The following is a 55158-nucleotide window of genomic DNA, read 5'->3' as shown; positions in this document are numbered from 1 at the left end:
GTGCCCGGCCTTCGCTGTCTCGCCGGGTCGCGGCCCACGCCGCCGTGTCGGCAGCCCGGCTGCTCGCCCACCTGTCGCCAAGGCAGATTCAGGCCGTGCTGCGCGCGGTGCGTCGCGGCGCGGCGCCGGCCCCTTATGCGACGGCGTTGGCGACCCGCCACCAGGTGACCGCCGTGAGTACCCTGTGCGCCGGCCGCTACTGCCTCCAGCGTTCGCTGGCAACCGCCCTGCTGTGCCGGCTTGGCGGCACGTGGCCCACCTGGCGTACCGGAGTGCGGGTCAGCCCGTTCGCCGCGCATGCGTGGGTCGAGGCCGAGGGGCGTCCCGTCGGCGAACCCGAGGACACCGGCACCTATCACCCGATGCTCACCGTCGAGCCCCTGCCGCGCTCCGCTCCATGATCGCGTGGGCGCACCCCCGCAGCCACCGTCACCACACGCGGGTCCGTTCCCCGCGTCTCGTCCGTTTGAGGGATGGCGGGGCCGAGGGTGTCGTCGTGATCCTGCCGTGTCCACTTGCCGCCGGGAGTCCGCCGGTAGCCCCAGTCGCACCATCGATGTCGCCTCGATCCGACTCTGGCTCCGCGATCCCGTCACATGATCCACGGGATGCGCCCTAGCGGTGCAGCGCGCTGCGGTGCCGGTACTCGCTCGGGCTCACGCCGTACTCGGTCTTGAACGCCCGGCTCAGGTAGGAGGCGTCCACCAGGCCCCAGCGGGCCCCGATGGTGCCGATGGCGAGCTGCTGCTTGCTGGGGTCGGCGAGGTCCTGGCCGCAGCGCTCCAGCCTGCGGTGCCGGGTCCAACCCGACACCGTGGTGCCCGCGTCGCTGAACAGCTTGTGCAGGTAGCGGGTCGAGATGTGGTGCGCCGCCGCGATCTCGTTGGGGCTGAGGCCGGGGTCGTTGAGCCGCGACTCGATGAATGACTTGATCTTCAACAGCATCGCGCTTCGCGCGGTTTCCGTTGGCACGTCGGGATAGTCCACCCGATCCGCGAGCGCGGTGCCGAGCAGGTCAACCACGTTGCGGGCCAGCCGGACGCTGCCGTATACGTGCGGATCGTTGAGGTTCCTTGCCAGCTGCACCAGGATCGTGCTGACGATGCCGCTGACTCCGGAGCCGCCGGTGAAGCGCGTCGCGGTGAGCCGCTCGACGTGCCCGGTCGGCAGGCACAGCATGTCCCTCGGGAACATCAGCACCAGCGTCGAGGACACGTCGTCGAAGGCCAGCGTGTAGGGCCTGGTGGTGTCGTAGATGGCGAAGTCGCCTGGTAGCAGCGCGGCCCGCCGGCCGTCCTGGCTGAGCTTGGCCGTGCCGTGCAGTTGCAGGCCGAGCTTGTAGTAGTCGGGGTTGACGCGGGAGATCGTCCGGTTGGTGCGGCGCACCACGTGCGCGTCGGCGGTGGCCTCGTACACCCCGACGCTGCCCAGGTTCTCGCCGCGCAGCCTGCCCCGGAACACCGAACGCTCACCCGCGCTCACCTCGAGCGGCACGAACGTCCTGGAGACCGCAGACTCCCAGAACTCGAACTGCTGCGCCGCCGGGGTGCCCGCCGTGCTGACCAGGTACGTCAACGTGGCCTCCTTGCCGAGCGAGTCACAGTGTGTGACAGGCACCCTGTGCCTTCTCCCGGGAATCGTCAAGAGGCGCTACCTGCGGAGTCCGCCGGGAACACGGCCCATGCGCTGCGCGTCAACGGCCGTGCGCTGCGGGTCAAGGCGATGCCCGTCGGCTTTGTTAGACCTGTTGGCGCCAGGGCGAATCAGCGGCGTCGCCGTCGCCTCGGGCGAATCGTATTCGATTTGCTACACGATCCTCGATCGAGGAGGTCACCATGGGTGAGCTGGTGCTGGCCGCGAAAATCACGCACGTGCCGTCGATCTGGCTGTCGGTGCAGCCGGGCCGGCACCACGGCATCCGGCGACCCGCGGAGCTGGGGCTGGCCGAGGTGGGCAGGCGCGCGCGGGAACGCGGCGCGGACACCTTCCTGGTGGCGGACTCGCACTGGATGAACAGCATGGGCTTCCACCTCAACGGCAAGGCGCGGCACCACGGCAGCTACGCCTCGCACGAGCTGCCGCACTTCATCGCCGACCTCGTCTACGACTACCCCGGCTGCCCCGAACTGGCCGCGCTGGTCGGCGAGGAGATCGACAACGGCGGGCAGCACGCGTTGGTGCACAACGTGACCGACCTCGGCCTCGAGTACGCGACGCTGGTGCCGATGCACTTCATGAACCGCGACGGCGACCCGCTCGCGGTGCTGCCGATCGGCTGCAACATCTACTCGACGATCGAGGAGAACCGCCGCGTCGGCGAGGCGATCGCGCGCGCCGTGCTGCGCAGCGACCGAAAGGTGGCGTTCCTGGCCAGCGGTTCGCTGTCGCATCAGTTCCCCACCAACGAGATCTCCTCGGCGTACCTGAACCGAATCAGCAACCCGTTCAACGAGCAGACCGACCGCGTCGTGCTCGAACAGTGGCGGGACGGCCGGATCGCGGAGTTCCTCGCCACGCTGCCCACCTACAACGAGCGCTGCACCGGCGAGGCGGCGATGGCCGACACCGCGATGCTGTTCGGCCTGCTGGGCTGGGATGCCTACACCGGCCACGGCGAGCAGCTGTGCGAGTACTTCCCGAGCAGCGGCACCGGCCAGGTGATCGTGGACTTCCCTGTGCCGGCTTAGGCCGTACCGATTTAGGTCGTACCGACCCTTCCAGGAGCACGCAGTGGCACACCCCCTCGGCCTCAAGCCGTCCAAGATCATCGCGGTGCACCTGAACTACCGCAGCCGCGCCGCCGAACGCGGCAGGTTCCCCGCCGAGCCGTCCTACTTCCTCAAGCCGCCGTCCTCGCTGTCCTGGACCGGCCGGGACCTGGTGCGGCCCAAGGGAACCACGCTGTCCGCGTTCGAGGGCGAGATCGCCGTGGTGATCGGCAGGCGGGCCAGCCGGGTGGACCGCGCCGACGCCGTCGACCACATCGGCGGCATCACCGCGGCCAACGACTTCGGCGTGCACGATCTCCGCCACGCGGACCGGGGATCCAACCTGCGCAGCAAGGGCGCCGACGGCTACACCCCGGTCGGGCCGGCGCTGCTGGACCCGCGCGAGCTCGACCTCGGCGCGCTGCGGCTGCGGACCTGGGTCAACGGCGTGCTCGCGCAGGAGGCCAGCACCGCCGACCTGCTGTTCGACTTCGGCTACCTGATCGCCGACCTGTCCAGGCTGGTCACCCTGGAGCCGGGCGACATCCTGCTCACCGGTACGCCGACCGGCGCGACCGTGGTCGAGCCGGGCGACCTGGTGGAGGTCGCCGTCGGCGACACCGAACCGCTGCGCAACCACGTCAGAGAGTCCGAGGACGAACTGCCGGCGCCCGGCGCGCGGCCCCAGGTCACCGCCGCCGACCGGGCCGCGGCGCTGGGCAACGCGGTGCCCGCGATCAGCGCCGCGACCAGGTTGGCGCTGCGCTCGGTGTCCACCGCGACGCTGTCCAGCCAGCTGCGCAGGCGCGGCCTCCAGCACACGTTCCTGACCGGTCTCCGCCCGGCGCGGCCGGACCTGCGGATGGTCGGCATCGCGCACACGCTGCGGTTCCTGCCGCTGCGCGAAGACCTGTTCGCCGAGCGCGGCGGCGGCATGAACGCGCAGAAGCGCGCCGTCGAACAGCTCGGACCCGGCGAGGTGCTGGTCATCGACGCGCGCGGCGAGCAGGGCGCCGGCACCATCGGCGACATCCTGGCGATGCGCGCGCTGCGTCGGGGCGCCGCCGGCATCGTCACCGACGGCTGCCTGCGCGACAGCCCGTCGTTCGGCCACCTCGACCTGCCGACCTACTCGGCAGGCGCGCACGCCGCGGTCCTCGGCCGCAGGCACGTGCCGTGGGAGACCGGGGTCGACGTCGCCTGCGGCGGCGTGCTGGTGCGGCCGGGTGACGTGCTGGTCGGCGACGGCGAGGGCGTGCTGCTCATCCCGCCTGCGCTGGTCGACGAGGTCGCCAGGGACGCCGAGGAACAGGAGCGCCAGGAACGGTTCATCCTGCACCGGGTCGAGGCGGGCGACGCGATCGACGGGCTCTACCCGCTCGGGCCGGCCAAGCGCGCCGAGTACGAGCGGTGGGTGCTCGCCGGGGAGTCCCCGTGACGGAGCCGCTGCTGGAGGGCAGGTCCAAGGCGCAGTACGCCTACGAGACGATCCGGCAGCGGATCGTGTCCGGGCACTACGGCCCCGGCAGCCGGCTCGTGTTCGATCAGCTCGCCCGCGACCTGAAGATCAGCCCGGTGCCGATCAGGGAGGCCGTCCGCCAGCTGGAGGCGCAGGGCTGGGTGGTGTTCGAGCGCAACATCGGCGCGCAGGTCGCCGCCATCGACCCCGGGGAGTACCGGCACTCGATGGAAACCCTTGCGCTGCTTGAGGGTTACGCCGTCGGCAGCGCGGTCGGCCGGATCGAGACCGCCACGCTGGACCGGGCCGCCGAGCTGAACCGGCGGATGCGGGCCAGCCTCGAACAGTTCGACCCGCTCGGCTTCACCCGCCTCAACCGCGAGTTCCACCTGCTGCTGTGCGCGGCCTGCCCCAACCCGCACGTGCGCGGGCTGATCGACCGCGAGTGGGGCCGGCTGGACCTGATGCGCCGCTCCACCTTCAGCCTCGTGCCCGGCCGGGCCAGCGAGTCGGTACGGGAGCACGACGAACTGCTCCTGCTGCTGCGGACGGGCGAACCCGCCGCCGTCGTCGAGGAGTTCGCGCGGCGACACAAACTCACAACCGTGCGGGCGTTGCTGCCCCTGACCCGTTTGGAGGACCCGACATGAGGTTCCGTTCCGACCCGGCCTCGATCCGGGGCTCGCTCGCCCCGCTGGTCACGCCGTTCACCGCCGACGGCGCGCTCGACGAGGACGGCCTGCGCCGACTGGTCCGTTGGCAGCGCGAGGCGGGCTCGCACGGCGTGTCCATCGGCGGCTCGACCGGGGAGCCCAGCGCGCAGACCGTGGCCGAGCGGGTCGCGGCGATGCGGATCGTCGCCGAGGAGACCGCCGACGAGCTCCCGTTCCTGCCGGGCACCGGCTCGGCGAAGCTGGACGAGACCCTTGAGCTGACCGAGCAGGCGCACCGCCTCGGCGCGGACCTCGCGCTGGTGATCACGCCCTACTACAGCAGGCCGACCCAGGACGGCCTGCACGCGTGGTACGCCACGGTCGCGCGGGAGTTCCCCGACCAGCCCATCGTGATCTACAACGTGCCGTCCAGGACGGCCGTGGACATCGCGCCGGCGACCGTGGCCAGGCTGCGCCGCGAGCACGACAACATCGTGGGCATCAAGGAGACCACCAAGGACTTCGAGCACTACTCGCACGTCCTGCACGCCTGCGGCCGGGACTTCCTGATGTGGTCGGGCATCGAGCTGCTGTGCCTGCCGCTGCTCGCGATCGGCGGGGCCGGGTTCGTCAGCGCGCTGGCCAACCTCGCGCCCGCCGCCGTCGCCAGGATGTACGAGCACTACACCGCCGGCGAGCGCGAGGCGGCCATCGACCTGCACTACCAGCTGCATCCGTTGGTGGAGCTGCTGTTCGTGGAGACCAACCCGGCCCCGGCCAAGCACGTGCTCGCCGACCTCGGCGTGCTGGGCAGCGGCCACGTGCGGCCGCCGCTGATCGAGCCGACCCCGGCCGGCCTGCGCCGGATCGCCGAACTGCGCGCGCAGGCCGAACACCTGCTCGTCGCCCCGACCTTCGCGTGAGGAGCCCGACCATGACCGCAGTTCCCCGCCCGGTCGACCTGCCGGCCGAGCTGCTGCACCACATCGACGGCAAGTCGGTGTCCAGTGTGGACGGTGGCACTTTCGGCGTGGCCGACCCGGTCACCAACCAGGAGTACGGCCGCGTCGCGGCGGGGGAGGCGGCCGACGTCGACCTCGCCGTCGCGGCGGCGCGGCGCGCGTTCACCGACGGCCCGTGGCCCGACCTGCCGGCCAGGCAACGCGCCGGCGTTCTCAACCGGATCGCCGACGCGATCGAGTCGCGCGCCGACCGGCTGGCCGAGCTGGAGACCTTCGACACCGGCCTGCCCATCACCCAGGCCAAGGGCCAGGCGCACCGGGCGGCGGAGAACTTCCGCTACTTCGCCGACGTCATCGTCGCGCTGCACGAGGACACCTATCTGGTGGGGCGCAAGCAGGTCAACTACGTGATCCGGCAGCCGGCCGGCGTCGCCGGGCTGATCACGCCGTGGAACACGCCGTTCATGCTGGAGACCTGGAAGCTCGCGCCCAGCCTCGCCTCGGGCTGCCCGGTGGTGCTCAAGCCGGCCGAGTGGTCGCCGCTGTCGGCCAGCCTGCTGCCCGAGATCATGGCGGAGGCGGGCGTGCCGGACGGGGTGTTCAACCTCGTGCACGGCATCGGCGAGGCCGCGGGCGCCGCGCTGGTCGCGCACCCCGACGTGCCCCGGCTGTCCTTCACCGGCGAGAGCGGAACCGGGCAGATCATCATGCGCTCCGCCGCCGCGCACCTCAAAGAGCTGTCCATGGAGCTGGGCGGCAAGTCGCCCTGCGTGGTGTTCGCCGACGCCGACCTCGACGCGGCCCTGGACGCCGCCGTGTTCGGCGTGTTCTCGCTCAACGGCGAGCGCTGCACGGCCAGTTCCCGCGTGCTCGTCGAGCGTTCCGTCTACGAGGAGTTCACCGAGGCCCTCGCCTCGCGGGCGCGGGCGACCAGGGTCGGACTGCCGGCGGACCCCGCCACCGAGGTCGGTGCGCTGATCCACCCCGAGCACTACGCGCGGGTGCTGGACTACGTCGAGATCGGCAGGTCGCAGGCGCGGCTGGTGGCCGGCGGCGGCCGGCCGGACCACCTGCCGGAAGGGAACTTCCTGGCGCCGACGGTGTTCGCGGACGTCGCGCCGGACGCCAGGATCTTCCAGGAGGAGATCTTCGGCCCGGTCGTCGCGGTGACCCCGTTCGACACCGAGGAGCAGGCCGTCGAACTCGCCAACGCGACCCGCTACGGCCTGGCCGGCTACGTGTGGACGCGGGACCTGGCGCGCGGGCACCGGGTCGCGCGGGCCGTGCAGTCCGGGATGCTCTGGGTGAACTCGCACAACGTGCGGGACCTGCGCACCCCCTTCGGCGGCATCAAGGCCAGCGGTGTCGGCAGGGAGGGCGGCGCGCACAGCGTCGACTTCTACAGCGACCTCCGCATCGTGCACGTGGCCGTCGGCGAGCTGCCCGCGCCGAGGTTCGGCGCGGCCTCGTGACACCGCGGCGGGCCGAGGCCGGCCACGGCGTGGTGACAGCCGACTACGTCGTGGTCGGCGCCGGCACCGCGGGCTCGGTGCTCGCGCGCCGGTTGCTGGACCGCACCGGCGCGCGGGTGCTGCTGCTTGAGGCAGGAGATCGGGACACCAACCCCGCCATCCACGACCCGCTGCGCATGCACGAACTGTGGGACAGCAAGCAGGACTGGGGCCTGCGGACCGTGCCGCAACGGCATGCGGCCGACCGGCGGCTGCACCTGCCACGGGGCAGGGTGCTCGGCGGTTCGCACGCGCTGAACGCGATGATTCACGTGCGCGGCACCAGCTCCGACTACGACGGCTGGGCCGCGCTCGGCAACCCCGGCTGGTCCTGGGCGGACGTCGAACCGGTGTTCCGCGCCATCGATTCGGGGCCGCTGCCGGTGCTCCGCGACTACACCCCGGACCCGATTCAGCGCGCCATCCTCGACGCCTGCGTCGAGTCCGGCGTGCCGTACAACCCCGACTACAACAACGGCGCCCAGGCCGGTGTCAGCCGCATGCAGTTCACCATCGCCGACGGGCGCAGGCGGACCACCGCGCACGCGTACCTGGAGCCGGTGCTCGACGATCCCCGGCTGACCGTGCTGACCGGCGTCGAGGTGTCCCGCCTGCTGGTGTCGCGGGGGCGGTGCCGAGGCGTCGAGTGGCGGCAGGACGGCTCGCCGCGCCAGGCGATGGCCGAGGCCGAGGTGGTGCTGGCCGCCGGCGCGATCGGGTCGCCAGCGCTGCTGCTGCGGTCCGGCATCGGCCCCGCCGACGACCTGCGCGCGTTCTGCGTCGAGGTGGCGGCGCACCTGCCCGGCGTCGGCGAGAACCTCCAGGACCACTGGCTTGCCCCGGTGATCTTCGGCGCGGAGCGCCCGATCGAACACACCCCTGGCCTCCCCGCGACGCAGACGCATCTGTTCTGGCACAGCCGTCCCGGCGCGCTCGACCTGCAACCGCTGCACTTCAGTGCGCCGCTGTACGAGCCGTGGATGTCCGGCCCCGACAACGGTTTCACGCTGATGGCCGGCCTGGTCCGGCCGGCGAGCGTCGGCCGGATCACCTTGCCGGCCAGGAACATCGACGGTCCGCCCCTGATCGACCCGCGCGTGCTGTCCGCGCCGGCCGACCTGGCTGCGCTGGTCGCCGGGGTCGAGCTCGGCAGGAAGATCGGTGCGGCGTCGGCACTGCGGCCCTGGGGCGCGGCCGAACTGTATCCGGGTCAGGGGGTCGACCTGGCCGAGTACGTTCGCCGGACCGTGACGACCTACCACCACTCGGCCGGCACCTGCGCGATGGGCGTCGACCCCGACGTCGGCGCGGTCGTCGACCCTCGGCTGCGCGTGCACGGGGCGGCCGGCCTGCGGGTCGCGGACGCGTCGGTCATGCCAACGATCGTCACCGGCAACACGAACACCCCGACGATCATGATCGCGGAACGGGCCGCGACCATGATCGCCGAAGCGTCTCCCTAATCTGTCGGCCCGCGCAGCGTCCACGAGCCCCGCCGCCGCAGCACGCCGAGGTAGTACGCGGCCGCCACGACCCCGATGCCGACCGTGACCAGCAGGCTGGGCCGGCCGATCGCGGTGTCAAGGGCGTTCTGCCACAACACATATCCCAGCGCGGCCAGCGCGAGCACCGGGGCGACCGGGAACCAGGGCATCCGGTAGGCCGCGTGCGCCGTGGAACCGTTGCGCCGCCCCACGATCGCGGCGAGGCACAGCCCGGCGTAGACGACCACGATCGACGTGCCGGTGACCACGAGCAGCACGGTCGGCGGCAGGAAACAGGGGATCGCGCTGGCCGCGCCGGTCAGGATGGTGGCGATCCACGGCGTGCCGAAGCGAGGATGGATCCTCGACAGCCCACGGTTGACCCGCGCCGGCCAGGCCGCGTCGCGGGCCGTGCTGAACACCATGCGCGCGCTGATCAACACGATGGCCAGCACCGCGTTGATGATGGCAAGCGCGACGGCGAGGCTGACGGCGGTGTCGAGCGCGCCGCCGCCGCGCGCGGTGAGGAAGTAGGACATCATGTTGCCGGCGCCGAACAACGAGCCGAGGTCGGGGGAGCCGAGCAGCACCGCCGTCACCGGGATCAGCTCGGCCAGCACGGTGATCCCCAGCGCCCACAGGATCGCGCGGGCGATGCCGCGCGGCGCGTCCCGCGTCTCCTCGCCGAAGTACACGGCCGAGCCGTACCCGTTGTAGGCGAAGATGGCCACCGCCATGGCGACCGCGATGACGCCGACCGACGCCGGCACCGAGCCGTTGCCCGTCACGGGATGCGCGAGCAGCTCGGTGAACGGCCGCGCCGGGTGCGCGAGCCCGAGCCAGCTGACCACGCCGAGCGCCAACAGCTCGATGGCGAGGAACACGCCGGTCACCCACGCGTTCAGCCGGATGTCGAACACCGCGACCGTTGCGGCGGCCAGGCACACCACCGCGGCCACCGGCTGTCCCGGCAGGCCGGGCACCAGGACGGAGAGATAGGTTCCGACACCGAGCGCGATCACCGAGATGATCAACAGCTGGGTGACCAACATCAGGCCGAGTGCCACGAAACCGGGCAGCCGCCCCAACACCCGCGCGATGATGGCGTACTCGCCGCCGGCCAGCGGGTACGCCGAGGCGAGTTCTGCATAGACGAACGCCATGAACAGCCCGACGATCCCGGCGAGCAGGAAGCTCCAGAACGCGCCGGACCCCGCGGTGCCGATCGCGCCGGGGGCGATGATGAACACGGACGAGGCCGGGCTGATCGCCGACAGCGTGATCAGCAGTGTGCCAACGAATTTGAGTCTTCTGCGAAGCGTGGCCAAGGCAGTCCTCCTCAGGTCGAGTTCTCCGAACCCCCTTCGAGAAACCACGTGTTGGTGGCATCAAAGTTGCCTGAGCCACTGAGTTCAAGCCGTGAACGTTCCGGGCTTTGCGTTCCCTGAACGGTCTGCAAAGAATGGCCGCATGGCACGACCAAACAGGGCGGCCGAGCGCCGCGCGCAGCTCGTCGAGGTGGCGCGGGCGGCCGTCGTCGAGCGCGGCATCGTGGACCTCCGGCTCCGTGACGTCGCGGACCGCGCCGGCATGTCCTCTGGATCGGTGCTCTACTACTTCCCCTCGCTCGCCGAGCTGCTGGCCGAGGTGCAGCGGGAGGCGGTCGACCGGTTCTGCGTCGCCCGCGAACGGGTCGCGCGCGACCACCTTGACCCGAGGCTTCGACTCCTCGCGACCATCCACAGTGGACTCCCGGCCGGCCCGGACGACGAACTGTGCCTGCTGCTCTACGAACTGGGCGCCGTCGCGCGCCGCGATCCCGTCTACGCGGCGCGGCACATCGCGCTGTACGAACGACAGGTGGCCATCTACACGGCGATCCTCGAGGCCGGCGCGGCGACCGGCGTGTTCGACCTGGTCGCCGATCCGCTGTCGATCGCCCGCAACCTGGTCACGCTGGAAGACGGGTACGGCCTGCACCTCACCCTCGCCGTGCCCGCCCTCGACGTCGCCGTGGCCGAGTCGGCGATCCGCTCGTACGCTGCCACCGCGACCCGCTGCGCCCTGGAGGACCTGTGACCCGCGCTCGCGACCTCGGCATCCCGCTGCACGGGGAACCCGGCCCGCACAACGCGATCACCGACGTGCCCGGGATCGAGGTCGGCTACACGACCCTCGTCGAGGGCGCCGGGGTGCGCACGGGGGTCACTGCGATCCTGCCGCGCGGCCGTTCCGGTTTCGACGTCCCGTGCGCCGCCGGCACGCACGTCCTCAACGGCAACGGCGAGCTGACCGGGGCCGCGTGGCTCGCGGAGTCCGGCTCGCTCACGCTGCCCGTGCTGATCACCAACACGCACGCGGTGGGGCCGTGTCACCGTGGCGTGATCGACTGGGTGGTCCGCGAGCGGCCGGGCGCGGCGGACCAGTGGCTGCTGCCCGTGGTCGCCGAGACCTGGGACGGCTACCTCAACGACATCAACGCGCCGACGGTCCAGCCCGCGCACGCGGTCGCGGCGATCGACGCGGCGCGCGGGGGAGCGGTGCCGGAGGGTTCGGTCGGTGGCGGCACCGGCATGAACTGCTACGGCTACAAGGGCGGCAGCGGCACGGCCTCCCGCGTGGTGGCGCACGGCGCGGACCGGTACACCGTGGGAGCCTTCGTACAGGCCAACTTCGGCTCCCGGCGCGACCTCACGGTGGCGGGCGTCCACGTCGGCCCGCAGCTGGCCGAGGACAACCCGATGGAGGGCGTCGCCGTGCCAGGGGCTGGGTCGGTGATCGTCGTGATCGGCACCGACGCCCCGCTGCTGCCCGGCCAGTGCGCAGCCCTGGCCAGGCGGGTGCCGCTGGGCCTTGCCCGCACCGGGACGTTCGGCTCGCACTTCTCCGGCGACCTGTTCCTGGCCTTCTCCACCGCGAACCCCGGCGCGCTGACGAGCGCCTTCCCCGACCAGGACACGCCATGGTACGAGTCGATGCGGTTCGTGCCGTGGAGCCGCATCGACCCGTTCCTGGACGCGGTGGTGCAGTCCGTCGAGGAGGCCGTGCTGAACGCGTTGGTGTGCAACGAGGAGATGGTCGGCCGTGCGGGCCACCGGACTCCGGCATTGCCGACGACGGCGTTGCGGTCGCTGCTGTCCCGGTGACCTCGTTGTGGCGGCACGTTTCCCGTGCCTCAATGTCAAACTCCTCCATGGCTGGTCCAGTGGAGTGGGTTTGTGGCTGGCGAAGCTAGGGCCGCATGTCCAGGACAAGCTCGTGGCGGAGGGGTATTCCGTTCGACAGCTGGGGAATGGCGGGCTTGAGCCGCCGCGCGACGGTCACCGCGTCGCGATGCAGCGCGGCCAGATCGAAGCCTCGACGCTGGTAGAAGCGCAGCGCATCCGTGTTGTCGTTGGTGGTGACCAGCCACAGACGTTGGACCCCGGACTGGCGGGCCTGGGAACGCAGGGCGCTGATCAGCGCGGTTCCCACGCCGACACCTGGCGTAGTGGCGTCCAGCGACACGATCTCCCACGCGACATCGCTCGGCTCGGCCCGGTAGGTCAACAGCCCTACGCGGCGGTGTTCGGCATCCCGGGCAATCAAGACGGACTGTGTCGCTGCGTCGATCAGTTCGCCGTGCACGGCCACCATCGTGGCACCCCAACTCGCCTCCAGCGTGCGGCGGATGAAGGCGGCATCGCTAGCCACAGCAGGCCGGACATCAATCGCGGTCACCCGGACAGGGTTGCCGATGCGTCGGCCGGGGTCCATCGAATGGGATTCGTCGGTCAGGCGGCTTGGTTGAGGGCGCTCCCTGGTTCTTGCTGTGTTGGTTGGGGGCCCGATTTGAGCAGGCCGTCCTAGGCCGCGGTGTGCGTGAGCCAGTGGTCGACCAGGTCGCGGTCGCCGGTGATCGTGACCCGGCCGGCCGGCAGCCGTCGGGTGAGCACCAGCAGCAGGTCCCGGACGGGGCCGGCCAGCGTCGCGTCCGCCGCGTCGGCGGCATGCGCCCACCGCAAGCCGTCCGGAGTGCGGGTGATCAGCCAGCCCGCGCCGGTGTCCGGGTGGAGCCGGAGGGTCTGGCCGGTGCCGCGCAGTTCGGCGAAGGCGGGTTTGATCGTTGTCGCGATCGGGTCGGAGACCAGCTCCAGCCACTCGGTGATCGCGTCGGCCGCGAGGTCCGGCGCCACCTCGAACGCGGTGCCGGTGGCGAGCGCGGCGTCGGCGTGGTGCACGGTGGTGTCGTGCAGCATTCGGCGCAGCCAGAACGTCGCGGGCGCCGGGCCGAAGAACGTCCACACCGGACCCTCGCCGGCCGCCAGCACCGCGTCGGCGAGGTCCTCGGCGCCCGACCGCAGCCAGTCGGGCCAGTCCGCCGGGCTGCCGGGGTCCGCGTCGAACGGGTCCGGCACCGGGGTCGGCCCGGACCGGACGATGCTCGCTGCCCAGCGGTGGGCCTGGCCGATGTGCCCGACCAGCACCCGCAGCGGCCACTCCGGACACGTCGGCACCAGCATGGTCGGGTCCGCGCCGGCCACCGCCTCGGCGAGCCCGGCGGTGCGCTCGTGCAGTCCCTCGACAAGTCGTGCGATCTCCATGGACGTACCGTAGGAACTCCACTCGGCTGGAGGTTCAACCGATAGTGACCGGCGACACACTCGGCATCGGCGACCTGGCGCGGCGGACCGGCGTGCCCGTCCGCACGATCCGCTTCTACTGCGACGAGGGGCTGCTGGAGCCCGCGCGCAGCGTCGGCGGGCACCGCCGGTTCGACGCGGCCACGGTCGACCGGCTGAACCTGGTCCGGCGGCTGCGCGGGCTCGGGCTGGGCCTGCGGTCCATCACCGACGTCCTGGCCGGCGGCTGTTCCCTCGCCGACGCCGTGGCGGCCGAGCGGGCCACGCTCGACCGCGAGGTGGCGACGCTGGCCTGGCGACGCTCGGCGCTCCGCGCGGTCGAGGAGGCCGCACCCACCGACCGCGCCGCCCGGCTCGAACTGCTGTCCGAGGTGCAGGACGGGTTCGCCGCGCACGACACCCTCGTTCGGCTCTGGCGCCCGATGACGAGCGGACCGATCCCGCCGGACACGGCCCGCATGTTCCTCGACATCGGCGCGCCTCGACCGCCGGAGCTGCCGACCCCAGCGCAGGTCGTCGCCTACGCCGAGCTGGTGTTGCTCGCCGCCGACCGGGCACTGGCCATCCAGCTACGGGCCAGCACGCTGGTCAACCACGACCGCATCGCCGACCTCGGCGCGCTGCACGCCGCCGTCGACGCGGCCTGCGAGCTGGCGTTCCCCCAGGTGGCGGCCGGGGTCGGACCGGAGCCGGGGCCCGCGCTCGACCGGTTCGTCGCGGCGCACGCCGCCGCGCTCGGCACCGGCGACACGCCGGAGTTCCGGCGCGCACTGAACCGGCGCACCGCCGCCGACCGGCACCCGAAGATGCGCCGCTACTGGCGCCTCGCCGGCGAGATCACCGACGAACCCGCGCCGGTCGGCGTCACCCACACCTGGCTGCTCGACGCCCTGGACCGCTCGGTCGACTGAGGCTGCCCGCGCTCCACAGCCCGTACTTACACCTCCACGACTCCCGTGTTCATGGTGTGCAGGATCGTGTGCTGGTCAATGGAATCGCCCGTCAGCTCGGCGCACACCGAGCCCCGATGGAAGACCAGCACCCGGTCGCACACCGCGCCCAACTCGTCCAGGTCCGTCGAGCACAGCAGCACCGCGGCCCCCGCGTCCGCGATCGCGCGCAGCAGCGCGTGGATCTCAGCCTTGGCGCCGAGGTCGACACCCCGCGTCGGATCGTCCAGCAGCAGCACCGAGGGATCGGCCGCCAACCACTTGGCCAGCACTACCTTCTGCTGGTTGCCGCCGGAGAGCAGCCCCGCCCTGGTGTCCACCGTCGCCGGCCGGACCCGCACCCGATCCACCAGCTCGCGCGCCGCCGCGCGCAGCGGCCCGACCCGCAGCAACCCTCCGCCCCGGCCGAGCGCGACGGACGCGACCTGCGCGGTGTTCTCCCAGATCGGCTTGTCCAGCATCAGCCCGACCCGCCGCCGATCCCCGGACACCAGCGCGACACCCGCGCGGATGGCGGCTCGGAAGTCGCGCGGCGCGGCGCGACCGTCGGGCAGCCGGACCGTGCCGTGGCTCGGCCGCCGCAGCCCCGCGATCACCTCGAGGACGGTGGTGTGGCCGGAGCCCGCCAGCCCGGCCAGGCCGACGATCTCGCCCCGGCCGCCGCCGAGGCTGACCCCGCTGAGCCGGTCCGGCACGCTGACGTCCACCAGTTCCACGCCAAACGCGTCGACGCCGCGACGGGTACCGCGGGTCGCGACGGGCGGCAGGCTGCCGAGCATGGCGTGCACGATGTCGCCGATCGCCAGCTCCGCCCTTGGTCGGCCGGCGAGCACGGTGCGCCCGTCGCGCAGCACGGTGATCTCGTCGCACAGGCTCAGCACCTCCTCCAGCAGGTGCGACACGAACACCACCGCCACCCGCCGATCCCGCAGCACCCGCAGGATCTCCAGCAGCCGCGCGGAGCTCGCCGGGTCAAGCGCGGAGGTCGGCTCGTCCAGGATCAGCACCTTCGGCCGCACGATCAGCGCCTTGGCGATCTCCACCAACTGCCGCTGCGCCAACGAAAGGGTGCCCAGGCGCCGCCGTGGGTTCACGTCGACGCCGAGCTGCCGCAGCACCGGCCGCGCCAGCGCCAGCATCTCGGCGCGGCGCAGCAGCGGACCCCTGGTCGGCTCGCGCATGGGGAACAGGTTCGCCAGCACGTCGAGGTCCGGGAACTGGTTGAGTTCCTGGGAGACCACCGCGACGCCGTTCGCGGCGGCGTGCGCGGTGCTGCTGAAGCGCGTCTCCGCGCCGTCCATCAGCAGGCTCCCGCCGTCCGGGAACACCGCGCCCGTGATGATCTTGATCAGGGTGGACTTCCCCGCGCCGTTCTCGCCGAGCAGGGCGTGCACCGAGCCGGCCCGCAGCGTCAGGTCGGCTCCGGCGAGGGCGGTCACTCCGCCGTAGGCCTTCGCGATGCCGGTGGCCGCGAGCGCCGCGTCCATCAGTTGGCCTCGGCCAGCGGACGCAGGTAGCCGCTCGGGTTCGCGAGCTGCCTGTCGGTCTCCGCCTTGAACGCGGCCTTGCGGCTGCCCTCGTCGTGCTGCCGTGCGATGATCTGGTCGATGTTGGCGGAGTTCACCACCAGCGACCCGGTGTTCCACCACCCGGTCGGCAGCGCCTTACCGGACTTGGCGCGCTCGGCCAGCAGCCGCAGCGCCACATAGCCCTTGAGCCAGTGCTCCGGCGACGCCAGCGCGAACACGTACCCGTCCTTCACGGCCTGCAACGCCGAGGTGTCCGGGTCGCAGGAGCCGGCGAGGAACTTCCGCCCGGTGTTCTTCTGGATCAGTGCCAACGACACCGCGTCCTGCGCGCCGACCCCCAGGTACGCGATCGCGTTGGCGTGCGCCTTCACGATGTCGTTCCAGTTGTTGAAGTTGCTGGTCGGCTCGGAGCCGGAGTCAAACGGTCCACTGATGGTCAGGCCGGGGCGCTTCGCCTTGATCACCGACCGCATCCCGTCCAGTCGCTGCTGGAGCAGTCCGAGGCCGGGAATGTCGTTGCCCAGCACCACTTCGCCGGTCGCGTCCGCCGGGACCTGCTTGACGAACTCCTCGCCGAGCGCCTTGCCGAGCTCGGTGTTGCTGTTGCCGATGAACAAGCCGACCTTCGTGCCGGCCGGCGGCGCGGTGTCCACCGCGACCACCGGCACGTTCAGGTCGGCGGCCTGGTTCAGCGGCCGCACGAACAGGTCGGGCGTCAGCGTCTCCAGCGCCACCCCGTCCTTGGAGTTGTGGATCGTGGACAGGAACTGGGTGACCTCCTGCGGCCCGTTGATTCCGGTCGGCGCGCTGAGCGCGAGGTCGACACCCCCGATGTCGGCCGCGGCCGCCTTCGCGCCGAAAGCCATCTCCTGGAACGGGTTCTGTGACGAGGTGGCGTAGACGAAGGCGAGCTTGACCGGACCGCCGGAGCCCGCCGCACCGGAGCCTGCCGCGCCGCACGCGCTGACCAGCAGCACACCGGCCGCGACCGCCACGCACCAGTAGGGACGCATGGTGACCTCTTTTCCTTGTGGGGGCGGAATGTCCTTGTGGGGGAGGGACCGTTCGAGATCCTGAGTGGATGCCGCTACAGCCCGAATGCGGACTCGCGGGCGCGTCGCCTGCTGCGCAGGACGCTGTCCACGGCGACCGCGAGGAGCACCACCAGTCCGGTGGCGAAGGAGCTCCAGTTGGCGGGAATGCTGAAGAACACGAGCCCGCTGGACACGACCCCGAGCAGGATCGCGCCGAACACGGCGCCGAACACGGTCGCGGTGCCGCCCCGCAGCGGCGTGCCGCCGATGACCGCGGCGGCGATCGCCTGCAACTCGAAGCCGGTGCCGATGTTCGGGTCGCCCGAGGTGAAGAACGCCAGCCCCAACACGCCGGCGAGGCCGCCGACGGCGCCCATCAACACCAGCACCTTCGTGCGGGTGCCGGCGATGGAGATGCCGGAGAACGCCGCGGCGTCCGGGTTGGACCCGATCGACCTGACCCGGTAGCCGAACGGCGTGAACCGCAGCAACCCGGTGAGCAGGAGCGTCACCGCGATCAGCACCCAGACGCTGACCGGCAGGCCGAGCTCGGTGCCGCCGAGCACCGTGAAGAACGAGTCGTCCAACGGCAGCCCGGTCACCTGCTGCCCGTTGCCCAACGCGACCGCGAGCCCCCGGTACAGCTGCATCGTGGCCAGGGTCGCGACGAACGCGGGGATCGCGATGTAGTGCACCACAACGGCGTTCACCAGCCCGAGCACGCCGCCGAGCAGCACGCCGAGCGCGCCGGCCAGCCACGGGCTGACCCCGCCGCGCATCAGCAGCGCCGTGGAGATCAGCGACAGCCCGAAGATCGAGCCGACCGACAGGTCGATCTCCCGCATGGACAACAGAAACGACATGCCGGCGGCGAGCAGCGCCACGTACACCGAGCTGTTCAGCACGTCGCGCAGCTGGCCGACGCTGAAGAACGCGGGCCGCAGCGCGCCGATCACCAGGACCAGCAGGACTGTCGCGGCCAGCACGCTGCTCGACTCCGCGCGCACCGCCCGCGTGGCCAACCCGAGCACCGCGTTCCTGCGGCGCTGGTCGTCCGTGCTCGACGCCTGTTCGTGCAGCTGGGTGGTCATGCCGTCTCCGTCCCGCGTTGATGCTGCAACAGCCTGCGGCGGAGAGACGAAGAACACTTGCCCGACAACGAACACCCGTTGACCATCAGCGCACCGGCCAGCGCCGATGGCGGGGGATCGGCCGGTCGGCTCACTAGCGTCACCGGACATGGGCAGCATCGAGGACAAGGTGGCACTGGTCACCGGGGCCGGCTCCGGCATCGGCGAGGCGATCGCCCGTCGGCTGGACGCCGAGGGCGCGCTGGTCGCGGCGCTCGACATCGACTCGACCGGAGCCGAGCTGACGGCGGGACTGGTCCGGCGCGGCATGGCCGTCTGCGCGGACGTCTCGGACGCGGCGCAGCTCGAGGACGCCGTCGCCGCCGTCGTCGACCGCTACGGGCGGCTGGACATCCTGGTCAACAACGCCGGCATCCGGGGCGGGCAGGAGGCGGAGGACGCCTTCGACCGGCTGGCCGCGCGGGTGGATGAGGCCGCCACCGGCGAGCCGACCACCGTGCTGGACGCGACGCTGGGCATCACCGACGAGGCGTGGCACCGGATGCTGAGCGTGCACCTGGACGGCACCTTCTACGGCACCCGCGCCGCGCTGCGGGTCATGCGGGAGCAGCGCGACGGGGTGATCGTCAACATCTCCTCGACCTGCGGGCTCACCGGCTGCGAGCACCTGCCGCACTACTCGGCGGCCAAGGGCGGCATCCAGGCCCTGACCAAGGCGGTGGCCAGGGACGTTGCGCCGCTTGGCATCCGGGTGAACGCGGTGGCCCCCGGCTATGTCGAGACCCCGCTCGGCGACGTGATCCGGCCGGTGCTGCGGCGCGTCATCGAGCAGCAGATCGGGCTCGGCCGGTTCGGGCTGCCCGCCGAGATCGCCGCCACCGTGGCGTTCCTGGCCGGGCCGGACGGCGCGTACTTCACCGGGCAGATCATCAGCCCGAACGGTGGGCTGGTGACCAGTTGACGCACGAGGAGAGGAACGAACCGATGAGCGGAGCCAACCGACTGGCCGGCCGGGTCGCGTTGATCACCGGTGGCGGCACCGGAATCGGCGCGGCGGCCGCGCGCCGGCTGGTCGAGGATGGCGCGCGGGTGGTGCTGACCGGTCGGCGCGCGGACCCGCTGCGGGAGGTCGCCGAGCCGCTCGGCGACGCGGCGCTCGCGCTCTCCGCCGACGCGGCCGACTCCTCGGCGATGCGGGCGGTGGTCGCCGAGACCGTCGACCGGTTCGGCCGGCTCGACGTGGTGGTCGCCAACGCGGGCGGGCACGGCCTCGGCGCCGCGCTCGACACCGACGACAAGTCCTGGCAGGACAGTCTCGACGCGAACCTCACCAGCGCGTTCGTCACGATCCGCGAGTCCCTGCCGGCGCTGCTGGTCAGGGGCGGTTCGGTGGTGCTGGTGTCCTCGCTCGCCGGGCTGTTCTCCGGGCCGGGCGTGTGCGGGTACGTGACCACCAAGCACGCCCTGATCGGGCTGACCCGCTCGATCGCCCGCGACTACGGCCGCAAGGGCGTGCGGGCCAACGTGGTGTGCCCCGGGTGGGTGCGCACCGCCATGGGCGACGTGCAGATGGACGAGTTCGGAGCGGCGCGCGGCATCAGCCGCGCCGAGGCGTACGCGCTGGTCACCGAGAACACCCCGCTGGGGCGGCCGGCCGAGCCCGAGGAGATCGCCTCGGTGATCGCGTTTCTGGCATCGCAGGACTCCTCGATCATGAGCGGCGCGGTGCTCACCGCCGATGCCGGGGCGAGCGCCGTCGACCTGCCGACCATCGAACTCGGCCGTACGCTGTGACACGTCAGGAGATCAGAATGTCCACACAGGACGGTGCGCCGTACGACTGGAAGGCGATGGACGACTTCGCCGCTGGGATCGACGGCAACCGCCTGCCGGCCAGCCGCGCGCTCCACGGCCGGAACTGGGTGGTGCGCGACGGCAACGGCGAGACCGCGCTGCGGTTCACGGACTCGCGCGTGGCCTGGCGGGCAGGCGACGCCGAGGGCGAGGACGCCTACGAGGCCGTCGAGGGCGCGCCGGGAATCTTCTTCGTGCACCGGAGTTTCCTGGACCGCCCGCTGGTCACCGAGGTCCTCGTCGCCGACGTCGCGACGCGCCGCACGCTCACCGTCACCTCGCGGATCGCCGAGGAGGCCGAGCCCGGCGTGCCGAGGGTGTCCCAGGAGTTCCGCCCCGGCGTGCTCGACCTCGGCGACGGCGTGGCCCCAGCCGGCGAGGCTCCCGCCCCGACCAGGGACCTGATCGGCTGGCGCGCGCTCTACCGGTACAGCCCGAACCACCTCTACGAGCACGTGTACCTCAGCTCGACGCGGTACGCCTGGCAGTGCCTGGTCGGCGAGCAGCGCGGGCACGGAGACGTGGACCTGGCCACCGCGTGGCGGATCGCGGATGGGCGGTACGTGTTCACCTTCCGCGAGTTCCGGATCCCGGTGGCCACCACCTGGCTCTACGATCTCGACGCGATGCGCACCACCGGCATGTTCTTCGGCATCGACAAGCACGGCGAGGTCCGGTCCGCGCCGGGCGGCGCGCTGATCACCCCGCTCGGCCGCGTCGAGTACCCGGCCGACGGCGAACCGGTCTGACCGAGCAGGAGGAACACGATGAGCGACGCACTTGACCTCGTCCGCGCGCACTACGCGGCATCCGACCGGGGCGACGTCGAAGGCATGCTCGCCGTGCTGGCCCCGGGGGCGACCTGGACCGAGGCGGCCGGCTCGCCCTACGGCGGCACCTACGTCGGCGCGGAGCAGATCATCGACGGCGTGCTCGCGCGGATTGGGTGCGACTGGGCGGATTTCACCGTCACCGTGGAGGAGTTGGTCGACGGCGGCACAGCGGTCGTCGCCCTCGGCCGCTACGCCGGCACGCACCGGTCCACCGGCCAGGAGGCGACCGCCCGGTTCGCGCACGTCTGGCACGTGACCGACGGCCAGGTCAGCAGCTTCGAGCAGATCGCCGACACGGCCGCGCTGGAACCGAGGTAACGCCACGATCCGCCGCGGCCGGAGGCGACCACACACCGGTCCACGCCGACCACCACCGCGTCACCCCGCAACCCGAACCCTCACCCCGCAACCCGAACCCTCACCCCGCGACCCCAACCCTTGCCCGCACCCCAACCCGAGGCCGACCATCAACTGCTGACCGCGCTCCTGGCGCCGAGCGCGACCAGGACCGCTCCGGTGACCCGGCTCATCGCGGTCTTGAACCACCCCGAACCGATGGTCCGCCGCGCAGCGGCCACCACGAACGTCCACACCGTCAGCCAACTCACCGCCACCGCGACATGGGCCACCGCGAGCACGGCGATCTGCCCGGCCACGCTGCCGCCGGAATCCACGAACTGCGGCACCAGCGTCAGGTACACGCCGGCCGCCTTCGGGTTCAGCACGTTGCCGAGAAAGCCCTGGAGGTAGCCGCCGTGCCCGGTCCAGGGCAACCGGGTCGGCGCGGACGGACGGCGGCGCGCCGCCCTGAACGTGGTGATCCCGAGCCAGACCAGGTAGAGCGCGCCGACCAGCTTGACCGCCGTGAACGCCTTGGCCGACTGCATCACCAGAGCCGACAGTCCGATCGCGGCCAGCGTGGCGTGCACGCACAGGCCGGTCGCCGTGCCCGCCGCGACCAGCAGCCCGTCGCGCCGCCTGCCGTGGCCACCCGTTGCGTGACAAGGGTGAAGCTGGCCCCCGGGGTCAGGCAGATTGGCGTCACCGCAACGACGAATTCGAGCACGAGATGCCATCGCATCCGCCGACGCTACCGCCCGGCAGTCACCGTGCCGTCTCAGCCTCTTCGCGCGTTGGGAGCTCGTCTCCCAGGGCGGCCGCGGCGGCCAGGATGTTGACGTAGTCGCGCAGGCGGACGATCTGCCCGTTGCGCGCGGTGAGCACCATGATGTTGGGCAGCGCGAACTCGCCGGTGGTCGGGCTGGTCCCGAGGGCCTCCTGCTCGACGATGATCGTGTCCGGGTCGCTGGTGTCGTGGATGGCGAGAATGCGGTAATGCTCGTACTTCAGCGGATTGGCCTGCCACCCCGCGGCGATCCAGTTCACGATGTTGTCGCGGCCCGCCAACCGGGACGGCACGCCGGGATAGGCGAACGGGAACTCATGGACCGCGTCGATCGCGTACACGCGCCGCATGTCCTCGACGGACTGGTCGACGGCGGCCTGGCGATGCAGCTCCAGAACCGCGCGCGGACCGACCTCGTGCCCGCCGAGGGGCGTTCGCCTGGCGATCACCTTGCGGTAGCTGACTTTCCAGCCGTCGGGTCGGCGGGTGACGACGTCGTCGTAGACGACACTGCCGGCCGTTCCGTCGGCCTTGATACCGATTCCCTTGGACCGGACCCGCGCGGAACCATCGTCGATCCGCGTGATCACGATGTTGGTGACGTGATGGCCGACCGGATTGGCGGCGCCCATGGCGAGCGCGGCCTCGCGCAGGGCCGCGGGTCCGTGTACTGAGCCGAGGCCGAAGTCGTCCAGGTCGTAGACGACATCTGGGGTGAACAGTTCACTCGCCCGGTCCAGCTCGCCGGCGTCGGTGAGGTGGCCGTGGAGATTGATCAGGTCGTGGATGTCGATTCGGTCGCGTTCGGTCAGCGCCATCGGAAGGCCCCTCCATGCCGGGGGAGCCATGCCAGTAACATGAGGCATGGTCCGGTTAGGTGGAGACGGTAACGGACTGTGTCCCCGGTTGACAAGGGTGTGGTGATTGCGTTGGCAGGTCACGACTCGCGGTCGCGTGCCGGGCGTCCGATGCGCGCGGACGCCCGACGTAACTACGAGCAGTTGGTCGAGCAGGCGAGAATCGCGTTCGCCGAGTCCGGCACGGACGCCTCCCTTGACGAGATCGCGCGGCGGGCCGGAGTGGCCAGCGGCACGCTGTACCGGCATTTCCCCACCCGGCTGGATCTCATCGAGGCGGTGCTCGCCGAGCGGATCGCCGCGTTGGTCGACCTGGGTCGCGGGCTCGAGACGGCCGAGGACGAATTCGCCGCGTTGTCCACCTGGTTGCGCGCCACGCTCCAGCACGGCCTGACCTATCGAGGCCTGTCGGCCGCGGTGATGAACTCGGCACTCGACCGCGAGCAGTCCGTGGTGTCGACCTGGCATGCGGAACTGTTCGAGGTGGGAGCCGCGTTGCTGGCGCGGGCACGGCAGTCAGGCGCGGTCGTCGCCGATGCGGACGCGGCCGACGTGTTGAAGATGATCGGCGCCATCGCCTGGGCCGCCCAGGACGGCCCGGACAGCGCCACGCAAGCCGACCGCCTGCTGGCGCTCCTCCTGAACGGACTACGTCACGAGCTTCGCTGAGGCCGCGACACCGCTGCCGCCCCGGACACCGGCAGGCCCGGAGAGCGGGAATCCGGCGAGGCCGCCGATGCCAGGAGACCTGGACGATGTGCCGAGGTGGCTCACGCGGCGACGGTCGCGCGGACGATGTTGTGATCTGAGAGGCCGTCCACGTCCTCGACCGCCGCGCCATCGACCCCAGTTCCCCACACCACCACGTGGTCGATGCGCTGCGACTTCGAACTCGACGTACCCGGCCGAGTCGGCAGCCCATCCACAGGGAGGTCTGCGACGGTGAAGCCGCTGCCGAGGCCCGATGCCACGGCGGCGCGTTCGGTGTTGAAGTCACCGAGCAGTATCGACGTGCCTTCTGGCGACTTGGTAGCCAGTTCAGCGAGGCGGGCGAGTTGGCGTGTGCGACGCTCGTCCGCCCTGACGTGGGTGGCGATGACGAGTGTTCCCGCCGTCCGCACCATGAGCGCTCCCTTGCCCGGGTCGTCCTCGAAGGATTCGGCGGCAACCTCCTCGCTAGGTCCATCGACCAGAAGCACGAGGTGTTCGCTGGGATCGCGCAGGGGAGATGTACCGCTGCGGGGGCGCGGGACGCGGGGATACCTGAATGTGTGGACGGTCCGGTCAGGCATGGCGTCGCGGAGGCTGGCGACAAGGTCACCGCTGACTTCCTGGAGAGCGACGACGTGCTCCGTTCGCTTCACCAATCGCGCTGTGATTGCCGCGATTCGAGCGGACTCGTCCGGCCACCGTCCCAATTCACCGTCGCCCCAGTTCTCCGCATGGATGCGATGCAGCACGTTCCAGGTAGCCACCGTGATCATGCCTGCCGATGCTAGGTGCACACAGGGGAGCGTCCACACAGTTCTGAACTGCGCGCGACCTGAGTCAAGACGAACCGTCTCATCTCGCTTCTGGAGACGAGACGGTTCGTCTTGCTTTCCTGAAGACGAGACGTTTCGTCTCGCTGCTCTCAAGACGAGACGGTTCGTCTTGACTCTTGTACGGTCGCCGCATGTCCGAACAGCCCAAGGCCGCGCCAAGTGCCACCCGTCGCAGCGAGGCCTCGCGCCGGGCGATCCTGACCGCCGCGTTCGACCTGGTCGGCGAGGTCGGCTACGCGAAACTGACCATCGAGGCGATCGCCGCCAGGGCAGGTGTCGGCAAGCAGACGATCTACCGCTGGTGGCCCTCGAAGGGGGCGGTCCTGGTCGACGCGGTCCTCATGCTGAGCGAGGACCGGGAGACCCGGACCGCCGCGCTGCCCGACACCGACGACCTGGCCCGCGACCTGAAGACCGCCCTCCGCGCGACGGTCGCCGAGCTCAACGATCCCCGCTACGACCAGCCGCTGCGCGCGCTGAACACCGAGATCGCGCACGACCCGCAGCTGGCCGCGACCTACCGTGAACGCCTGCACGAACCCATGCAGGAGATCAAGCGTCAGCGCCTGCGCAAGGCATGGAAGGCCGGACAGCTCGACACGGACATCGACCTCGACGTGGCCATCGACCTGCTCTGGGGCCCGCTGCTCAACCGTTGGCTCCTGCGCACCGGTCCACTCACCGAGGAGTACGCCGACCGCATCGTCGACACGGCCCTCGGCGGCCTCAACCCCCGCTCCTGGCTGCTGCCGGGGCGGCTCTAGCAGCGTCCCCGGCACTCCGTAACGCTCCGAACCTGCTTGCGTGGCAAGTCATGCGGGGCGCCGCGTCAGTGACGCGTGGACAGTCGCGTGATGGTGCCGTTGCCGGCGGTCAGGAACAGGTCGCCCGCGTACGGGCCGAAGTCGTGCGCCATGCTGACGCTGGTGATGCCGTTGGTGACCTGGCTGGTGATTCCCGCCGGCAGGCCGGCCGCGAGCAGGCAGGCCGACCCGGTGGCCGGGTCGACGCGGAACAGTTCGCCGACCAGGTTGCCGGCCACGTAGAGCTGTTCGTCTGGGCCCGCGTACACGTCGTCGAGCCCCTTGAACAGCGGCGAGGCCAGCTCGGTGAGGATTCGCCAGGCACCGGGGTCGGCCAGCGGCACGGCGACGACCGGGGAACGCAGGTCCAGGGTGAGCGTGGCATACAGGGTGTCGCCGATGACGGTGACGCCGTTGGGGGTGCTTGGCAGCGTGACCCACGCGGGCTCGACCTGGCCGCCGGGGCGAACGCGGGCGATGGTCAGCCCACCGCTGTTGCTGACGTAGAGGTTGCCGGCGGAGTCGAACGCGGAGCCGTTCGCCACGTGCAGCCCATCGGCGTACGGCGACACGGCGAGGGTGGCCAGGTCGACGCGGACCACACCGGCGTTGTTGAACGGCAGCAGGTGATCCGGCACGCCGTCGCCGTAGTTCACGTACAGCGAGTCGCCGCGCTTGCGGATCGAGGCCGCCGCGCGGATGCCCGGCACGGTCGCCGTCACGCGGCCGTCCGGCGCGTAGCGGTCGATCCGGTTGGCCGAGGAGTTCGCGATCCACAGGCCACCCTCGCCGTCGAAGGCCAGGTTCTCCAGGAAGTCCCCGTTGCCCTGGTGAAAGGTCGAGACCTGGACGGCGTCCCCGCAGCCGGGCATCGTCAGGGACACGGCCTGCGCGGGCGCGGCGAGGGCCGTGGCGATGGCGGCCGCCGCGACGAGGGAAGCTACTAACCGGTAGGTACGCATGACGGCGATCCTAGGAGCGCGCCGGGCCGGACGGGAAGCCTTGCGCCGAGCCAGAAACGGCAGGTTCCTGCCACCCTGGATCAGGCCACGTCGACGATGCTGACGACCTTGTTGCGGCCGGTGTTCTTCGCCTCGTACAGGGCCGTGTCCGCGGCCTGGAGGAGCCGTTCGACGACGGTGCCGGCACCGGGGTAGGTGGCGACCCCGATGGACGCGGACAGGCCCGTGATGACCTTCTCCTCGTCCCCGTCGGCGACCTCGACCTCCAGCCGCGCCACGGCGTCCCTGATGCGTTCGGCCACCGTGACCACCTCGGTCTCGGCGATGTCGGGCAGCAGGACGACGAACTCCTCGCCGCCGAACCGGCCGACCGAGTCGTAGTCGCGGACCGCGTGGCCGATCGTCGTGGCGACGGCCTTGAGGACCGTGTCGCCCGCCAGGTGGCCGTGCCGGTCGTTGATCAGCTTGAAGTGGTCGAGGTCGACCATGAGCACGCCGAAGCTGGCATGTTCGTCGCGCTTGGCCCTGGTGAGCTCGTGGCTGGCCAGGTTGTGCCAGCCGAGGGTGTTGAACAGCCCGGTCTTCTCGTCCGTCGTCGCCGCGACCTCCAGCTGCTTGACCAGCACGCCGCGGTGCAGCAGCAACAGCGGCGGGATCACGACCGCGGCCAGCGCAGGGAACGTGGCCAGCGCCAGCGCGGTGAGCATGCCGAGGCACAGGGTGGCGACCTCGAGCAGGTTGTCCGCCCAGCCACCGAACAACTCCTGGAACGAGCGCGAGGTGACGCTCAGGCCGGGCACGGCGACCAGCGCGCCGACGAGGAAGTACGTGACGGCGGCGAGGGCGAGCGCGCCGATGCTGGTCCAACCCCTGTCGAGCGCGCCGTCCATGCCGTCGATCCCGGTGCGCGCCAGCACGAATCCGGCGGCGTGGCAGGTCAGGATGACCAGGCACGAGTTGAACACGGTGCGGAACGCCGGCACGCGCCGCAACCGGTACCAGCTGCGCACGGCGAGGTGCAGGTACAGCGTCGCGACCAGGACCGCGACGAGGACCGTCGGGAGCAGCAGCACCCCGGCGAAGGTCCACACCGAGGTCATGTTGATGTGCGGCGTGTTGTTGACGCGTCGGCGAACCCGCTCGACCTGCCGCCCGAGTTCGGCCTGGAGGACGCCCATCCCGGCGAGCGCGGCGAGCACCGCGACCTCGCGGGGGCGGATCGACACGGTGGCCGCCGTCGCCGCGGTGAGGGCCAGCGCGGTTGTTTCGACCAGCAGCACGTAACCGATCAGGCGCGGTCGTTGCGCCAACAGACTCCACCGACGAGGTGACATGCGATCTCGGACGCGCGCAACGGCTCGAACAGGCGGGCCGGTGTCATTCATACTCATGACGAACGCATCCCTGGGTGATGTCTACCACCAGTGTCCACCCAATCACGGCCAGCGGCCACGAACGCTGTTCGTCGGCCGCTCCGGAGCAGTGGAGGGAGGCCGCCGTCATGCGCAACCGCGACACGTGAGCCACCTGTCACTCACTCCTCCGCCGACCATTTCGGACGCGCCCGGCTCCACCCCAGCGCGATGGGAACCGCCACGACCGCCCCGGTCATGCCGGCCAGGGCGATGGTGTGGGCCGGGCCGATTCGGTCCGCGAGGGCGCCGGCGACGAGCGCGCCGAGTCCCTGCACCGTGATCAGGCCGGTGGACAGCAGCCCGGCGCCCTGCGCCCGCTGCTCGTCGGGGAGCCGGCGGACGAACGACGCGGTGCCCTGGATGTTGTAGGCGGTCGCGGCCATTCCCGACAGCGCGAACAGGACCATCGAGGCGATCAGTCCCGGACGCAGCACGCACAACGCCAGCGGCAGCCCCGCCGCGACGCCGAGCAGGCCGATCACCCGCACCTGGACGCGCTCCGGCACCCACCTGCCGAACACGATGCCGCCGACGACGCTGCCGACCGGGTCGCTCGCCATGATCAACCCGACGGCGAGCGCCCCGCCGCCGAGACTGCCCGCGTAGGGCGCGGCCAGCGCCTCGGGCACGACGTAGAACCCGGCCAGCCAGCACAGCGCGATCAGCGCGCGCAGGCCGGGATCGCGCCACACCAGGCGGATGCCCGCGCCGGTGGAGGCAAGAAAGGACGGCCGCGTCGGCGTTCGGCGCGCGGCGGGGCGGTGCCCGACTCCTCGGCGCAGCAGCAGCGCGGACAGCAGGAAGGTGCCGGCGTCCATGGCCAGCCCCACCGACGGGCTCACGGCCGAGACCAGCGCCCCGCCGCCGGCGAAACCGACCAGCTGGGCCGACTGGCTGGTGATGTTCCTGATGGCCATGCCGGTCACGTACTTCCCGTCGGTCAGCACGTCCGGCAGCAGGGCCTGCTGCGCGGCCTTGAACGGGCCGTTGAGCAGCGTCATGAGCGCCACGAGCGCGCACAGCGCCCACAGTGGGATGCCTGGCACCACCATCAGGCCGACCAGCGCCGCCCGCGCGAGGTCGGCCGCGACCATCACGTCGCGCCGGGGATACCGGTCGCCGAGGCCCGCCAGCAGGATGCCGCCGACCAGGGCGGGCACGAACGTCAGCGCGTAGGTGAGGCCGGTCAGGAACGCCGAGCCGGTTCGCTGGAACACCAACACCGACAGGGCGACCCTGGCGAGTTGGTCGCCCGCGATGGACAGCAGCTCGGCCGCCCACATCGCGCGGAACTCGGGCACGCGCAGTACCGCGAGGAAACCGACGCGGTCGGCGGGCACGGCGACACCCCTTTGGCCATCCGGAGTTCGGCCGGTTCGCGGCCGGTCGCGTCACCGTAGCTGGCGGATCGCGGCCTGTCAGCGGTCGCGCAGTCTCGTCGCCGCGAAGAGCGGTCGATAGCCGCGCTGGCCGGATTCACTGCATTGAGCGATTGTCCCGTCCGGACCGTCGACGGTGCGTTTCCCAGGGCCTACGTTCAGCACGATCGCCCTGTCCCGCAACGGTAGGAGACGCGATGACACAGATCATCATCTGGTGCGCGCTGGTCGCGCTCGGCGTGGTCGTGTTGGTCGCGGCGGCCGCGTTGCTGTTGCGCACCACCCGCCTGGGGGAGCGCAGGGAACGCTGGCACGACCAGGCGACGGGCCCGGTGGGGGCGATGCTCAACGCGCTCTTCCTGGTGTCGCTCGCGCTGTCGGTGATCACCGCCTGGCAGGCCTACGACCACGCCACCGGCCACGTGCGCGACGAGGCCGCCGCCCTGGCCGGCCTGTTCGCCAGCCTCGGTGATCTGCCCGGCGGCGAACAACTTCAGGGCGAGGTCCGCGCCTACACCCAGACGGTCCTCGACCTGGAGTGGCCCGCGCTAGCGACCAGGGACTCCGAGCGCGACCCCGACCAGTCCCTGCCCCGCATCGCCTCCGGCGTGCTGGCGATCCGCACGACCGACGGTTCCGTGCAGGCGGCCCGCACGCGGGTGCTGAAATATCTCGACGTGGCAACGGAAGCGCGGCGCAGCCGCCTGCACGACGCGACCACGAGTCTGCCGAAGGGCCTGTTGGCGTGCCTGGTGCTCACCGCGCTGGCCGCGCTCGGACACGTGCTGCTGATGGGGCTGCCGCACACGGCCGCGTCCATGATTCCGCTGCTGGCCGAGGCGGCGGTGATCGCGACGGGAGTCTTCGTCGTCTTCGCCACCCGCAGCCCGTACCGCGGCGTTCTGCACATCGATCCCGAGCCGCTGCGCGACGCCCTGGCCGCCTTCACGCCGAACCGGTGACGGCGGTGCGCGCCACGCTGACCGCCTTCGGCATCGCCGTGTCCCTGATGGGACTGGGGAATCTGGTCGCCGCCGCGTCCCCGCAGTCGCCCGCGCCGCCGGCTCGTACCACCGTTATTCCAGTGCCGCCAACGTTTCTGCCGACACCGCCGACACCGCCGGTGATCGTGCCCCCGGTCCCGCCCGTCATCGTGCCGCCGGTGCCCCCGGTGATCGTGCCGCCGGTACCGCCGACACCGCCGGTGATCGTGCCGCCCGCCCCACCGAGGCTGGTGCCGCCCGCGCCGCACACCCGGCAACAGGTTGCGCCGACTAGGGAAACCACGCGACCGAGTCCCGGCCAGCCGGCGCCAAGTCCTGCCGCGACACCGGCACCGCCCCCGCAGACCGAAAGCCCTGCGGCCGTGCCCAGGACCACGGACCCGGCGCCGGGGCCGGTTCGGGACGACCCTCGGCCAACCCCCGACCAGGCCGCCACTTCGCGCACGGACAACCCATCTCCGTTCGACAGTCCGGTGATCACGATCCTCGTGCTCGCCGTGGCGGCCGCCGCCGGAGCAGCCACCGGCCACCCCGCACCGAATTAGCCGGCCGGCGGCATGTCAGGAACGAAGGGCGCGCAGGCCGGTGCGGATTTCGCTGACCAGGATCTCGGGCTGTTCCAAGGCCGCGAAGTGCCCGCCCTTGTCGGCCTCGCCGTAGTGGATCAGATTGCTGTAGGTGTCGTCGATCCAGCTTCGCGGCAGGCGTGGGATGTCCCTTGGGAAGACGGTCACCGCGACCGGAAGCGTCAGCTTCGGGCCGGCGAAAGTGAGCGACCTGTTCTCCCAGTAGATGCGGCCGGACGACGCCGCGCTGTTGGTGAACCAGTAGAGGGATATCGCGTCGAGCATGTCGTCGACGCCGAGGGCGTCCTCGGCGAGCCCGTGGTTGTCGGTCTTGGATTGGAACTTCTCATAGATCCACGCTGCCTGACCGGCGGGAGAGTCCGCCAGGGCGAATCCGACCGTCTCCGGCCTCGTGCCCTGAAGGTGGTTCGACCCACCGAGCTCGCCGGTGTAGCGGGCGAGGGTCTCCACGGCGTAGCGCTCTTCTGGCGACAAGGTGTCGGGTATCTGCGCGGGAAAGGCGTACTGGGTGTTCAGATGGATTCCGAGCAGCCCCTCAGGTTGCCTGGCGCCGAGGGCGGTGGTGACGACGGCACCCCAGTCGCCGCCCTGCGCGGCCCACCTCGGGTAGCCGAGGCGCTTCATCAGCTCCGCCCACGCGCCTGCGATGCGCGAGACGGTCCACCCGGTCTCCGTGGGCTTCTGGGAGAACCCGAACCCGGGGAGCGACGGGACGACGACGTCGAACGAATCGGCGGCGTCTCCTCCGAATGACACCGGATCGGTCAGCGGGCCGATCAGCTTCAGGAACTCGACGATCGAGCCCGGCCATCCGTGCGTGAGGATCAGCGGCATCGCGTTGGGGTTTGTGGACCTGACGTGGATGAAGTGGATGTCCAGCCCATCGATCTCGGTCAGGAACTGGGGAAAGCGATTGAGCTCGGACTCGAAGCGCCGCCAGTCGTAGCCGCGCTCCCAGTGGTCGACCAGAGATCTGGCGTTCTCCACGCGAACCCCTTGCGACCAGTCGCCCACCGTTTCCGGATCCGGCCATCGAGTTCTGGCCAGTCGCCGCTTCAGGTCGTCGATCTCCGAATCCGAGATCGAGACGGTGAACGGGCGGACGAGAGTCGACGTCGGTGCGGTCATGGCCTTCGTCTCCTGAGCTTCGAGGCACGGCACAGCTTCTCATTGCACACTGGTGTGCAACCTACTTCATTGCACACCAGTGTGCAACAATGGTGCCGTGCCCACCGAGTCCTCCCGTGCGCGCTCGATGAACGAGACCCGCGATCGCATCCTCGACGTCGCCCTCGATGTGCTGGGAGACAACCCCGACGCCGGGATGGGCGACATCGCCACCGCTGCCGGCGTCGTCCGCCGCACCGTCTACGGCCACTTTCCCTCGCGCCTCGACCTGGTTCGGACACTCACGGAACGGGCCGTCGCCGAGATGACAGCCGTGCTCACCGAAGCCAACGCCGCTCACGCGGACGCGGACGCGACGTGGGTCGAGTTCATCGCCCGCGTCTGGCCGGTCGCGCACCGGTACCGAGTGCTGCTGGCACTGCGCCGCGGCGAGTACGGCGAGGCGATCCACAGCCTGCTCGGGCCGGTCGACGAACTCCTCGCCGACCTCGTGAAACGGGGCCAGGACAGGGATGTGTTCGCCCAGCACCTGCCGGCAGGCATGCTGAGCCAGCTTGCCTACGGCGTGGTGTTCGCCATCGCGGACAGCGATCGGTCGACCGTGCCCCTCGACGCCCGAGCAGCGACGATCACGAGCCTGCTCATGCTGGGAGTTCCCGAGTCGCGCGCACTCGCGCTCGTGGGCGACCAGGCCTGACTTCCCGACCCCGGCACGAAGTCCGGGCCGCCGAACTGGGCGTGCCCGGCCGGGCACTGGGGGCTCCCGGCCGGGCACACGTTCAGGTCAGCGCTGTCCCGTCGCCACGGCCGCGATGTCGTCGCGGCTCACGCGGTCATGGGCGTTGGCGCTGAGGATCGCGATCCGATCCTGGAGCGGAAGTCGTTGCAACTGCGGCGCGAGCGGCCCTTGGTGACCGGGGTGGGCGGGTTCCTGCGACGTCACGACCAGCCGCTCGGCGGTCGCCGCCTCGGCGAAGCGCAGGCTGTTGAGCGAGCCGGACCACTGCCGCACGCCGTAGAACGGCGAACCCGGTCCCTGCGTGATCCACTGCGACACCAACAGCTGGGTGTTGCCCGTCGTCGAGTACGGGTGCACGACCGGCGCGTAGAGGTTCGCGGCCTGGAGGTAGGTCACCTGGATCTTGGGCGCGGTCCACATTCCCGTCGGGTATGGCGCGCTGACCGTCACCGCGCCGTATCGCCCGTTGAGGTAGGACAACACGGCCTGTCCGTCGATGACCTGCGCCGAGATCTCGCCGATGGCGTCGCTTCCGTCCGTCGGCGACAGGATCGGCGTCGACGGCCCGTTCTGCCGCCAGTCCCACCCGCCGTTGTCGCCCCAGAACTGGTACGCGCTTGGCCGCCACATCTGGTCCCACGGCACGCGCATCAGGTGGATGCCGCCGCCGCGCCACCGCCCCTCGTTCGTGCCGTAGATGTAGACGAAGGGCTCGTTCGGCCACATGATCATGGAGTTGTTCTGGAAGTGCGACCACTCGCCCGCGTTCCAGAAGTCCATGTTCTGCTGGTTCGTGTCCAGGTTCCAGGTGCGTTCCCAGTTCTCGGCGTGCGTCTCGGTCGACGTCCACATCCGGGAGTACCAGGTGCGCCAACTGCCGCCCGCGCTGGGGATTCCGCCGTGTGTCGGGTCGGCCCAGTCCCGCACGCCGAACGTCGTCATGATGTAGCGGCCGTCGGGCAGGTGGACCAGGTCGTTCGGGATCTCGGTGCGCGGCTGGCCGGGGACGTTGCGCGCGGTCTCGTCGTCGACCGGGTCGTACGGGATCATCTTCTTCGCGCGGTCGCCGCCGATGCAGTTGTCCCAGCGAATGCCGTTCTGGATGTCGCCGTTGGACTGCCGCAGCCCGACCGGCGACCGCCAGCCGGTGTCGGTCGGCGCGGGGACAGGCTGGTCGAAGGTGTCGCCGAAGATCGAGATGCAGTAGCCGTGGTTGGTCTTCGCGGTGAAGCCGAGATCGGTGCCGGTGAAGCCGAACCTGGCCGTCTCGTTGCCGGTGAGGTCCTTGACGTAGCCGGCGGGGAACGGGGATCTCGGGCTGCTCGACGCGCCGGTCGCGGCGGCGGCCACCGCGCCGCCGACACCGCCGAACAGGGCGCCCGCGCCAAGCACCGCACCCGCCGCGCCCTTGAGGAAGGTCGAACGGCTTATGCGCGGCGCCGTGCCGCCGAGAACGTCCGCTGCTGGTTGGTTCGTGCCGGTGCCATCATCGTGGCGCATGCCTGCCCCTTCGAGAGACTTCACCGCAGTACCGAGCCGACGCTAACCGCGTCCGATGAAATCCTGATGACACGACACAGGGTTCCGCGTGCGGTGGCGCCGATGTTCACTCCATTTCACGAACTCAGCGCGGTGCCGGCGGACCTCACCGACCCGGTCCGGGCGGGGCGAAATTCGGCGGCGCGACCGACCTTGATCGGTCACACTGAGTCTGCCCGCGACCATCGCGGCGCAGGTCCGTGACCCGCCAACCCATCAGCTTGACCCGTCAGGAGAGCAGTCCCGTGCAGCAGATCAGCAAGCGACTCATGAACTGGGCATCCATTCTGGAGCCCAGCACTCGCGAACAGGCTGAGAAGACTGCCGGCATGCCGTTCATCTTCCCGCACCTCGCCCTGATGCCCGACGCACACCTCGGCAAGGGCGCGACGGTCGGCTCCGTCATCCCCACCCTCGGCGCGATCATTCCGGCCGCGGTCGGTGTGGACATCGGCTGCGGCATGGCCGCCGTGCGCACCCAGTTCCACCTGGACGACGTCACCGCGCACCCGAAGCCGCTGTCCGAGCTGCGCGAGGCGATCGAGCGGGCCATCCCGCTGTCGGCGGGCAACTACAACACCGCCATCACCGACACCGCGGCGCCCCGCATCGAGGCGCTGACGGCCAAGGCCGAGAAGAGCGGGTTCGATCCGGCCCGCTATGGCGCGAACTGGGCTCTCCAGCTGGGCACCCTGGGCTCCGGCAACCACTTCATCGAGGTCACCGTCGACGAGACCGGTGCGGTGTGGCTGTTCCTGCACTCCGGTTCGCGCGGTGTCGGCAACCGGATCGCCCAGCGTCACATCAAGGTGGCGCAGGAACTCTGCGCGAAGTGGTGGATCTCGCTGCCCGATCCCGACCTCGCCTACCTCGTCGAGGGCACGGACGAGTTCTGGTCCTACATCAAGGAACTGCGGTGGGCGCAGGAGTTCGCGCTCCAGAACCGCGAGGAGATGATGGACCGGGTCGTGGCCTGCACGTCCGAGTGGATCGGCACCGACGTCGTCGAGATCGAGCGCATCGCGTGCCACCACAACTTCACCGAGCGCGAGCGGCACCGCGGCAAGGACGTGTGGGTGTCCCGCAAGGGCGCGATCGAGGCCACCGAGGGCAAGCCGGGCCTGATCCCCGGCAGCATGGGCACGGCGAGCTACGTCGTGGTCGGCAAGGGCAACCGGCTGTCGCTGAACTCCTCGCCGCACGGCGCCGGCCGCAACTACTCGCGCTCGGCGGCTCGCCGGACGTTCACCCACGAGGACCTGCGGACCGCGATGGCCGGCATCGAGTTCCGTGACACCGCGGCGTTCATCGACGAGATTCCCCAGGCGTACAAGGACATCGACATCGTGATGGCCGACGCCGCCGACCTCGTCGAGGTCCGGCACACCCTGCGCCAGATCCTGAACGTCAAGGGCGACTAGGACGGTCGGCGGCCTTCCAGCTGCCGTCCGCCTGCCTGACAGTTCCAGCCCGTCACTCCCCGTCACAGCACCTCCCGTGCTGTGACGGGGAGTTGACGCATTCCCATATGGGCATATGATGGTGTCATGGCACGAGCGGCGACGACCTCGGACGCGTTCAACGCGATCGCCGAACCGCAGCGGCGGGAGATCCTGGTGCTGCTGCGGGGCGGCGAGCGGCCGGTGACCGACCTGGCGCGGAACCTGGGGATGACCCAGCCGCAGGCGTCCAAGCACCTGCGGGTCCTCCGGGAGGTCGGGCTCGTGCGGGTCCGGGAGGCGGGCAGGCAGCGGCTGTACGGCCTGGACGCAGGCGGACTGCGGCCGGTCCACGAGTGGGTTGGCGGCTTCGAGCAGTTCTGGAGCGAGAGCTTCGACCGGCTGGACCAGTACGTGCAGGAGCTGAAGCAGGCAAGGCAGGAGGGATCACCCGATGACGACGACCAGTAGCGGCGGCGAGCCCGCACCCGCGATCGCGGACCGCGAGATCGTGATCTCCCGGGTGATCGGCGCCCCGAGAGAGCTGGTGTTCGAGGCGTTCACGCGAGTCCGGCACCTGTCGCGGTGGTGGGGGCCGGAGGGCTTCACCACCAGCACGCGGTCCTTCGAGTTCCGCGTCGGCGGGGAGTGGGACTTCGTCATGCACGGGCCGGACGGGACCGACTACCAGGAGTGGATCACCTGGCGGGAGATCGTCCCGCCGGAACGGATCGAGCTACTGCACGGCGAGTCCCACGACGACCCGAACGCCTTCGAGTCGGTCCTGACCTTCGAGTCGGCCGGCGAGCAAACCCGGATCGTGATGCACACGCTGTTCCCCACCAGGGAACTGCGCGACGAGGCCGTGACGAAGTACCACGCGATCGAAGGCGGCGAGCAGACCCTGCGCAACCTGGCGGCCTACGTCGCAGAACTCACCCGAAACGAACCAACCCCAAACGAACCAACCCAAGACGAAATCACCAGGAATGGAGCGGAAAGCTGATGGCAGGGAAGGTGTTCTTCAGCGTGACGATGTCGCTGGACGGCTTCATGGCGCCGGAAGCCGTGCCCGTCGAGGACGTCTTCTCGCCCAAGGGTCAGCACGACCCGAGGGCCCAGCGCTGGCTGGCGAAGTGGTCGGAACTACAGGCCTGGGTGTTCCCACAGCGCTGGTTCCGGGAGAGCGCCAAGCTCGGCGAGGGCGGCGAGGAGGGGCTAGACAACGACTTCGTACGGGCGACGTACGAGCGCACCGGCGTGAGCGTCATGGGCAAGCGCATGTTCGAGGCGGGCGAGCTGGCGTGGCCGGAGGAGGCCCCGTTCCACACCCCGGTCTTCGTCGTCACCCACACCAGGCGTGACCCGTGGGAGCGGCCGGGCGGCACCACCTTCCATTTCGTCAACGACGGCATCGAGAGCGCGCTGCTCAAGGCGCGCGAGGCCGCGGGCGACCGGGACGTGCGCATCGCGGGCGGCGCCGAGACGATCCAGCAGTACCTGGACGCCGGCCTGGTCGACGAGTTCGTGGTCACCCTCGCGCCCGTGCTGTTCGGCACCGGCATCCGCCTGTTCGACCGCGTGGACCCCGACCGCCTCGCGCTGGAGCAGACCCGCGTGGAGGCGTCGTCCAGGGTGACCCACCTGACCTACACGACCGCGAAGCGCTAGCCCGCGGTCCGTCGGTCCCAGAGGCTGGGCAGCGCGGCCGCGAACAGCACGGCGGCGGTCACCGCGAACCCGACCGGATAGCCTGCCGGCCCCACCAGCAGGCCGAAGCCGACGGCCCCGACGCCGATGCCGCCGTCGAAGGCGAGGTTCCACAGCGCGCTCACCCGGCCGAACTCGGCCTTGCTCGCGCGGTCGAACATCAGGGCCAGCGTCACGTTCTGCGCCGCGCCGAACCCGAGGCCGAACAGCGCCATTCCCGCGAGCAGCGCGACCGGGTTGTCCACCAGCACCAGCGCGGCCGTGCCGACGGCGGCCGCGAGCACGGCGGGCAGGAGCAGGCGGCCGGAGCCGTGCCGGTCGCCGAACCGCCCGGCGCCCCAGCGGGCCAGCGGCGCGGCCGAGGCCTCGACCAGCAACGCGGCCGCGGCGAGCTGACGCGCCGACGGCGACAACGCCAGCGGCAGGAAGGTCACCACGACGCCCGCCGCGAGCGTGACGGCGGCGAACACCAGCGCAGGCCTGGCGATCGCCCCGGTGCGCAGCACGCCGAGCACCCCGCCGGGCGCGGCCCGCTCGTCGTGGTCGGCCTGCCCGCCCCGCGACGGCAGGCCGGGCACGGCGGCCAGCGCGACCAGGGCGACCACGGCGGCGAGGCCGAACACGGGCCGGAAACCGAGGTGGTCGCTGAGCCACACGCCAAGCGGCAGGCCGACCGTGGCGGGGATCCCGACGGCGAGGCCGTAGAGGCCGAGCCCCTCCGCGCGGCGCTCCGCCGGCACCAGCTCGGCGACCAGCGCCGTGCCGCCGACGACCACGGCGGCCAGCCCCGCGCCGCGCGCCAGACACACCACCAGCACGAACGGCAGCGCCTGCGACGCGGCCAACGCGGCGGCGGGCAGGCCGAGCAGCGTCAGCCCGGCGGCGAGTACCGCCCGGTAGCCGAAGCGGCCGATCAGGCGCGGCGTGCCCAGCTCCACCAGCACGGTGGCCAGCATCATGACGCCGGTCGCGAGGCCAGCGCCGACCCCGCCGGCCCCGGCCGTCGCCGCGTACAGGGGGACGACCGACAGCAGCAGGTAGAAGCTGGTCATGGCGGCGAACGAGGCGAGCAGCAGCAGCGCCATCCGGCGGGTCAGGATGGCGGGGCGAACGTCCGGGATGGTCATCATGCCGAGTATCGCGCCACGGGTGATCTACGCGGATCGGGCAGATGCCTACGCGGGACCCTCAGTTTCGGCCCGGTAGGGCCTCGTCCCGCCGGGTAAGGGGCGGCGACACCGACCGAACGTCGTAGCGGTCACCGGCGCACGGCATACTGGGGGCATCCTGTGCCCGGCGTAGACATGAGGTGTGCGTACACGTGTGTGGAGTGCTTGGACTGATCTGCGCCACCGAGAGCGAAGCGATTGCGGCACGCGCCGCCGTGGGCGCCGCGCTGCGCTGCCAACGGCACCGGGGCCCCGACGAGACCGACACCTGGGCTGACGCCGAGGTCGTCTACGGCTTCAACCGGCTCGGGTTCATCGATCTCGAGCACTCGCACCAGCCGCTGGTCTGGGGCCCGCCGGAGGCCCCGAGGCGCTACACCATGAACTTCAACGGCGAGGTCTACAACTACCTTGAGCTGCGCGCGGAACTCGCCGCGCGGTTCGGCACGAGGTTCAACACCGAGGGCGACGCCGAGGCCGTCGTCGCCGCGTACCACCACCTCGGCCCGGACGCGGTCACCAAGCTGCGCGGCATGTTCGCCTTCATGATCTGGGACGCGCAGGAGAAGGTCGTCTTCGGCGCGCGCGACCCGTTCGGCATCAAGCCGCTGTTCTACTCCACCGGTCCCGGCGGCACCGCCTTCTCCAGCGAGAAGAAGAGCCTGCTTGAGCTGTCCGGCCCGCTCGGCGTGCACGAGCAGCTGGACCGCACCGCGTTGCAGCACTACCTGGTGCTCCAGTACGTGCCGGAGCCCGAGTCGCTGCACACCGGCATCCGGCGGGTCGAGTCCGGCACGTCGTTCCGGATCGTGCCCGGCGGTCGGGTCGAGTTCACCAGGTACTTCCACCCGAGGTTTGCCGCAACGCCGGTCAACGGCGAGGCCGAGGCCGAGGCGCTGTACGAGCGCATCGCCGACGTCATGCGGGACTCCGTGTCCAAGCACATGATCTCCGACCCCGAGGTCACGGTCGGCGCGTTCCTCTCCGGCGGCATCGACTCGACCGCGACGGCCACGCTTGCCAAGCAGCACAACCCGAATCTCATCGCGTTCACCAGCGGGTTCGACCGGGACGGCTACTCCGAGGTCGACGTGGCCGCCGAGACCGCGGCGGCGATCGGCGTCCGGCACGTGGTGAAGGTGGTGTCGGCGCAGGAGATGATGGAGTCGCTGCCGCTCATCATCTGGTACCTGGACGACCCGGTGGCCGACCCAGCGTTGGTGCCGCTGTACTTCATCGCGCGGGAGGCGCGCAAGTACGTCAAGGCGGTGCTGTCCGGCGAAGGTGCGGACGAGCTCTTCGGCGGCTACACGATCTACAACGAGCCGCTTTCCCTTGCACCGTTCGAAAAGGTGCCCGGCGGCGTGCGCAAGCTGATGGGCAAGGTGTCCACGAAGATCCCCGAGGGCGTGCGGGGCAAGGATCTGCTGCGACGCGGCGCGCTGACGCTGGAGGAGCGGTACTACGGCAACGCCCGCAACTTCCGCGACGAGCAGCTGCGCGCGGTGCTGCGGAACTACGACGAGCGGATCGGCTTCCAGGACGTCACGGCGCCCTGGTACCAGGTTTCGCGCGACTGGGATCCGGTCGCCAGGATGCAGCACGTCGACCTGTTCACCTGGCTGCGCGGGGACATCCTGACCAAGGCCGACAAGGTGACCATGGCCAACTCGCTTGAGCTGCGGGTGCCGTTCCTGGACACCGAGGTGTTCCGGATCGCCGCGAGCATCCCGGTCGACCAGAAGCTGGCAGGCGGCACCACGAAGTACGCGCTGCGCAGGGCGCTGGCCAAGATCATCCCGGCGCACGTGCTGAACCGCCCCAAGCTCGGCTTCCCGGTGCCGATCCGCCTGTGGCTGCGCAACGAGATGTACGACTGGGCGCGCGGGATCATCGCGGACTCCAGGACCGACGAGCTGCTGGACAAGCGGGCAGTGCTCGCGTTGCTTGAGGAGCACAAGGCCGGCCAGTTCGACCGCAGCCGCCAGCTCTGGGCGCTGCTGGTGTTCATGTTGTGGCACGGCATCTTCGTGGAGAACCGGATCAAGCCGGAGATCCCCGAGCCGGTGTACCCGGTCAAGCTCTGACGTCACGCAACGGCCCGGCAGCCCCTACTCGCGACTCGCGTCGGGGCGGTCGGGCCGTTGCGGGTCGAGGCCGCCCATGAGGGTGCGGACCAGCGCCGCGGCCGCTCGGTCGGCGGCGTCGGCGTCGCCGGGCTCGCCGCTGAAGCTGCTGATGAACGCGTGGTGCAGGCAGGCGCCGATCAGGAGTTCGGCGGCGGCCCTCGGGTCGGCGTCCCGGTGCACGCGGCCGAGTCGCTGCTCCGCCGCCAGGTACCCGGCGAGTGCGTCGCCGACGAGGTGCGGGCCGGCGTTGCGCTCGCGCAGGGCAGCGCGGTGGGCGGTCAGCAGCTCGGGCTCGGAGTACACCGACGCGGCCATGGGGAAGGTCAGCTCGTAGAAGCCGATGGCCGCCCTGGCGACCTCCGTCACGGTGTCCAGGACCGAGCCCTGCCCGACGCGCCCGGTCAGGCCGCCGAGCACAGGGCCGAGCGTGCTGGGTACGCGTTCGGTCAGCACGGCGACGAACAGGTCCGTCTTGTCGCGGAAGTGCCGGTAGAGCGCGGCCTCCGAGTAGCCGGCCTCCCTGGCGATCTCCTTCGTGGTGGCGCGGGCGAGGCCCCTGGTTCGCATCACGTGCGCGGCGGCGTCCACCATGCGGTCACGAGTGCTCATCGCGCCTCCGTCTTGACAAGTTAGTGAGTACTCACCACTCTAGCAGTTAGTGAGTACTCACCAACTGGAGGAATCGTCATGGAGTCAGTTACGCCCCGTCGTGTCGTGTGCCTCGGTTGCAGCATCACCCGAGGCCAGGTCAGCGCCGACTACGTCGCGATGCTCGAACATCGCACCGAGGGAGGGCCGTTCGTCTTCACCAACGCGGGAGTCAACGGCGACCTCGCCTACAACGCGCTCCAGCGCCTCGACTCCGTGATCGAGTCACGGCCCGACGTGGTGACCGTGCTCATCGGCACCAACGACGCGAACGCGAGCCTGACCGAGAAGAACACCCGCATGATGACGCGGATGAAGAAGCTGCCGACGCGGCCGACGATCGACTGGTACCGGCAGAACCTCGCTGCCATCGCCGATCGCCTCACCGGCGAGACAGGGGCCAGGGTCGCCCTGCTCTCCCTGCCGACGCTCGGCGAGGAGTTGGACTCCGAATCCGTGCGGCGCTCCGCGCAGTACAGCGCCGTGGTGCGGGAGGTCGCTGAGGCGCGCAGCCTCGCCTACCTGCCGCTGAACGAGCGGCAGACCGCGTACCTGACGGCAGGCGGGCACACGCCGGGCATCCCGTTCCGGGACGGCCGTGCCCTGTCCGCCCGCGCCGCCACCCAGCATTTCGTGCTGCGCCGCTCGTTCGACAGCATCGCCCGCCGCCGTGGCCTACAGCTGACCACGGATCTGGTCCACCAGAACACCAGGGGCGCCACGATGATCGCCGACCTCGTCGCCGAGTTCCTCGGCGCCACCGTCAAGTCGTAGCGCAACGGCCCGTGCTCGCGTCGCGGCCACTGGCGGGCCCGGACGCCCCGCAGCCGGCCGTCGAGCCCGCGCCGGACCGCAGGATCCGTCCGCTCACGATCGCGCTCCGTCGAGTAATCGAGTGGCTCACGACGATCAACGGGCGTGAGAATCACCGCATGCCATCCACGTCCGAAGCGCTGATCGTCCGGCAGGCCACCGACAACGACACCGGGCGGCTGGCCGTGCTGCGCCGCGCGTGGTCGGAGGAGCAGGCCGACGGGCCGCTCGGCGACCTCGACTTCGAAGGGCGATTCGCGCAGTGGTACGAGGAGGAAGCGCCGCGTCGGGTGACCTACCTGGCCGAACTCGACGGCACGCCGGTCGGCATGGTCAACCTCGCCGAGTTCCGTCGGATGCCGAGGCCGGGCCTGCCGGCGTCGCACTGGTGTTACCTGGGCAACGCGTTTGTCCTTGCCGCGCAACGCAACCACGGCATCGGCACCGCCCTGCTCGACGCCGCCATCGGTCACGCCCGCGACCTTGGCGCGGCGCGGATCGTGCTGTCGCCCAGCGATCGCTCGATGCCGTTCTACCAGCGAGCCGGTTTCGGGCCGGCGACCATGCTCATGGCCAAGATCCTGGACTGACGAAAGGACTTCCGAGCAGGCGGCGCGGGAAATCCCTGTCCGCGCGCGGGAGTAGGCCCGGACTCCCGACCGGCGGTGCCGGTGGTCGCCGCGAGTGGGTCACTCGTTCCGCGCGGCGCGGGCCCGCCGCTTGCCCTCGTGCATGGCCTGCACCCGCGCCACCGGAATGGTGTGCCCCTCGGCGACCAGCTCGTCCGGCAGCTCCTGCGGCGCCGGTAGGTGCTCCGCCCACGGATCGCGGTCGCCGAGCAGGCCGGGGGCGGTGCGGATGGTGAAGTCGTTGGGGGAGACGCGGTCCAGGTCCTCCCACGCCAGCGGGAACGACACCCTGGCGCTCGGCCGGATGCGCGGGCTGTAGGCGGCAACCACGGTCGCACCGTGCGCGCGGGTGGAGTCGAGGAAGACCTTGCCGTGCCGGTCGTCCAGGATGAACGCCGTCGTCGCCAGCTCGGGGTCCAGGCGTTCGGCCCTGGCGGCCAGTGCCCGCGTCGCGGCGGCCACGTCGTCCGCGTGCCCGGACACCGGCACGAACACGTGCACACCCTTGGAGCCGCTGGTCTTCACCGCGCCGGTGAGCCCGGCGTCCGCCAGTGCCCGCCGCACCAGCTTCGCCGCGCCGACGACGACGTCGAACCCCGCGCCCTCCGGCGGATCGAGGTCGAGCACCAGGTACGTGGGCCGGTCCAGTTGTCCCGCGAGCCCCAGCGTCACGTGGTACTCCACCGCGCGCTGGTTGGCGAACCACAGCAGCGTTCGGCGGTCGTCGCACAGCGCGTAGGTGATCTCCCGCTTGGACCGCTCCGCCCACACCTGCGTCGTGCTGACGAAGTCCGGCGTGTACTTGGGCAGGTTCTTCTGCATGAACGGTTCCTGCCCCGGCCGCACCCGGACCACAGACAGCGGCCTGCCCCGCAACACGGGAAGAATCCGGTCGCGCACGGCGTCGAGGTAGTCGACCAGGTCGCGCTTGGTCGCCTCGGCCCCGTCGAACAGCGGCTGGTCGAGGTTGGTCAGCGTCACGCCGTCCCGCTGCTCGTCGCTCATGGTCACACCCTCTCCGCTCGTCGCCGGTAGGGCAAGTGGACCAGCCGTGCGCGCGGTCCGGGTGGCCTCGCGTCACGGCTGGTCCGGCGCTGTCAGGACCTGGCGTTGGTCCAGGCCGCGCTCTCCAGGAAGTGGTTGTCGTAGAGCTCCTGCACGTCGAGCAGGCTCTCTGGCGGCACCTTGCCGTAGGCGATGCGTTCGAGGTGGCGGAAGTACTCGAACCGCTCGACGCCTGGGGTGATGACGATCAGGATGTCGGCGTTCTCGCCCGGTGCGGCGCCGAAGGCGTGCGCCTTGCCCGGCGGCACGATGACCAGGTCGCCGCGTTCGGCGGTGACGATCTCCTCGCCGGACAGGAGCTGGGCGGTGCCGTCGATGACGTAGAACAGCTCGGCGGACTTGGTGTGGTGGTGCGGCGTCGCGCCGTTCGCGCCGTCGAGCAGGGTGACCCGCTGGGTGGACAGCGCTCCACCGGTCGAGCTGCTGTCGGCCAGCAGTCGCATGGTGGTCGGGGCCTGGCCGATCACCTCCGCCTCGGCGGAGCGGACGACAACGGACTCGTCGAAGTTCGGCACGATCAGCGACATCGGAGTTGCTCCTTGTGTTGGGATTGTTCTTGTCCGGCAGGAAGATACGACCTCAGGCGACCGGCTGCGGTGACCGAACCCTGGAGCCGCTGAGCAGAAGCAGCGCGGTGAACGCGATCACGGCCGCGGTGGCTCCGTGCACCCCGAACGCGGTGGCGGTCGATCCTCCCGAGGACAGCACCGTGGTCATGTCGCCGATGGGGGTGACGGCCTGGGCCAGCATGATCCAGCCGAGGACGCGGCGGTTGCCCACCACCACGATGACGAGGATCGTGAGGCCGGACACGACGTCCCGAATTCCCTTGAGGGCAAGGAATCCGTCGCCCTGCCCGTGCGGCCAGCTCGGCAGGCCGAAGCTCGACGCCGTCGTCTCGGGGAGCAGCAGGTAGTTCGCGCCGACGTAGATGATGAAGAGGGCGCCGAGGACGGCGAGCACGGTGCCGATGGTGGCGCGGGACGGGACCTTCGTGCCGGACATGACGATCTCCTGATGAATGGCCGGGGAGAGCGGGCTTGGCGTGCTCTCTGGTGTGGAACAGAGCTTGGGTCCACGGCCTTGGAGTCGACTTGGAGCCGGACTTGGAGTTGGAGCTGGCACGGGGGCCGGGCTTGGCGTCGGGCTTGGAGCCGGACTCGGCGTCGGAACCGGAACCGGAACCGGAACCGGAGTCGGCGTTGGAACCGGAACGAGGGTCGGACTCGGGGTGCGGGCGGTCAGTGCTCCGCGGCGATGGCCCGTTCCACGACGTCGAAACCCTCGTCCAGCAGCGCGTCCGGGATCACCAGCGGCGGCAGGAAGCGCAGCACGTTTCCGTATGTGCCGGCGGTCAGCACGATCACGCCCTCGGCGTGGCAGGCCTTGGCGATCCGCGCGGTGCGGGCGGCGTCGGGCGCGCCGGTGTCCGGGGACACCAGTTCGACGGCCAGCATCGCGCCGCGTCCGCGCACGTCCCCGATCTCGGGGTGCCGCCGGGCCAGCGCGGTCAGGCGGGGGAGCACGCGCTGTTCGATGCGCCGCGCCGCGCCGGCCAGGTCGCGGTCGCGCATCAGGGCGATCGCGGCCAGCGCCGCGGCGCAGGCGACCGGGTTGCCGCCGTAAGTGCCGCCGAGCCCGCCGGGGTGGATGGCGTCCAGCAGCTCGGCGCGGCCGGTCACCCCGCCGAGCGGCAGGCCGGCCGCGATGCCCTTGGCGGTGGCCACCAGGTCGGGCACCACGCCTTCGTGCTCGCTGGCGAACCACGCCCCGGTGCGGCAGAAGCCCGTCTGCACCTCGTCGGCGATCAACAGCACGCCACGGTCGGCGCACCAGGCGGCCAGGGTGGGCAGGAATCCTTCCGCCGGCACGACGAAGCCGCCCTCGCCCTGGATCGGCTCGATCAGGACGGCGGCCGTCTGATCCGCGCCGACCTGCGACTGAATGTGGTCGATCGCGCGCCGCGCGGCCGCCTCGCCGGTCAGGCCGGCCGGGTCGCGGAAGGGGTAGGACATCGGCGCCCGGTAGACCTCGCCGGCGAACGGGCCGAACCGGTGCTTGTACGGCATGTTCTTCGCCGTCAACGCCATCGCCAGGTTGGTGCGGCCGTGGTAGGCGTGGTCGAAGGCCACGACCGCGGCCCTGCCGGTGACGTGCCTGGCGATCTTGACGGCGTTCTCCACCGCCTCCGCCCCCGAGTTGACCAGCATGGACCGCTTCTCGTGGTCGCCGGGGGTCAGCGCGTTCAGTTCCTCGCACACCCGCACGTAGCCCTCGTACGGGTTCACCATGAAGCAGGTGTGCGTGAACCGCGCCGCCTGCGCGGCCACCGCGTCGGCCACCTGCGGAGCAGCCGCGCCGACGCTGGTCACCGCGATCCCCGCGCCGAGGTCGATCAGCGCGTTGCCGTCCACGTCGTGCAGCAGGCCGTCCTCGGCCCGCTCCACGTACACCGGCAGGACGCTGCTCACCCCGCTGGCCACCGCCGAGGCCCGCCGCCGCTGCCACTCCAGCGAGCGCGGCCCAGGGATGTCGGTGACCAGTCGCCGTCCGATGTTCTCGCTCATCGGCCAAGCGTCGCCCCGACCTGGCCCCTCCGCAGTGTCGGATTCGGCTAGGTTCGGCGCGATGACGCACCATTTCGTCGAGGTGACAGCGTGGCGATGACGCTGCGGGCGCTGCTCGCCGACCCAGCGATGGGCCTCGTCGCGCATTTCGGCGGCGAGGTGACCGACCGGCCGGTGAGCTGGGTGCACGGCAGCGAGCTGCTGGACCCGACGCCGTTCCTGACCGGCGGCGAGCTGCTGCTGACCACCGGGCTGTGCCTGCCGGCCGAGGACGCGGGCGAGTGCCGGGCGTTCGTCCGTCGGCTGGCCGACGCCGACGTCGCCGGGCTCGGGTTCGGCGTCGGGCTCAGCCACGCGCGGGTGCCGGCCGTGCTCGCGGACGCCGCAACCGAGGCCGGGCTGCCGCTGATCGAGGTGCCGAGGCAGACGCCGTTCATCGCGATCAGCAAGGCCGTGTCGATGGCGGTGGCGGCCGAGCAGTACGCGGCGCTGGTCCGCACCAGCCAGGCCCAACGCGAGCTGGCCCGCGCGGCGGTGACCGGGCCGGGGCCGGCCGGCGTGGTGCGCCGCCTCGCGCACCTCGTCGACGGCTGGGTGCTGCTGCTGGACGCGGCGGGACAGGTGATCCACGCCGAGCCGTCCCGCGCGGCCGACCGGCTGCCGGAGCTGCGCCCCGAGGTGGACCGCCTGCGCCGGCAGGGTGGCCCGGCCAGCACCGCGTTCGCCTGCGCCGACGCGCACGTCTGGGCGCAGACCCTCGGCAACGGGGCCCGCTGGGTGCTGGCGGTCGGCCGACCCCTGACGGCGCCGCAGGCCGACCAGCACCTGGTGCACACGGCCGCCGCGCTGCTCACCATGGGGCTGGCGCGGTCGCACGCGGTGCGGGCCGCGCACGCCAGGCTGCACACCGGCCTGTTCCGGTTGCTGCTGGCCGGCCAGACCGAGCTGGTCCGGGAGGCGGCCGGGGACGTGTGGGGGCCGTTGCCCGCGCCGCCGGTGCGGGTGTTCGCCCTGGCCGGCACCGCGTCGGCGCGCCGGGCGGCGCTGGACCTGTTGGACGCGGAGGCCGCGCGGTCCGACGGGCCCGCGCTGGTGGCCACGCTCGACGGGACCGTGCTGGTGCTGGCCGGCGCCGACGGCGCGGCGGCCGACCGGGTGTCCCGGTTGCCGGAGCGGGTCCCGGCGCTGCGGGTCGGCGTGTCCGAGCCCGTCGACTACGGCCGGTTCGCCGAGGGCCACCGGCAGGCCACCCAGGCCGCGGCGGCCGCCGTCCGGCACGACCGGCCGGTCACCGGCTTCGCCGACCTCGCCGGCGCCGGGGTGCTGAGCCTGTTGCCCGCCGACGCGGCGGGCGCGTTCGCCGAGTCGCTGCTGGCCCCGCTGGTCCGGCACGACCGCGAGCACGGCGGCACGCTGCTGGCCAGCCTGCGGGTGTGGCTGGAGCAGCTCGGCCAGTGGGACCCCGCCGCCGCCCGGCTCGGCGTGCACCGGCACACCCTGCGCAACCGGATGCGCAGGGTCGAGCAGCTCACCGGCCGCGGCCTCGACTCGCCAGGGGTGCGCGCCGAACTGTGGCTCGCGCTGCAACTCCTGCCGACCGAGCAGGAGCGGGCCGAGCCAGGGTGAGGCCGAGCCGGGCAGGTCCGAACCAGGCAAGGGCGAACCGGGCAGGTCCGAGCCGGGTCAGTGATCGGCGATGATCGAGCCGAGCCGGTCACCGACCCCGGGATCGGCCAGCCGCAGCACGGTGGCGTAGCCGGCCGCCAACACCAGCACGGCGAGGGTGATCAGCGGGAAGTACTTGAACGGCGCCTCCTGGCCCGGCTGAAGCAGGCTGTAGAGCGGATAGACGAGCGCGGCCGCGCCGAGCAGCGGCAGCAGCAGGTGCCGGACCACGCTGAGCCGATCCCGATCGTGCCGCAGGATGTACACGGGCAGGCCGAGGTTCGCCACCAGGTACACCACGATGATCATGATGGTGCCGAGCGTGGCCAGGTCGCCGAACGCGACCAGCGGCTCCTTGCGCCAGCCGTAGCCGAAGGTGATCGCCAGCGCGACCACGAAGAACACCAGGTAGGCGACCAACGGTGTCTGGCTGCGCCGGGTGACTCGGCCGAGCGCGGCCGGCAGCAGCCGTTCCCGCCCGGCGTTGAACAGCAACCGGGTCTGCGAGTTGGCCGCCGCGATGAGCACGCTGACCGTCGAGGTGAACCCGGCCGCGATCGCCAGCACGCCCAGCGCGCCGCCGACCGACTTGGCGAGATCGACGAACGGGATGTCCGCCTTGGCGATCGCCGAGGTGCTGTCGTCGAAGCCGACGATCGAGGTGTAGGAGATGACCAGGTAGGTGACCGCCATCAACGCGACGCTGGCGAAGATCGCCCTCGGGATGCTGCGCCGTGGGTCGGCGGTCTCCTCGGCCAGCGTCGCCGAGTTCTCCCAGCCGACGAACAGGAAGACCCCGAGCGGGAAGCCGAGGCCGAGTCCCTTGAGGCCGCCGGGAAAGTTCGCCGGGTCGAACGGCCGCAGGTTGATCGACCCGGCGTGCGTGATCAGCAGCGTGACCGAGACGATCGCCAGCACCACCATCTCCACCAGGAAGAACGCCCCGGCGACGCGCGTGGACGCCTTGACCCCGGTGACCATCACCACGAACGCGAACACCACGAAGACCGCCGAGAGGAGCTGCCAGGACACAGTGAGATGCAGGAAGTCCTTGAGCAGCAACGCGGTGATGGCGCCGGTGGCCGCGATGACCCCGGCCAGCGCGATGACGTAACCGACGATCAGCGTGACCGCGGACGCGACGCCGGGGATCGCGCCGAGCGAGCGGCCGATGAAGCTGACGAACGATCCGGTGCTCGGCATCCGCACCGAGAACACCGACAAGGTGTTGCCCAGCAGGAAGATCGCCACGGCGGCGACCAGCACGGTCAGCGGCGAGGCGATGCCGGACACCGCGACGATGCCGGCGAAACTGAAGTAGAAGCTGAACGCTGGCCCGATGTTGGCCATCGTCGAGGTCGCGATGTCCAGCACGCCGAGTTCGCCCCGGCGCAGCCGGTACACCGGGCGGTGGGAGGGCTCACTCGTGGCCTGCCGCGTCGGGTCAGTTGTCATGTGCCGCGCCCTGCCCGTGCGGGGTCGGGGCCGATGTGCGCTGGGTCACCATCGGTCCATGGTCCCGGCATGGCCGGCATTGCGGCCATGCCGATTTGGCCTGTGCGGCCGTCCCGATTCGCCAAGCTGGTGCCAGGATGAGCTGTGGCACGGATCGAGCCGCTGTGTCGGTCAATGATCAACGGCCACGACGAGAGCGCACCGGGCGTTGGCGGGCGAGAACGAGGCCGGCCAGCGTCGTGACCGCCATCGCGGCGATGCCGACCAGCGCTGCGGTGGTGTAGGCGTGGTCGTTCGGGAAGAGATGACCGGTGTCGGTGCCGGTGGCCAGGACCAGGCCGCCTATCGCGCTGCCCAGGGAGTACCCGACGCTGCGGACGACGTAGTTGAAGCTCATCGCGCTCGACGTCTCGCTCTTGGGTGTGACGGCCAGGATGACGCCGGGCATCGCGGCTGAGAAGCTGCCGACGCCGAAGCCAAGCACACCCATCGCGACGAGCAGTTCGGCCAGGTTCGACCGGGCCGCGGCGAAGAGGACGAACCCGCCGCCGACGATGACCGCGCTGCCGGCCAGGAGCACGGGTGCGTCGATCAGCGTCCGAACCCGGGGCGTGAGTTTGCCGGCGACAAACCCCAGCACCGAGAACGGGATGAGGACCAGCCCGGCGACGAAGGTGGTCAGTCCGAAGCCGTAGCCGGCGCTGTGCGGCGTCTGCGCGTACCGCGTGATGAGCGTGAGCAGGAGGTACATGCCGCTCCCGCCAACGAACATGGCGATGTTCGCTCCGGCGACCGCCGGGTGCCGCACCGCCCGGACATCGACCAGGGGCGTCTTGCTGCGCAGCTCGGAGGCGGTCCAGATGCACAGCAGGAGCACGGCGGCGACGGCGAGGACCACCGCCACGGCGAGGTGACGGCTCCACAGACTCCTCTGGCCGACCAGGAACAGGACGAGGAACAGTCCGCCCGCCAGAGCGAGCGCGCCCGCCACGTTCACGTGAGCGGAGCGGCCTTCGGGAGCCGAGGGCATGGAACGCCAAGCGATCAGGAAGGCGACAGCGGTGACGAACAGACCGAAGCCGTAGGCGGCCTGCACGCCGCCGATCTCGGCGAGCAGTGCGGTGAGCGGGTAGCCGACGCCGGCGCCGATGATCGAGACCACCGAGATCAGGGCGATCGTCGCCGTGCTGCGCTCCTCGGGAAGATGGTCCCGGGCCACGCCCATCATCAGCGCCGTCAGACCGAGCCCGACGCCCTGGGCGGCCCTGCCGATGAGCAAGAACGCGAACGGCAGCGGCAGCACGGTGAGCGCACTGCCGGCGACGACGATCGCCAGCGTGGCGAGGATCGTGGCCCGTCGGTGCGGGCCGGCTCCGAGCCGGCCAAGGACGGGCGTGGCGACGGCGCCGCTCAGTAGTGCGACGGTCAGCGTCCACTGCGCGCTGTCGAGCGAGACGTGGAACGTGGTCGCCACACTGGTGATCAGCGGCGTCCCGAGGCTGGCGACCGCTGCCACGACCAGGGCGATGAACATCAGGGCGGGGACCAGCAGCCGCGCCTCGGAGCGTTCCAGGGTGCGCTCCGTCACCGCTTCTGCCCTTCTCGATCCTGGTTTTCGAGCTCTGCCAGGTGCGCCAGCGCCGGAAGCGCCGCCACCAGGGCCTCGACCTCGTCGTCGGCGAGTTCGTCGATCAGCCGCGCGAACGCATCGACGCCCGCCTGGCGCCGCGTCTGAACGTACGACTCGCCGGCCTCGGCCAGCCACACCAGCGTGACCCGCTTGTCGGACGCGTCGCCCCTCCGCTCGACCAGTCCGGACTCCTCCATCACCCGGACCAGGACGGTCATCGCGGGCTGGGTGACACCCTCGATCGCGGCCAGATCGGTGATGCGTCGCGGGCCGGACCTGTGCAGGGTGGCCAGGGTGGCGGCGGAGGTGATGCTCATATCGCGCGGAAGGCGTCGCACAGCCCTGGTGGCCAGCCCGTAGAGGGCCGACCCGATCGCAGTGGCAGCGCCAGGAGTGGCGGCTTGACGGCTCATGGGTGAAGCATACAAGATTTATATGAATACTCTATGCATCACGCGAAGTCGGACGTGTCCGGCCGAACACGGGAGGTTTCCATGGCCAAGGGCTACTGGGTCAGTGTGTACCGCGCTATCTCCGACCCGGAGAGGCTGGCTGCCTACAACACGTTGGCCGGTCCGGCCGTGCGAGCTGGGGGCGGGCGGCTCCTGTCCCGTGACGGCCGAGTCGTCGCCCGCGAGGCCGGAATCACGCAACGCGTCGTTCTGATCGAGTTCGACAGCTTCGAACAGGCCGTCGCGGCATACGAGAGCGAGGTCTACCAGAAGGCGCTGGTGGCTCTCTCCGACAGCGTCGAGCGCGACTTCCGCATCATCGAAGGCATCGAGTGACCGACGAGCTCAGCCATCGCCTCTGGCGGTGACCCTGTGCGGCTCGTCCGGGCTGGTGGCGCTGAACGGCCTGGCGCGGTGGCGTGAGCTGGCGGCGATCCGACCGCTGCCGGGGCGGTCGCCGATCCACCCGCCGACCGCGCTGCGCTGATCGACCCCGCCGAGCAGCGAATGAAACTGGAGCAGGTGATCGGCGTCGATCGGACGCTGCTCAGCGAGCTACAGGCGGCGATCCCGGTGCTCGGGCCGCTGATCGCCGCCGCTGCCGTCTTCCTACCCAGATGACGCCTGCCAGAACGCCAGCTCGTGCACGGCCGCGGCCGTCACAAAAGCGCGAATGAGGCGAATTGCGAACTCTTAGACAAGGGGGCGCGGTAAATGATCTACTCAGATCAACGTTGGCGTGGACTTGGATAGCGCCGCCATTCGAGTCCACGCGCGCGACTCGTGCTTTGTGTTCACAGTAGAACTTTGCCCTCCCTGTGAAAAACACGTCTGTGTGCAGGTCGCCTTGGCATTGCGCAATCAGGGTGATCGGAGTCCATTCCATCGCCACCGTCAGTAGCGCCGAGTATGTTAGCCCCTTTCTGTCGGGCGCCGGTGATCGCCCGCTGCCGGACTGGGCCAGGTCAACGTGGCCGAGCGTCTCGTCGCACGTCACACCGCCGAGCCCGGGCAATATCAACATCAAAGGCGGCCAGGAATCTGCCTGGCTTGCCAGGATCGCGTGCATGTCAATCGCGCCGCAATAGGCCATTGGTGTCGGGTTTGCGTGTTCAGTATTATTCACTCGTTCGTGGAACCTGATTTATGTAATCCTGATAGGCGCATATCGCCGGCTTGCCGACAACGGCGCAACCCATGGCCAAAACCATCGTTGGCGCTTGGTCGAGGAATGGCCGGTCGAGGGCACTGACGTGGTCTGCCGTGTCAAGTCCGGGCCTCCGGCCCGCCGGGACAGGCCACGCCCTAGCAGGGAGGGATCTCCCGTGATTCGCATCGAGACACGCACGGCCGCCCGCAGTCGGCGCGGATGGCGTCGACTGGTGGCGGCCCTGGCGGCTGCGGCCGTGAGCACAGCCGGTCTGATCGGATTGGCCGCGCCGGCACACGCGGCTGGTGGCCCGTTCGCGTATGCCAGCAACGGCAACGACAACACCGTGTCGGTGATCGACGCGAGCACCGGCACGGTGGTGGGCACAATCGGCGGGTTCAACAACCCGCAGCACGTGGCCGCCGCCCCGAACGGGGCCGGAATCTTCGTGACCAACCTGTACGGCACCACCGTGTCAGTGATCAACACCGCGAGCAACACCGTCACCGCGAACATCCCCGTGGGCAGCAGCCCCTACGGGATCGGCTTCAACCCCTCGGGCAGCCGCGCGTTCGCCACCGGCTACGGCGGCAGCGGTGGCCAGGTCTCGGTGATCGACACCGGCAGTGACACCGTCATCGCCACCGTGACCGGGTTTTCCCGTCCGTCCGGGGTGGCCACCGATGCCTCCGGCCGGTGGCTGTACGTCTCGGACTACGACCACAACGACGTCGCGTTGGTCGACACCACCAGCAATGCGATCACCGCGACCGTCCCGGTAGGCACCAACCCGTACGCCATGACGGCCAACCCGGCCGGGGGCTTCGTGTACGCAGCCAACCGCAACACCAACACCGTCTCGGTGATCAGCACCGCCACCAACACCGTCACCGCGACCATCCCGGTCGGCGCCGGCCCCACCTTCCTGGCCACCAACCACTCCGGCTCCCGGCTGTACGTCATGGGCCCCAACGGCGTGGATGTGGTGGACACCGCCAGCAACACCGTAGTCACGACGGTGTCGACCGGCCTGAACGGCCCGGACGGGCTGTCGGTCGACCCGTCCGGCACCTTCTACTACGTCACCAACTTCTACGGCAACAACGCCACCGTCGTGGACGCCGCCAGCAACACCGTCACCGGCAGCATCACCCTCGGCCGCAACCCGCAGGGCGTGGCCTTCGCCCCGGGCCTGCCGACCGTGACCGGCCTGAATCCCAACCACGGACCGTTCGCCGGCGCCACCACCGTCACCATCACCGGCACCGGTCTCGCCGGCGCCACCGCTGTCCACTTCGGCGGTGCCGCCGCCTCGGCCTTCACCGTCAACGGGGACACGTCGATCACCGCGACGGCACCGGCCGGATCCGGGATCGTGGACGTCACGGTCACCACACCGACCGGCACCAGTGCCACCTCGGCGGCAGACCGGTACACCTACGACGCCGCCGACCTCTCGGCCGCCCTGAGTTCCGCCCCGGCCTCGACGATCGTCTCCACCGCCACGGCGGCGCTGGGCAGCTACACCCGCTACACGTTCACCGTCACCAACCACGGCCCGACGATCGCGGCATCCGACGTGACCGCCACCCTGCGGATCACCAACGCCGCCGCCCCCGGAAACCTCCTCTGGACGACGTCGAGCCAGGGCAGTTGCAGCTTCGCCGGCGGAGGCATCTCGTGCAGCCTTGGCACCCTCGCCGTGGGAGCCAGCGCCACGATGACCCTGCTGATCGAACCGGAAGGACTCGGGACCCTCAACACCACCGGCAGTGTGTCCTCGCCGTCGCCGGACCCGAACACGGCCAACAACACCGCCACGTCCAACAACACCGTGACCAACGCCAACTTCTGCAACGCCACCGGCACGACCGGAAACGACACCATCATCGCCGGATTCGGCCCGGCGCTGAGGGCCACGAGAGTGTGCGGGCTGGGCGGCAACGACACCCTCGGCTCGTTCATCACTGGCGTCGTCCGGATCTACGTCGGCTCCGGCACCGACAGAGTCCGGATCGCCCTCAGCGGCGGCAACATCGTCTTCGGCGGCTTCGGAGCCGACAACATCGCCTTCCGCGGCAGCGGCAACGGTGTCGTCTTCGCCGGGGACTTCCTCTATCCCGGAGCCAAACCCGACACCATCGACGGCGGATCGACCAGCTTCAACAACACCTGCTACGTCACCCACGCCGACACCGTCACCAACTGCACCACCGTGATCGTGAAATAGACCCACCCGCACGCCTGCGACGGCCCGTCGAAGGCGCGAAGTCCGGACCAGTCTTCGTAATCAGACCGGTCCGGACCAGGGTGTATCTCCTGATTTCGGGTTGTCGGCGCGCAGTTGGGCCAACGCGGTGGCCGGTGATCGGGCCGAGCAGCGTGGACGCGCGGGCCCCGGGGTGGTCCAGATCGGGCAGCAGTCGGCCGCGTGCCGGCGCTCACCCGGCCGGCGGCCGCCGGTCCCGCGCCGGGCGCGCTGTGGCCGGGACCACCTTGCCGGTGACGAGCCGGTCGAGCCCGACCGTCACCTCGTCACCGGACCTGCGGCGAACCACGGCGTGGCCGTCCGGGCCATCGGTCCACGCCAGCAGTTCGCCGACCACGTCGGTCAGGCTCTCGCCGTACGGGCCGTGCTCCTGCGGGGTCAGCCGGTAGCGCAGCACGACCCGCGAACCAACGTCGCGCACGCCAACGCGGACGCGGCCCTCCGGTGCTCTGCCGTCCACTCGACGCCCCTTCGCCCGGTTCCTCGTCGCCACGCGCGATCCTAGGCGGACACCCGGACCGCCCGCCTAGGCGAGCTCACCGCAGCGAGCGGAAGAACGTGCGCACGTCCTCTACCAGCAGCTCCGGCTGCTCCA

The 55158-nt window shown here is 70.8% G+C and carries 56 protein-coding genes (2 of these 56 only partly in view); 29 read left to right on the top strand and 27 right to left on the bottom strand.

Annotated elements, in window-relative coordinates; translation table 11 throughout:
- Nucleotides 1-401, top strand: partial view of a lasso peptide biosynthesis B2 protein gene (locus F0L68_RS01055; RefSeq protein WP_149847458.1) — the 3' portion only. It extends 31 nt beyond the left edge of the window; only the last 401 of its 432 coding nucleotides appear in the window; the start codon falls outside the window, past its left edge; its stop codon occupies nucleotides 399-401.
- Between the two features lie 214 nt (nucleotides 402-615).
- On the opposite strand, the gene F0L68_RS01050 is transcribed toward F0L68_RS01055, so the two are convergent.
- Nucleotides 616-1575 carry an AraC-like ligand-binding domain-containing protein gene (locus F0L68_RS01050; RefSeq protein ID WP_149847457.1) on the bottom strand — a complete coding sequence of 320 codons (960 nt, stop codon included), beginning with the start codon at nucleotides 1573-1575 and terminating at the stop codon, nucleotides 616-618.
- Between the two features lie 260 nt (nucleotides 1576-1835).
- On the opposite strand from F0L68_RS01050, the gene hpaD reads away from it, so the two are divergent.
- Genes hpaD through F0L68_RS01020 form a run of 6 tightly spaced genes read left to right on the top strand, consistent with a single transcriptional unit; the run spans nucleotide 1836 to nucleotide 8756 of the window.
- Nucleotides 1836-2687: a 3,4-dihydroxyphenylacetate 2,3-dioxygenase gene (gene hpaD / locus F0L68_RS01045; protein ID WP_149847456.1), complete on the top strand. Its 852-nt coding sequence runs from the start codon at nucleotides 1836-1838 to the stop codon at nucleotides 2685-2687.
- Between the two features lie 43 nt (nucleotides 2688-2730).
- Nucleotides 2731-4146, top strand: a complete 1416-nt coding sequence (locus F0L68_RS01040; protein WP_149847455.1) for a fumarylacetoacetate hydrolase family protein — start codon at nucleotides 2731-2733, stop codon at nucleotides 4144-4146.
- Nucleotides 4143-4817, top strand: coding sequence for a GntR family transcriptional regulator (locus F0L68_RS01035; protein WP_149847454.1), 675 nt, complete (start codon nucleotides 4143-4145; stop codon nucleotides 4815-4817). Before F0L68_RS01040 ends, F0L68_RS01035 begins: the two co-directional genes overlap by 4 nt.
- Complete coding sequence (gene dapA, locus F0L68_RS01030) at nucleotides 4814-5743, top strand: 4-hydroxy-tetrahydrodipicolinate synthase (RefSeq protein ID WP_149847453.1); 930 nt, start codon at nucleotides 4814-4816, stop codon at nucleotides 5741-5743. Before F0L68_RS01035 ends, dapA begins: the two co-directional genes overlap by 4 nt.
- Before the next feature lie 11 nt (nucleotides 5744-5754).
- Complete coding sequence (hpaE, locus tag F0L68_RS01025; RefSeq protein ID WP_149847452.1) at nucleotides 5755-7254, top strand: 5-carboxymethyl-2-hydroxymuconate semialdehyde dehydrogenase; 1500 nt, start codon at nucleotides 5755-5757, stop codon at nucleotides 7252-7254.
- 29 nt (nucleotides 7255-7283) lie between these two features.
- Nucleotides 7284-8756, top strand: a complete 1473-nt coding sequence (locus F0L68_RS01020) for a GMC family oxidoreductase (RefSeq protein ID WP_149847519.1) — start codon at nucleotides 7284-7286, stop codon at nucleotides 8754-8756.
- Here the strand turns inward: F0L68_RS01020 and F0L68_RS01015 are convergent.
- Nucleotides 8753-10105, bottom strand: a complete 1353-nt coding sequence (locus tag F0L68_RS01015; protein WP_149847451.1) for an APC family permease — start codon at nucleotides 10103-10105, stop codon at nucleotides 8753-8755. The two genes, F0L68_RS01020 and F0L68_RS01015, sit on opposite strands and share 4 nt — an antisense overlap.
- Nucleotides 10106-10247: 142 nt before the next feature.
- Here F0L68_RS01015 and F0L68_RS01010 point away from each other — a divergent pair, with 142 nt between their 5' ends.
- Both F0L68_RS01010 and F0L68_RS01005 read left to right on the top strand, forming a co-directional pair.
- Nucleotides 10248-10856 carry a TetR/AcrR family transcriptional regulator gene (locus F0L68_RS01010; protein ID WP_149847450.1) on the top strand — a complete coding sequence of 203 codons (609 nt, stop codon included), beginning with the start codon at nucleotides 10248-10250 and terminating at the stop codon, nucleotides 10854-10856.
- On the top strand, nucleotides 10853-11923 hold the full coding sequence (locus tag F0L68_RS01005; protein ID WP_149847449.1) for a DmpA family aminopeptidase: 1071 nt from the start codon (nucleotides 10853-10855) through the stop codon (nucleotides 11921-11923). The genes F0L68_RS01010 and F0L68_RS01005 overlap by 4 nt, the downstream gene beginning before the upstream one ends.
- A gap of 85 nt (nucleotides 11924-12008) precedes the next feature.
- Here the strand turns inward: F0L68_RS01005 and F0L68_RS01000 are convergent, their stop codons facing one another.
- Entirely contained in the window at nucleotides 12009-12497 is a 489-nt protein-coding gene (locus tag F0L68_RS01000; RefSeq protein WP_188316318.1) for a GNAT family N-acetyltransferase, read from the bottom strand.
- Between the two features lie 125 nt (nucleotides 12498-12622).
- Complete coding sequence (locus F0L68_RS00995) at nucleotides 12623-13360, bottom strand: maleylpyruvate isomerase family mycothiol-dependent enzyme (protein ID WP_149847447.1); 738 nt, start codon at nucleotides 13358-13360, stop codon at nucleotides 12623-12625.
- Between the two features lie 44 nt (nucleotides 13361-13404).
- On the opposite strand from F0L68_RS00995, the gene F0L68_RS00990 reads away from it, so the two are divergent.
- The gene (locus tag F0L68_RS00990) at nucleotides 13405-14310 is read left to right on the top strand and encodes a MerR family transcriptional regulator (protein WP_149847446.1); all 906 of its coding nucleotides are present in this window, start codon (nucleotides 13405-13407) and stop codon (nucleotides 14308-14310) included.
- A gap of 26 nt (nucleotides 14311-14336) precedes the next feature.
- Here F0L68_RS00990 and F0L68_RS00985 read toward each other — a convergent pair whose 3' ends face one another.
- The 3 genes from F0L68_RS00985 to F0L68_RS00975 form a co-directional block, all read right to left on the bottom strand.
- A complete protein-coding gene (locus F0L68_RS00985) occupies nucleotides 14337-15836 on the bottom strand; it encodes a sugar ABC transporter ATP-binding protein (protein ID WP_149847445.1) in 1500 nt (499 codons plus the stop codon).
- Nucleotides 15836-16891, bottom strand: a complete 1056-nt coding sequence (locus tag F0L68_RS00980) for a sugar ABC transporter substrate-binding protein (protein WP_149847444.1) — start codon at nucleotides 16889-16891, stop codon at nucleotides 15836-15838. The genes F0L68_RS00985 and F0L68_RS00980 overlap by 1 nt, the downstream gene beginning before the upstream one ends.
- A 74-nt stretch (nucleotides 16892-16965) precedes the next feature.
- On the bottom strand, nucleotides 16966-18003 hold the full coding sequence (locus tag F0L68_RS00975) for an ABC transporter permease (protein WP_149847443.1): 1038 nt from the start codon (nucleotides 18001-18003) through the stop codon (nucleotides 16966-16968).
- A 148-nt stretch (nucleotides 18004-18151) separates the two neighbouring features.
- Between F0L68_RS00975 and F0L68_RS00970 the strand changes: the two genes are divergently transcribed.
- Genes F0L68_RS00970 through F0L68_RS00955 form a run of 4 tightly spaced genes read left to right on the top strand, consistent with a single transcriptional unit; the run spans nucleotide 18152 to nucleotide 21008 of the window.
- Nucleotides 18152-18964, top strand: a complete 813-nt coding sequence (locus F0L68_RS00970; RefSeq protein ID WP_188316317.1) for an SDR family NAD(P)-dependent oxidoreductase — start codon at nucleotides 18152-18154, stop codon at nucleotides 18962-18964.
- Between the two features lie 23 nt (nucleotides 18965-18987).
- On the top strand, nucleotides 18988-19797 hold the full coding sequence (locus F0L68_RS00965; protein WP_149847441.1) for an SDR family NAD(P)-dependent oxidoreductase: 810 nt from the start codon (nucleotides 18988-18990) through the stop codon (nucleotides 19795-19797).
- A 17-nt stretch (nucleotides 19798-19814) separates the two neighbouring features.
- Nucleotides 19815-20606, top strand: coding sequence for a molybdenum cofactor biosynthesis F family protein (locus F0L68_RS00960; protein ID WP_149847440.1), 792 nt, complete (start codon nucleotides 19815-19817; stop codon nucleotides 20604-20606).
- Nucleotides 20607-20624: 18 nt separating this feature from the next.
- Nucleotides 20625-21008 carry a nuclear transport factor 2 family protein gene (locus F0L68_RS00955; RefSeq protein WP_149847439.1) on the top strand — a complete coding sequence of 128 codons (384 nt, stop codon included), beginning with the start codon at nucleotides 20625-20627 and terminating at the stop codon, nucleotides 21006-21008.
- A gap of 149 nt (nucleotides 21009-21157) precedes the next feature.
- On the opposite strand, the gene F0L68_RS00950 is transcribed toward F0L68_RS00955, so the two are convergent.
- Both F0L68_RS00950 and F0L68_RS00945 read right to left on the bottom strand, forming a co-directional pair.
- Nucleotides 21158-21766, bottom strand: a complete 609-nt coding sequence (locus tag F0L68_RS00950; protein WP_223198383.1) for a LysE family translocator — start codon at nucleotides 21764-21766, stop codon at nucleotides 21158-21160.
- Between the two features lie 28 nt (nucleotides 21767-21794).
- Nucleotides 21795-22634, bottom strand: a complete 840-nt coding sequence (locus F0L68_RS00945; protein WP_149847438.1) for a nuclear transport factor 2 family protein — start codon at nucleotides 22632-22634, stop codon at nucleotides 21795-21797.
- A gap of 150 nt (nucleotides 22635-22784) precedes the next feature.
- Between F0L68_RS00945 and F0L68_RS00940 the strand changes: the two genes are divergently transcribed.
- Nucleotides 22785-23342 (top strand): TetR/AcrR family transcriptional regulator, encoded by a 558-nt coding sequence (locus F0L68_RS00940; RefSeq protein WP_149847437.1) that lies wholly within the window; start codon nucleotides 22785-22787, stop codon nucleotides 23340-23342.
- A gap of 101 nt (nucleotides 23343-23443) precedes the next feature.
- Here F0L68_RS00940 and F0L68_RS00935 read toward each other — a convergent pair whose 3' ends face one another.
- Entirely contained in the window at nucleotides 23444-24157 is a 714-nt protein-coding gene (locus F0L68_RS00935) for an endonuclease/exonuclease/phosphatase family protein (protein ID WP_149847436.1), read from the bottom strand.
- Nucleotides 24158-24348: 191 nt separating this feature from the next.
- On the opposite strand from F0L68_RS00935, the gene F0L68_RS00930 reads away from it, so the two are divergent.
- The gene (locus F0L68_RS00930) at nucleotides 24349-24981 is read left to right on the top strand and encodes a TetR/AcrR family transcriptional regulator (RefSeq protein ID WP_149847435.1); all 633 of its coding nucleotides are present in this window, start codon (nucleotides 24349-24351) and stop codon (nucleotides 24979-24981) included.
- 65 nt (nucleotides 24982-25046) lie between these two features.
- Here the strand turns inward: F0L68_RS00930 and F0L68_RS00925 are convergent, their stop codons facing one another.
- The 3 genes from F0L68_RS00925 to F0L68_RS00915 form a co-directional block, all read right to left on the bottom strand.
- Nucleotides 25047-25982 carry an SMP-30/gluconolactonase/LRE family protein gene (locus tag F0L68_RS00925; protein ID WP_149847434.1) on the bottom strand — a complete coding sequence of 312 codons (936 nt, stop codon included), beginning with the start codon at nucleotides 25980-25982 and terminating at the stop codon, nucleotides 25047-25049.
- Between the two features lie 80 nt (nucleotides 25983-26062).
- On the bottom strand, nucleotides 26063-27367 hold the full coding sequence (locus F0L68_RS00920; RefSeq protein ID WP_438672237.1) for a GGDEF domain-containing protein: 1305 nt from the start codon (nucleotides 27365-27367) through the stop codon (nucleotides 26063-26065).
- A gap of 149 nt (nucleotides 27368-27516) precedes the next feature.
- Nucleotides 27517-28680 (bottom strand): MFS transporter, encoded by a 1164-nt coding sequence (locus F0L68_RS00915; RefSeq protein WP_149847518.1) that lies wholly within the window; start codon nucleotides 28678-28680, stop codon nucleotides 27517-27519.
- A gap of 293 nt (nucleotides 28681-28973) precedes the next feature.
- Between F0L68_RS00915 and F0L68_RS00910 the strand changes: the two genes are divergently transcribed.
- Nucleotides 28974-29738 carry a bestrophin-like domain gene (locus tag F0L68_RS00910; protein ID WP_149847432.1) on the top strand — a complete coding sequence of 255 codons (765 nt, stop codon included), beginning with the start codon at nucleotides 28974-28976 and terminating at the stop codon, nucleotides 29736-29738.
- On the opposite strand, the gene F0L68_RS44445 is transcribed toward F0L68_RS00910, so the two are convergent.
- Both F0L68_RS44445 and F0L68_RS00900 read right to left on the bottom strand, forming a co-directional pair.
- Complete coding sequence (locus tag F0L68_RS44445; RefSeq protein WP_149847431.1) at nucleotides 29722-30063, bottom strand: hypothetical protein; 342 nt, start codon at nucleotides 30061-30063, stop codon at nucleotides 29722-29724. The genes F0L68_RS00910 and F0L68_RS44445 overlap by 17 nt on opposite strands.
- Before the next feature lie 277 nt (nucleotides 30064-30340).
- Nucleotides 30341-31495: an epoxide hydrolase family protein gene (locus F0L68_RS00900; RefSeq protein WP_149847430.1), complete on the bottom strand. Its 1155-nt coding sequence runs from the start codon at nucleotides 31493-31495 to the stop codon at nucleotides 30341-30343.
- A gap of 97 nt (nucleotides 31496-31592) precedes the next feature.
- On the opposite strand from F0L68_RS00900, the gene F0L68_RS00895 reads away from it, so the two are divergent.
- A complete protein-coding gene (locus tag F0L68_RS00895) occupies nucleotides 31593-32192 on the top strand; it encodes a TetR/AcrR family transcriptional regulator (RefSeq protein ID WP_149847429.1) in 600 nt (199 codons plus the stop codon).
- A gap of 87 nt (nucleotides 32193-32279) precedes the next feature.
- Here the strand turns inward: F0L68_RS00895 and F0L68_RS00890 are convergent, their stop codons facing one another.
- Nucleotides 32280-33734 carry a glycoside hydrolase family 183 protein gene (locus F0L68_RS00890; RefSeq protein ID WP_149847428.1) on the bottom strand — a complete coding sequence of 485 codons (1455 nt, stop codon included), beginning with the start codon at nucleotides 33732-33734 and terminating at the stop codon, nucleotides 32280-32282.
- Nucleotides 33735-34042: 308 nt separating this feature from the next.
- Here F0L68_RS00890 and F0L68_RS00885 point away from each other — a divergent pair, with 308 nt between their 5' ends.
- From F0L68_RS00885 to F0L68_RS00870, 4 genes are all read left to right on the top strand, one after another.
- Nucleotides 34043-35194, top strand: coding sequence for an RtcB family protein (locus F0L68_RS00885; RefSeq protein ID WP_223198398.1), 1152 nt, complete (start codon nucleotides 34043-34045; stop codon nucleotides 35192-35194).
- A gap of 126 nt (nucleotides 35195-35320) precedes the next feature.
- Nucleotides 35321-35683, top strand: a complete 363-nt coding sequence (locus tag F0L68_RS00880) for an ArsR/SmtB family transcription factor (protein WP_149847426.1) — start codon at nucleotides 35321-35323, stop codon at nucleotides 35681-35683.
- The gene (locus tag F0L68_RS00875) at nucleotides 35667-36218 is read left to right on the top strand and encodes an SRPBCC family protein (RefSeq protein ID WP_149847425.1); all 552 of its coding nucleotides are present in this window, start codon (nucleotides 35667-35669) and stop codon (nucleotides 36216-36218) included. The genes F0L68_RS00880 and F0L68_RS00875 overlap by 17 nt, the downstream gene beginning before the upstream one ends.
- Entirely contained in the window at nucleotides 36218-36883 is a 666-nt protein-coding gene (locus F0L68_RS00870; protein WP_149847424.1) for a dihydrofolate reductase family protein, read from the top strand. Before F0L68_RS00875 ends, F0L68_RS00870 begins: the two co-directional genes overlap by 1 nt.
- On the opposite strand, the gene F0L68_RS00865 is transcribed toward F0L68_RS00870, so the two are convergent.
- Complete coding sequence (locus F0L68_RS00865) at nucleotides 36880-38049, bottom strand: MFS transporter (protein WP_223198381.1); 1170 nt, start codon at nucleotides 38047-38049, stop codon at nucleotides 36880-36882. The genes F0L68_RS00870 and F0L68_RS00865 overlap by 4 nt on opposite strands.
- A gap of 194 nt (nucleotides 38050-38243) precedes the next feature.
- Between F0L68_RS00865 and asnB the strand changes: the two genes are divergently transcribed.
- Nucleotides 38244-40178: an asparagine synthase (glutamine-hydrolyzing) gene (gene asnB, locus F0L68_RS00860; RefSeq protein WP_149847422.1), complete on the top strand. Its 1935-nt coding sequence runs from the start codon at nucleotides 38244-38246 to the stop codon at nucleotides 40176-40178.
- A 24-nt stretch (nucleotides 40179-40202) separates the two neighbouring features.
- Here the strand turns inward: asnB and F0L68_RS00855 are convergent, their stop codons facing one another.
- The gene (locus tag F0L68_RS00855; protein ID WP_149847421.1) at nucleotides 40203-40829 is read right to left on the bottom strand and encodes a TetR/AcrR family transcriptional regulator; all 627 of its coding nucleotides are present in this window, start codon (nucleotides 40827-40829) and stop codon (nucleotides 40203-40205) included.
- Between the two features lie 78 nt (nucleotides 40830-40907).
- Between F0L68_RS00855 and F0L68_RS00850 the strand changes: the two genes are divergently transcribed.
- Both F0L68_RS00850 and F0L68_RS00845 read left to right on the top strand, forming a co-directional pair.
- Nucleotides 40908-41642 (top strand): SGNH/GDSL hydrolase family protein, encoded by a 735-nt coding sequence (locus F0L68_RS00850; RefSeq protein ID WP_149847420.1) that lies wholly within the window; start codon nucleotides 40908-40910, stop codon nucleotides 41640-41642.
- A gap of 158 nt (nucleotides 41643-41800) precedes the next feature.
- The gene (locus F0L68_RS00845; RefSeq protein ID WP_149847419.1) at nucleotides 41801-42271 is read left to right on the top strand and encodes a GNAT family N-acetyltransferase; all 471 of its coding nucleotides are present in this window, start codon (nucleotides 41801-41803) and stop codon (nucleotides 42269-42271) included.
- Between the two features lie 99 nt (nucleotides 42272-42370).
- Here F0L68_RS00845 and F0L68_RS00840 read toward each other — a convergent pair whose 3' ends face one another.
- From F0L68_RS00840 to gabT, 4 genes are all read right to left on the bottom strand, one after another.
- Nucleotides 42371-43315, bottom strand: a complete 945-nt coding sequence (locus F0L68_RS00840) for a DNA polymerase domain-containing protein (protein WP_223198380.1) — start codon at nucleotides 43313-43315, stop codon at nucleotides 42371-42373.
- Nucleotides 43316-43407: 92 nt separating this feature from the next.
- Entirely contained in the window at nucleotides 43408-43902 is a 495-nt protein-coding gene (locus tag F0L68_RS00835; protein ID WP_149847417.1) for a cupin domain-containing protein, read from the bottom strand.
- Nucleotides 43903-43954: 52 nt separating this feature from the next.
- Nucleotides 43955-44380: a DUF4267 domain-containing protein gene (locus tag F0L68_RS00830; protein WP_149847416.1), complete on the bottom strand. Its 426-nt coding sequence runs from the start codon at nucleotides 44378-44380 to the stop codon at nucleotides 43955-43957.
- Between the two features lie 236 nt (nucleotides 44381-44616).
- Nucleotides 44617-45942, bottom strand: a complete 1326-nt coding sequence (gene gabT, locus F0L68_RS00825) for a 4-aminobutyrate--2-oxoglutarate transaminase (RefSeq protein ID WP_149847415.1) — start codon at nucleotides 45940-45942, stop codon at nucleotides 44617-44619.
- Between the two features lie 96 nt (nucleotides 45943-46038).
- Between gabT and F0L68_RS00820 the strand changes: the two genes are divergently transcribed.
- Entirely contained in the window at nucleotides 46039-47568 is a 1530-nt protein-coding gene (locus F0L68_RS00820) for a PucR family transcriptional regulator (RefSeq protein WP_149847517.1), read from the top strand.
- Between the two features lie 57 nt (nucleotides 47569-47625).
- Here the strand turns inward: F0L68_RS00820 and F0L68_RS00815 are convergent, their stop codons facing one another.
- The 3 genes from F0L68_RS00815 to F0L68_RS00805 all read right to left on the bottom strand — a co-directional run bounded on the left by F0L68_RS00815 (nucleotide 47626) and on the right by F0L68_RS00805 (nucleotide 51105).
- Entirely contained in the window at nucleotides 47626-49062 is a 1437-nt protein-coding gene (locus F0L68_RS00815) for an APC family permease (protein WP_149847414.1), read from the bottom strand.
- A gap of 178 nt (nucleotides 49063-49240) precedes the next feature.
- Complete coding sequence (locus F0L68_RS00810; RefSeq protein ID WP_149847413.1) at nucleotides 49241-50650, bottom strand: MFS transporter; 1410 nt, start codon at nucleotides 50648-50650, stop codon at nucleotides 49241-49243.
- Nucleotides 50647-51105, bottom strand: a complete 459-nt coding sequence (locus tag F0L68_RS00805; protein WP_223198379.1) for a MarR family winged helix-turn-helix transcriptional regulator — start codon at nucleotides 51103-51105, stop codon at nucleotides 50647-50649. Before F0L68_RS00805 ends, F0L68_RS00810 begins: the two co-directional genes overlap by 4 nt.
- A gap of 81 nt (nucleotides 51106-51186) precedes the next feature.
- On the opposite strand from F0L68_RS00805, the gene F0L68_RS00800 reads away from it, so the two are divergent.
- The 3 genes from F0L68_RS00800 (at nucleotide 51187) to F0L68_RS00795 (ending at nucleotide 54524) form a co-directional block, all read left to right on the top strand.
- Nucleotides 51187-51480 carry a DUF1330 domain-containing protein gene (locus tag F0L68_RS00800; protein ID WP_149847412.1) on the top strand — a complete coding sequence of 98 codons (294 nt, stop codon included), beginning with the start codon at nucleotides 51187-51189 and terminating at the stop codon, nucleotides 51478-51480.
- A 28-nt stretch (nucleotides 51481-51508) separates the two neighbouring features.
- Nucleotides 51509-51631: a hypothetical protein gene (locus F0L68_RS44440; RefSeq protein ID WP_276313803.1), complete on the top strand. Its 123-nt coding sequence runs from the start codon at nucleotides 51509-51511 to the stop codon at nucleotides 51629-51631.
- A gap of 766 nt (nucleotides 51632-52397) precedes the next feature.
- On the top strand, nucleotides 52398-54524 hold the full coding sequence (locus tag F0L68_RS00795; RefSeq protein ID WP_368732274.1) for a YVTN family beta-propeller repeat protein: 2127 nt from the start codon (nucleotides 52398-52400) through the stop codon (nucleotides 54522-54524).
- A gap of 211 nt (nucleotides 54525-54735) precedes the next feature.
- On the opposite strand, the gene F0L68_RS00790 is transcribed toward F0L68_RS00795, so the two are convergent.
- Both F0L68_RS00790 and F0L68_RS00785 read right to left on the bottom strand, forming a co-directional pair.
- A complete protein-coding gene (locus tag F0L68_RS00790) occupies nucleotides 54736-55023 on the bottom strand; it encodes a putative acetyltransferase (protein WP_149847410.1) in 288 nt (95 codons plus the stop codon).
- A 76-nt stretch (nucleotides 55024-55099) separates the two neighbouring features.
- Nucleotides 55100-55158, bottom strand: the final stretch of a protein-coding gene (locus F0L68_RS00785; protein WP_149847409.1) for an epoxide hydrolase family protein. Its footprint extends 1087 nt past the window's final position; only the last 59 of its 1146 coding nucleotides appear in the window; its start codon lies off the right edge, out of view; its stop codon occupies nucleotides 55100-55102.

It is taken from the genome of Solihabitans fulvus, from assembly GCF_008386585.1.
GTDB lineage: Bacteria > Actinomycetota > Actinomycetes > Mycobacteriales > Pseudonocardiaceae > Solihabitans > Solihabitans fulvus.
Note: the sequence above shows the minus strand (reverse complement) of the source record. Positions and strands in the feature narration are given on the sequence as shown.

What these genes read in the sequence shown, in the direction of transcription:
- F0L68_RS00845 (WP_149847419.1), top strand. Translation starts at nt 41,801, where the DNA reads ATGCCATCCACGTCCGAAGCGCTGATCGTCCGGCAGGCCACCGACAAC.
- F0L68_RS00835 (WP_149847417.1), bottom strand. Translation starts at nt 43,902, where the DNA reads ATGTCGCTGATCGTGCCGAACTTCGACGAGTCCGTTGTCGTCCGCTCC.
- F0L68_RS00935 (WP_149847436.1), bottom strand. Translation starts at nt 24,157, where the DNA reads ATGATCACGGTGGCTACCTGGAACGTGCTGCATCGCATCCATGCGGAG.
- dapA (WP_149847453.1), top strand. Translation starts at nt 4,814, where the DNA reads ATGAGGTTCCGTTCCGACCCGGCCTCGATCCGGGGCTCGCTCGCCCCG.
- F0L68_RS00820 (WP_149847517.1), top strand. Translation starts at nt 46,039, where the DNA reads ATGACGCTGCGGGCGCTGCTCGCCGACCCAGCGATGGGCCTCGTCGCG.
- hpaE (WP_149847452.1), top strand. Translation starts at nt 5,755, where the DNA reads ATGACCGCAGTTCCCCGCCCGGTCGACCTGCCGGCCGAGCTGCTGCAC.
- F0L68_RS00960 (WP_149847440.1), top strand. Translation starts at nt 19,815, where the DNA reads ATGTCCACACAGGACGGTGCGCCGTACGACTGGAAGGCGATGGACGAC.
- F0L68_RS01010 (WP_149847450.1), top strand. Translation starts at nt 10,248, where the DNA reads ATGGCACGACCAAACAGGGCGGCCGAGCGCCGCGCGCAGCTCGTCGAG.
- F0L68_RS00805 (WP_223198379.1), bottom strand. Translation starts at nt 51,105, where the DNA reads ATGAGCCGTCAAGCCGCCACTCCTGGCGCTGCCACTGCGATCGGGTCG.
- F0L68_RS00840 (WP_223198380.1), bottom strand. Translation starts at nt 43,315, where the DNA reads ATGAGCGACGAGCAGCGGGACGGCGTGACGCTGACCAACCTCGACCAG.
- F0L68_RS00985 (WP_149847445.1), bottom strand. Translation starts at nt 15,836, where the DNA reads ATGGACGCGGCGCTCGCGGCCACCGGCATCGCGAAGGCCTACGGCGGA.
- F0L68_RS00975 (WP_149847443.1), bottom strand. Translation starts at nt 18,003, where the DNA reads ATGACCACCCAGCTGCACGAACAGGCGTCGAGCACGGACGACCAGCGC.
- F0L68_RS00930 (WP_149847435.1), top strand. Translation starts at nt 24,349, where the DNA reads ATGTCCGAACAGCCCAAGGCCGCGCCAAGTGCCACCCGTCGCAGCGAG.
- F0L68_RS00800 (WP_149847412.1), top strand. Translation starts at nt 51,187, where the DNA reads ATGGCCAAGGGCTACTGGGTCAGTGTGTACCGCGCTATCTCCGACCCG.
- F0L68_RS00980 (WP_149847444.1), bottom strand. Translation starts at nt 16,891, where the DNA reads ATGCGTCCCTACTGGTGCGTGGCGGTCGCGGCCGGTGTGCTGCTGGTC.
- F0L68_RS00865 (WP_223198381.1), bottom strand. Translation starts at nt 38,049, where the DNA reads ATGACCATCCCGGACGTTCGCCCCGCCATCCTGACCCGCCGGATGGCG.
- F0L68_RS00995 (WP_149847447.1), bottom strand. Translation starts at nt 13,360, where the DNA reads ATGGAGATCGCACGACTTGTCGAGGGACTGCACGAGCGCACCGCCGGG.
- F0L68_RS00885 (WP_223198398.1), top strand. Translation starts at nt 34,043, where the DNA reads ATGAACTGGGCATCCATTCTGGAGCCCAGCACTCGCGAACAGGCTGAG.
- F0L68_RS00815 (WP_149847414.1), bottom strand. Translation starts at nt 49,062, where the DNA reads ATGACAACTGACCCGACGCGGCAGGCCACGAGTGAGCCCTCCCACCGC.
- F0L68_RS00920 (WP_438672237.1), bottom strand. Translation starts at nt 27,367, where the DNA reads ATGAATGACACCGGCCCGCCTGTTCGAGCCGTTGCGCGCGTCCGAGAT.
- F0L68_RS00880 (WP_149847426.1), top strand. Translation starts at nt 35,321, where the DNA reads ATGGCACGAGCGGCGACGACCTCGGACGCGTTCAACGCGATCGCCGAA.
- F0L68_RS00900 (WP_149847430.1), bottom strand. Translation starts at nt 31,495, where the DNA reads ATGACCGCACCGACGTCGACTCTCGTCCGCCCGTTCACCGTCTCGATC.
- F0L68_RS00875 (WP_149847425.1), top strand. Translation starts at nt 35,667, where the DNA reads ATGACGACGACCAGTAGCGGCGGCGAGCCCGCACCCGCGATCGCGGAC.
- F0L68_RS00890 (WP_149847428.1), bottom strand. Translation starts at nt 33,734, where the DNA reads ATGCGCCACGATGATGGCACCGGCACGAACCAACCAGCAGCGGACGTT.
- F0L68_RS00910 (WP_149847432.1), top strand. Translation starts at nt 28,974, where the DNA reads ATGACACAGATCATCATCTGGTGCGCGCTGGTCGCGCTCGGCGTGGTC.
- F0L68_RS00950 (WP_223198383.1), bottom strand. Translation starts at nt 21,766, where the DNA reads ATGGCATCTCGTGCTCGAATTCGTCGTTGCGGTGACGCCAATCTGCCT.
- F0L68_RS00965 (WP_149847441.1), top strand. Translation starts at nt 18,988, where the DNA reads ATGAGCGGAGCCAACCGACTGGCCGGCCGGGTCGCGTTGATCACCGGT.
- F0L68_RS00940 (WP_149847437.1), top strand. Translation starts at nt 22,785, where the DNA reads ATGCGCGCGGACGCCCGACGTAACTACGAGCAGTTGGTCGAGCAGGCG.
- F0L68_RS00870 (WP_149847424.1), top strand. Translation starts at nt 36,218, where the DNA reads ATGGCAGGGAAGGTGTTCTTCAGCGTGACGATGTCGCTGGACGGCTTC.
- F0L68_RS00925 (WP_149847434.1), bottom strand. Translation starts at nt 25,982, where the DNA reads ATGCGTACCTACCGGTTAGTAGCTTCCCTCGTCGCGGCGGCCGCCATC.
- hpaD (WP_149847456.1), top strand. Translation starts at nt 1,836, where the DNA reads ATGGGTGAGCTGGTGCTGGCCGCGAAAATCACGCACGTGCCGTCGATC.
- F0L68_RS00855 (WP_149847421.1), bottom strand. Translation starts at nt 40,829, where the DNA reads ATGAGCACTCGTGACCGCATGGTGGACGCCGCCGCGCACGTGATGCGA.
- F0L68_RS00955 (WP_149847439.1), top strand. Translation starts at nt 20,625, where the DNA reads ATGAGCGACGCACTTGACCTCGTCCGCGCGCACTACGCGGCATCCGAC.
- F0L68_RS00970 (WP_188316317.1), top strand. Translation starts at nt 18,152, where the DNA reads ATGGGCAGCATCGAGGACAAGGTGGCACTGGTCACCGGGGCCGGCTCC.
- F0L68_RS00830 (WP_149847416.1), bottom strand. Translation starts at nt 44,380, where the DNA reads ATGTCCGGCACGAAGGTCCCGTCCCGCGCCACCATCGGCACCGTGCTC.
- F0L68_RS00945 (WP_149847438.1), bottom strand. Translation starts at nt 22,634, where the DNA reads ATGGCGCTGACCGAACGCGACCGAATCGACATCCACGACCTGATCAAT.
- F0L68_RS00850 (WP_149847420.1), top strand. Translation starts at nt 40,908, where the DNA reads ATGGAGTCAGTTACGCCCCGTCGTGTCGTGTGCCTCGGTTGCAGCATC.
- gabT (WP_149847415.1), bottom strand. Translation starts at nt 45,942, where the DNA reads ATGAGCGAGAACATCGGACGGCGACTGGTCACCGACATCCCTGGGCCG.
- F0L68_RS00915 (WP_149847518.1), bottom strand. Translation starts at nt 28,680, where the DNA reads ATGTGGGCGGCCGAGCTGCTGTCCATCGCGGGCGACCAACTCGCCAGG.